The following is a 57671-nucleotide window of genomic DNA, read 5'->3' as shown; positions in this document are numbered from 1 at the left end:
AACAGTTGTTTTTAACAGACACCATGGATAAAAAGGGAGAAAAATACCATGAAGATTGGATTTGACAATGAGAAGTACCTGAAAATGCAGTCTGAGCATATCCGCGACCGCATCAACCAGTTTGACAACAAGCTGTATCTGGAATTCGGCGGAAAGCTGTTCGACGATTTCCACGCATCCCGCGTTCTTCCGGGCTTTGCACCGGATGCCAAACTGCGCATGCTGATGCAGCTCTCCGACCAGGCTGAGATCGTAATGGCGATTTCCGCAGCCGATATTGAGAAAAACAAAATCCGCGGCGACCTCGGCATCACCTATGACAGCGACGTGCTCCGTCTGATTGATGAGTTCCGCGGACGCGGCCTCTATGTCGGCAGTGTTGTCATCACGCAGTATTCCGGACAGCACAGTGCAGACGCTTTCAAGAAGAGACTGCAGAAGCTCGGCATCCCGGTTTACATTCACTACACGATTCCGGGCTACCCGCATAATGTGCCGCTGATCGTGAGCGATGAGGGATACGGAAAGAACGAGTACATCGAGACAACCCGCCCGCTCGTTGTCGTTACCGCACCGGGACCGGGAAGCGGAAAGATGGCAACCTGCCTTTCCCAGCTTTACCATGAGCACAAACGCGGTGTAAACGCCGGCTATGCAAAATATGAGACCTTCCCGATCTGGAATCTGCCGCTGAAGCACCCGGTCAACCTGGCTTACGAGGCTGCTACCGCCGATCTGAACGATGTCAACATGATCGACCCGTTCCACCTCGAGGCATACGGCGTGACAACCGTCAACTACAACCGTGATGTTGAGATTTTCCCGGTTCTGCGCGCGATCTTCCAGCAGATTTTCGGCGAGAGCCCGTACAAATCCCCGACAGACATGGGTGTCAACATGGCCGGAAACTGCATTATCGATGATGAGGCATGCCGCGAGGCTTCCCGTCAGGAGATCATCCGCCGCTACTACACTGCTGTGGACGGTATCGCAGACGGCTCCCGCTCCGAGACTGAGGCTTACAAAATCGAGCTTCTGATGAAACAGGAAAACATCGTTGCCGCAGACCGTACCACCGTTTCCCCGGCTCTTGTTCGTGCCGAGGCGACCGGCGCACCGGCCGCTGCCATGGAACTTCCGGACGGACGCGTCATCACCGGAAAGACCGGCGATCTGCTCGGATCGAGCGCGGCGCTTCTGCTGAATGCATTAAAAGAGCTCTCCGGCATCGACCATGACGTACATGTTCTCTCACCGGAATCCATCGCTCCGATCCAGACCCTGAAAACCAAATACCTCGGAAGCAAGAACCCGCGTCTTCATACCGACGAGGTTCTGATTGCGCTGTCTGCTACTGCTGCACAGAGCGAGGATGCACAGAAAGCACTCTCCTGCCTGCCGCAGTTAAAGGGCTGCCAGGTGCACTCCAGCGTTATGCTCTCCGATGTGGACCGCAAAATGTTCCAGCGTCTGGGATGCGATCTGACCTGTGAGCCGAAATTTCAGTAAATAATTTTTATATCTTGGACATAAAAAATCCAGGGCATACGGTACTTTCCGTACCTGCCCTGGATTTTTTCTTTTCCGGCTTCTGTTTATAAATTTTCTTTTCCGAATCCCATTGGCAGCAGCTCCTCGAGTGTCATTTCTTTCCAGGAACCGTCGCCCTTGCAGAGAAGGACGAGAAATTCGTTCGGATCAACGAATTCCCGCAGCACCTGACGGCAGACACCGCACGGTGTGCAGAAATCCTCCGGCTCTGCCTCTCCCGGGCCGCCGCAGACGGCGATCGCGTCAAATTCCGTTATGCCCTCGGATACGGCTTTGAAGACCGCGGTGCGCTCCGCGCAGTTTGTCGGTGTATACGCCGCATTTTCAATGTTGCAACCGGTATAAATCGCTCCATTCTTTGCCAGAACCGCCGCGCCTACGCGGAATTTCGAATACGGCACATACGCAAATTTCCGCGCTGCCAGAGCCTGTTTTACCAGCTCCTGTTTTATTTCTGTACTGATTTCCTGTTTCATATCCAGCATCCCCTTTCCAGTATCCCCTTATTTTTTCTTTCTTATTTCTGATCTTCCCGGATCAGAATCCGCAGTGCCTCGATGGCTACCTGAATCGCACCTTCCGTATCGTGCGTAATGTGGTTCTCCATGCCGCGTTTCACTCTCTCCTGATTTCCCATCACAAGAAAATCCGATCCGGCACGGACGCCGCGGGCACTTGCCACGATAAAGAGTGCCGCCGATTCCATCTCTGACGCTTTGCATCCAAGCTTCATCCATGCATCCCATTTTTTCAGCAGCTCATCGCCGACCGGCATCTGCTCCGGGTCGTGCTGGCCGTAGAAGGAATCCTTGCACTGTACCACGCCCGCATGCCATTTTTTCCCAAGATTCTTTGCCGCCTGCACCAGCGCATTCGTCACGGTAAGGTCTGCGACTGCCGGGAACTCGATCGGTGCGTATTCCTTTGACGTTCCCTCCGCACGGATCGCTCCCGTTGCCACCACGATATCGCCGCCCTCTACATCGAGTGCCATACCGCCGCATGTTCCGACGCGGATAAACGTATCGGCGCCGCACTGGATCAGCTCTTCCATCGCGATGGAAGCCGACGGACCGCCGATGCCGGTAGATGTAACGGAAACCTTTACACCGTCCAAAGTACCCGTATAAGTCACAAATTCCCGGCTGTCTGCGACGAGCACCGGGTTCTCAAAGTAAGCTGCAATTTTTTTACACCGTTTGGGATCTCCCGGCAGAATCACGTACCGTCCCACATCGCCTTTTCGGATCTGCAGATGATACTGCAGCCCTTCTTCTCCTGAATAATTCTGCATATGCAAAAACCTCCTTTGTATTTTCGTATTCTCATAGTTCTATTTTACCACAGGCCGTACCGCAAATACAAGGCTTGACACCATTTCACCGCCCCTTTCATTACGGATATAATCACGTTCCGCAGTTGCCTTTTCCCATTCGGGATGCTACAATAGGCACAGAAACCAGAGTTCTTACTTTCATTTTTACAAGGAGGGATTATTTTATGAGTTCCTATGTCATCAGCTGCTGCTCTACAGCAGACCTTACCGAAGAACATTTCTCCAAACGGGAAATCTCATACATCTGTTTCCATTACAAATTAAATGACACCGAGTACGCGGACGATCTCGGCAAGTCCATGCCGTTCGATCAGTTTTATGCCGCCATGGCCGCCGGCGCTTCCACAAAAACATCCCAGGTGAATGCCGATGAATTTGAAGCCTATTTTGAAACATTCCTGCAGGACGGCAAAGACATTCTCCACGTCTGCCTCTCCTCCGGCATTTCCGGTGTCCTGAATTCTGCGATGATCGCCAAAGCCGACCTTGAAGAGCGCTACCCGGAACGGAAAATCCTCATCGTGGATTCCCTCGGCGCTTCCTCCGGCTATGGTCTTCTGATGGACCGCCTTGCCGACCTGCGCGATGAAGGAAAACCGCTGGAAGAGGTTTACGATTTTGCGATGAAAAACCGCCTCAAAGTCCATCACTGGTTCTTCTCCACGGACCTCACCTTCTACGTGCGCGGCGGCCGCATCTCCAAAGCCTCCGGCGCAATCGGCGGCTTTCTCGGCATCTGCCCGCTGCTCAACATGGACAACGAAGGACGGCTGATTCCGCGGTTCAAAATCCGTACGAAGAAAAAAGTCATCAAAAAAATCGTCGACCAGATGGAAGAAAACGCCGAGGGCGGCCTCTCCTACTCCGGCAAATGCTACATTTCCCAGTCCGCCTGCTACGACGATGCGCGGGCCGTTGCGGATCTTATCGAGGAACGCTTTCCCAATCTGAACGGAAAAGTCGAGATCAACAACATCGGAACCACCATCGGCAGCCACACAGGGCCGGGAACCGTGGCATTGTTTTTCTGGGGGAAAGAACGGGTGGATTAACTCTCCTGCACTTCCATCTATAGCAAGACCCGAAAATAATGCAAAAAAGGCAGTGCTGCAGAGCGCGAATTGCAAGGAACAGATTTGAAGGCGTACCGGGGTACGACGAAAATCTGTGACGCAGTAATTCACGCTCTGCGGTGCTGAATTTTTTGCATTATTTTCGGGTCTTGCTATAAAAACAGGGAAGAAAAAAGCTCTGTCCATTTGGGCAGAGCCTTCTTGTTTTCCTTCTATTCTTCTATCTTCCCTCTCCAACATTTCCGCACCAGTGCAAACACCAGATACCCGATGGCTGCTCCAAGCGTATTCGTCACAACATCATCTAACTGGCAGAAGCCGCGCTCTGTTAAAAGCTGCACAGTTTCCAACATCATGCTCGTGGCAAATGCCGCATACACACAGTACCACCATCTCCGAAGAAACGGCACCGCCGCCGGCAGTAATACACCGAACGGCAGAAACAGCAGAATATTTTCCACAAAATACCGGTCCGGCAGACACTGGTTTCCCCAGGTTTCAAACAGCTTCAAATCCACACCGGTTCTCGAACCCGGTTCTCTCGAAAGCAGTGTAATCGAAATCAGCATGGCAAAATAGACGGCTACCAGAAACCACGCCAGAAGCTGCCCGCCGTGCAGCGCACGGTACTGCTCCAGCCGTTTCCGTTTCTTCTGGATCTGCTGATTTTTCCACGCCGCCGCAACCGTCACAAAGCCGACACCGACTGCAACCGCATGCGGCAGATACCGGAATGTATCAAAAATATCCTGTTCAATCGTTGTCAGATAAAGAGGAATTGCCATTTACATCACCTTCCATATTTTCGCGGCTGATCGGAAACACCCGCGAGATAATCGAGACTGCAGTCATACAGCTTTGCCAGCGTAATCAGACAGTCCAACGGAATCTCACGGATGCCTTTTTCATACCGGTTGTAGGTGTCCGGGTGACTGAAAATCTTCCGCGCCGCCTGTGTCATCGAGTAACCGCGTTCCAGACGGAGCTCTTTCAGCCGGATCAGCATTTTCTCCCGCTCCGGCGTTTCTTCTATTTTTCTGTGCATAGAGTTCCTTCTTTTTATTCCGTCTCCGCCGCCGCTTTTTCTGCCTCCGGCACATAGCCCGAATTGTCGTCGTATCCTTCCAGGAAGTTGTGGCGGATGCCGTGCTGCTTATAGCCGACCACCGTATCAATATTGACATTCTCCACACTGCGGAAAATATTGCTCTCGACAAACGGATTCACCTTTTTCAGATTCTTAATCAGTTCCTTGATTTCCACACGTTTCGAGCGGTTCTCTTCGTTATTGCAGGTCGTGCAGGTGTCCGTAAACTTGCAGGCACACTGGATGAAATGCAGACCGTTATAATCTCTCCACGCCTTGATATCATCCTCGCGCACCAGATACAGCGGGCGGATCAGCTCCATGCCCTCGAAGTGGATGCTGTGAAGCTTCGGCATCATCGTCTGCACCTGCGCACCGTAGAGCATTCCCATGAGTATTGTCTCAATGACATCATCGTAATGATGGCCGAGTGCAATCTTGTTGCAGCCGAGCTGCTGTGCAAAATGGTACAGATGGCCGCGGCGCATTCTCGCGCAGAGATAACACGGGGAATTTTCCACATGGTAGACCGAATCGAAAATGTCTGTCTCGAAAATGGTGATCGGAATGTGGAGGCTCTTTGCGTTGTCCTCGATCACTTTGCGGTTCTCCGGGCTGTATCCCGGATCCATGACAACGAATTTTACTTCGAAATCAAATTTATTGTGAAGCTTTAACTCCTGAAAGCATTTCGCCATCAGCATCGAATCTTTTCCGCCGGAAATACAGACAGCAATTTTGTCGCCCGGTTTTACCAGCTCGTACGTATTGATCGCTTTCGTAAATTTGGACCAGATCGCCTTTTTGAACTTCTTGCGGAGACTCTTCTCGACATCCGCTGCCTTGTCCTGCTCCTCCGGCGCGCTCATCACGTCCATCAGCCAGGCGATGTAACCACCCTCCAGGCTCACAGCGTCCCAGCCTTTTCCCTGTAATTCTTTCGCCGCTGCGACACTGAACCGGCCGCGGCTGCAGCAGATGATCGTCTTTTTGCTCCGGTCAATCGCATCACTTGTCTCGATTTCTTCTGTCTTCATCCCAAGCGCTCCCGGAATCGCGCCGTGGGAGATCTCTACCGCATCGCGGATATCGACGATCTGATAGCTTGACGGATCGAGCTCTTTTAGTTCTTTTATTGAAATACTGGTACTCATGTAATTTTTCCTTTTCTAATTTAAAATGCCTTACTTTTCTTCATTCTTTCATTGTATCGTTTTTTCTGTGACTGTCAAGAAAAAACGCGCAAAAACGGGGAGTCTCTGAACATTCGTTTCAAATCCTCCCCCACTTTTTTATTTTTTCCGGATATCCGCCATCGTCTTCAGCAGAAGTTCTTTCTTCCAGAAGACCAGCCCTGCACTTGCGAGCAGAATCGCGTAACGCAGGATTCTGTACGGGAAAATAAGATTGCAGATGATGCTTGCTCCAATCAGAAAAACGGAGCACGCCACAAGAAATCCTGGACTCATCAGATTTTCCTGGATTCCTTCGTTCACCAGAATCCGTTTGCTCACAATATAATGGCCGACCGAATACAGCATATAGCATGCCAGCGTCGTGTAACCGGCCGCGATGTAACCGAACAGGCGGATAAAAATAAAGTTCAGCACCACATTCGCTCCAGCCGCCGCCATGGATGCAGCCATCAGAAACTGTGTTTTTTCATAATAAAACTGCGGCATCGAGAGAATATTATAAATGAAGATAAAGAACACACTCGCTGCCACCGGCGGAATGACGTACACCGCCTCGCGGTACTTCGGTGATCCGAAAATCAGCACCAGCTCCGGGCTGATCAGCATCAGCGCCACGGCTATGCCGACCACTACAATGCTCAGCAGCTGCAGCACCTTCCGCATCGAGCGGATGTCGCCCTTTTTGATCTTGCTGTACATCCACGGTGTCAATGCACTGTTCATACCGCTGATGAAAAGCTGCACCAGCATACCAATGCTGTACGCCAGCCCGTACAGCGCAACTTCCGTCTTTCCGACCATCTTGTCAATCATGATGCGGTCGCCCTGATTCAGGATAATACCGGACAGATAATGCGGCACAATCGGAATTCCGATCCGCAGTGCGTAGCCCCAGTATTCCTTCGAAAAGAACTCTTTTCCTTTGCAGAACTGGAACACAATAATCGGCACGCAAATACAGATCTGCACTCCGACGATACCCAGGATCCTCATCATGGCCGTACCGCCGTTGATGCGGATCAGCACCAGGCTTGCAATCGGGTTCATCAGCGCCTGCAGAATCGTCACACAGACCAGAATCCGGTACCGATACTCAAACCGCTGCCGCCCCGACCAGTAAGAAAGCGCCGGACTCAGCAGCGCTTCCAAAAACATCAGCAAAATCATGGATTTCGGCAGATTTAAAATCTTCTCCCAGAAACCCGATGTAAAACAATACAATGCAAAAACCGCACCCGTAATCACAAGCGTCAGTCCCTGCATTGCAGATGTATATTCATCCCGCTGCTTCTCGTACTTTGCCATCGCATTGTCATAAACACCATTAAATAAATACAGCGATGTCATAATCGTCAAAATCTGCAGCCAGGACAGATAAACCGTATAGGTTCCGTACTCCTCGGTGCTCATCAGACGCGTGAAAATCGGAACTGTGATGAACGAAATGCCCTTCTGTAAGAAACTGCAGATCGTAAACCAAAGCGCCGCCTTCGCCTGGACGGAGAGAGAACGGTATTTTGAAGTAATGTTCATGTAAAATAGAACTCCTTGCTGTTGGTTATTTGCGTGTTTTATGTTAACACAAAATGGGGGGGACTGCAAGAGGAACATCCATTAAAATCCCCCATGGTTGAACGCTTCCATTCAACCATGGGGGATTCTCACTGCTTTATGTGTTTCGATTCCCAAATGTCATAGGTATCCCTTCTTATTTTTAAATCTTTAATGGATACCCATTCATTTCCAGCCAGCATCGCTTCTTTCACACGCTTCTCCAGAACCGTATACAATTCATACTCCGTTCCGCTGAACTCATCGCCTTCATCGGCCCCGTATGTATCAATCCCGGACTCATCCTGCTGTGGTTCCATGGGTTTAATATCGCCCGTCGGCAATGTAACATCCTCATTTTCGTCCGCAAACGCCTTTTGCGGCATCACAAAAATGGATGCCGCAAGCAGAAACAAAAATGCTGTCAGTTTAACGATTCTCTTTTTTCTCCTCTCCATGCGCTTTTCCTCCCTGCAATTCTTCTAAATACAGTTTTGCATCTTTTAAGAAGCTGACCGCAATCATCACGATCACAATGCCGATCGGAAATGCCGCTACGATACTGACAGACTGCAGACTGTTCATGGAACTCTCTGCAAAAAGAAGTGCAATCGGAAGCAGGATCAGCAGGATACACCACATCAGCTGAATTCCTTTTGCCGGCTCTTCGCCGTCTTCCAGTTTCCGGTAGCTGTAGCACGATGCCGTCAATGCGATCGAGTCGAACGATGTCGCATAAAATGCAACCATCGTAACTAATACAACAACCATAATCAGCGGTGCACACGGCATGGTTTTGATCATCGACACGATCAGATGATATAAATCTCCATTTTCATTATACTGCGAAATGAAATCAATTGCACCTGAAATCTGCTTTCCCATCGAATAATTTCCAAGAATAATAAAGCTGACAAGCGTGGAACCCACACCAAAACCGTATCCGCCGAGAATCGTCTGGCGCACGGTTCTTCCGCGGGAAATGCTGCCAATAAAGAACGGTGCTGCCACACACCATACCATCCAGTATGCCCAGTAATAAATGGTCCAGTTCTGTGGGAAGTTTGTCGTACGCATCGGGTCCGTATACGTTGATAAGCCGATAAAGTTCTGAATCATTTTTCCAAGAGAAGAAAATCCAGTTTCAATAATATACCGCGTCTCTCCCCCAAACAGCAGGACGAAGGCAAGAAGTCCGAAAAACAGATAAATGCACACCTTGGCCAGAATGCTGATTCCTTTGAATCCATGCAGAAGAGAATAGGTATAAACACAGCAGGTGATCAGAAGAATGATAATATTAATCACAGTTCTGCTGACTTCCATATGGAACAGCTCACCGATGATTTCCGCCATCAGAGGAGTTGCCACACTAAAAGTGGTAGCAGTTCCGGCCAGCAGTGCAAAGACAGCCAGAAGGTCAATCAGACGGCCGCCAATTCCATCTGTCTGTTTTCCCAGAATCGGACGGCACGCCTCGCTGTATTTCTGACGGTTTCGTTTTCTTACATGAAGCATAAATCCAAACGCAACAGCCAGTACCAGATAGAATCCCCACGGGATAAAGCTCCAGTGAAACAGTGGAAATACGCCTGCCCAGTCCTGAATGCTGCCAAGTTCTGCGATGTGAGGATCTGTTGCGTACAAAATCCACTCAGAGAACGAATAAAACAGAATATCTGCTGCCAGACCGCAGGTAAACATCATACAGCCCCATGCAAAAAAGGAATATTTTGGCTTTTCATCCGGCTTTCCAAGCACAATATTTCCGTATTTGGAGCCTGCCAGAAACAGAGACAGAAAGAAAATGCCAAGTCCGATGACCAGGTAATACGTTCCAAAGGTGTCTCCAAACAGAAATCGAATCTGGCCAAGTACCTGATTCGACTGCTCCGGTGCAAAGAAAAATACGATACATAGAGCAACGATCAGCGCCAGAGGCACCAGCGTGATCATCCAGTCGATTTCTTTTTTCTTCTGTTGGTTTTTACTGTTCATTTTCTTCCCTTTCTGCGTAATCCGCATACGATGCATCGAGTGCAACAAGCTCGCTGAAATTGTCTACTTCTATGATATCCTCTGCCTTCATTGGCCGGATGCCAAGCTGATACTCTTTCGGGTAGCAGAACATTGCCACATCGTCCCAGTAAATCTGACGGTTTTTCTTTACTTCAAACTCCTGCTCCAGATGGCCTTTCAGCCGCTTTCCATCTTCTGCTGTCCATCGGGAAATGCTGTATAGCTGCCATCCGCCCTTTCCGCCGGTTCTGCTGCAGCCTGTCACAATGCCGTTTTCCACGGTCTGCAGCCACTCGTCGGTCTCATCATCCGTCCACACGCTGTTGTAACCGGATCGCTCAAACTCCGGTGCCAGAATTTCCGGATGATAGATGATCTGGTCACCGTCAAGAATAATCGCATTTTCCAGATGTTCCCGCGCCACATACAGCGATGCGATGTTGTTGCAGGTATCGTACCACGGATTGTCGATCAGCTTCAGACCCGGGTACTCCTCTTCCAGTGTCTGGAACTGTTCCTTGAGGTAACCGACTACCACGTAAATTTCTGTGATTCCGTTTTTGTGCAGTCCATCGATGACGGTATCAATCATCCGCACACCGTTTACCCGGACCAGCGGTTTTGGTGTTTTTAACGTTACCGGCTTCATCCGGTTTCCGAGGCCTGCCGCCATAATAATGGCACGCTCTACTTTGTACATGTTTCTTTTCCTTCCTCTCCCAGTTCCTGCTGGACTATTTTGTAATAATCTTTTGCATAGCGGTACTGCCGCAGGGAATATTCTCCGAATTCCACGCCTAATTTCCGTTTATATTCGCACCAGTTGCTCCAGAGCAGACCGCAGACTGCGATGTAGCAGTAGATTTTTATGCGTGTTCTGTCGTCACAGTTTCCTTCAAAATAAAGATCAATCAGATGGTCCACCTGCTCTTTTTTGTAAAGAGAATAGATACAGAACATCGCAATATCCACATGCGGATCCTGCATTCCGGCGTATTCCCAGTCGATCAGGCGGATCTCCTCTTTTCCGTTTTCTTCCACAAACAGAAAATTGTCCGGCACAGCATCAATGTGAGTGAGCACCCACTCTCCGGCATTTGCTTCGATGTAATCCTTTAACTGAAGCACATGCGCTTTCGTCTTTTCGTAATCTTTATATGCTGACGGAGTTCCTTCCCAGAGGCTTTCATAGTATTCCATCTGTCCGAACAGGTCGAAGGAATGGTCTACTCTTAATTTCTGCCCGTGAAACTCCCGCAGTTTCTTCATGCATTTCTGAAGATCTTCCTCATTTTCTGCATCGCAGACCCGCGCACCTTCGAGATATTCTGTGATTTTGTAGCCGTTCTCCGGGTTAATATAGGCAATCTCATCACAGATCCTGCGGCCGGCGATCGTCTGATATACAGCGGCTTCCTGCCTGCGGTTGATCAACTGATCGGTTCCCTCTCCCGGAATTCGCATAATGTATTTTTTATCTTTACAGGAGAATAAAAAGGATCGGTTTGTCATTCCTTTTTTCAGAACTGTAATGTTTGTCACTTCGTTCTGCTGTGCTCCAAGTGCTTCACAGATTACCTGAATCGCATCCGTCTGCAGCTGGCTGGAATCGCTGTCAATCTCACGCAGCTGCTCATAGGTATTGATTTCTACGGCATCGGCAGCATGTACAACACGGGCCGTCACAATCATTCTGTCTTTCCGGTATAAGGTTTCCTCCCAGAACGCTCCGTCGTATCGGGAATCTCTTCCCAGTTCTTCCAGACGCTCCCGCACGATCTCCGCTTCTGTTTCCAGCAGATAACAGATGCCGATCATCGCGTTTCCGCCTGCCTGTTCTTTCTGTACGACCAGCTCCTGCTTCCGGTTTACGCGGACGGTACTGTCATCATCCACCAGATCGCTGACCATGTACCAGGAATATAATTCGTTTCTGCTGTATGGATTCTTTTCACACCAGATATCACAGGGAATGATGTAGCTGTTTGATAAATGGGCTGCCGCCGTTTTCAGGGAATGCAGATTGTTTTTCGACACATAGTCCGGAGCGACGATCAATTCTACGCCGTATTCATCGATCAGATATTCATACTGCTCTTTCATAAATCCGACAACGACGTAAATCTCTGTAATGCCGACTTCATGAAGCTGACGGATTGTGCGCTCTATCAGCCGCTCTCCCTTGATTTCCAGAAGTCCTTTCGGTGTCTCTGTATTAATCGGAACCATCCGCATACCAAATCCGGCGGCAAGGATAATGGCGTTTTTCGGCGCTTTCTCTTTTGCCTCACGCAGTGTCTTTTCCGTCGGACGGATCTCTTCATCCAGGTAACCTTCTGAAATCAGTTCCTTGATCGAACGATTGACGATTCCAAGCGAATGGCCGGTCTGTGCGGCAAGGATACGCTGATTGATGAAGGGTTCTTTTATCAGGTTGTTCAATATATCTTGTTTTGAGTTGTTCATATACTTCCTTCTTCCATTTTTCATGAACTTTTGTTTTCGATTATACCATAACTTTATGACTTTTTCAATCCCCTGTGTGTTAGGATAGTTGTCAGTGAAAGATAATTACTTTTGTGGTAGTATATATGTGAACTTCCTATAAAATTAACTCTCATAAAATTCCTTTTAAAGTATGCTACAACTGGCTTAAAGCAAGAACATGTCGAAACGAGAGTTAATATTTCAGGAAGTTCACATAAAAAGGTCCAAATAATTAACATTATTTGGACCACCTGTCAAAGGAAGCCTTTTTCCTTTTCGCCGTCATCAGGACTTCTTTGCGCTTCCATTCATAAATTTTTCTTAAAATTTACCTTTATTTTACCACACTACTCCCAAAACTACAATATATCTCCATTTTTCATTTTTTTTACATAGAACCTTTCTGGCCTAATACAATCAGTACAGTTTTAAACAAAATCTTAATATCCAGCATAAAGGACCATTCTGAAATGTACTTCGTATCCAGTTTTACAACCTCTTCAAAATCTGTAATCTCGCTTCGTCCGCTTACCTGCCACATACCAGTCAGTCCCGGCTTGATTGCCAGTCTTGCTCTGTGATGGAGCTCATATTTCTCCCACTCATCCACTGTCGGCGGACGGGTTCCTACAAGGCTCATGTCGCCTTTTAACACATTGAAGAACTGCGGGAATTCATCCAGCGAGGTTTTGCGGATAAAGTTTCCGATTCCTTTGCCTGGTCCTTTTTCGCTTCCGATGACACGCGGGTCATTCTCCATTTTGAACATCAGACCATCGCTGACGCGGTTCTGTTTCATCAGTTCTTTTTTCCGCTCTTCCGCATCCATGTACATGCTACGGAACTTGTAAATTTTGAATTTTCTTCCGTTCTTTCCGACACGGTACTGTGAGAAGAAGATCGGGCCCGGAGACTTGATATAAATCGCAGGGGCAACGAACAGGAAGATGATTCCGGTCAGAATACATCCGGCAAGACCGCCGCAGATGTCCATGATTCGTTTCAGCACAAGCTGTCCTGCGCTTGCCATATTGATGCAGGTGGTGACCACGGTATAGTTGCCCATGCGCTCTACAGTCTGATTTTTTCCCTGCATTTCGTTCACGTCCGCAATTTTTACGTGGATCGTAATGCCCATCTCGGCGAATGCGTCGAATACTTTCTGCGGGATTTCTCTGCCTTCCGGCAGAACGATCAGCACTTCGTCGAACCACTCACGGCAGACATACTCAGCTGCATCTGCAAGGTTCGATACCACCGGTACGCCGTGGATTTTGTGTCCGGTTCTGTCCTGGTCTACGAGAACAACGCCAGTCGGACGAACGCCGATGTAATCGAAATCCAGCATGCTCTTTACAACGGACTGTGACTGTTTTTCGGTCGTGATGATCAGAAGCGAACGGCCGCTGTGTTCCCCGCTGCTGCGTTTCTTTACCACAGCCTTCCATCCGATGCGCATCAGATAGGAAAGCATTCCGTACAGAGCACCGGTCAGCATAATGGTTGCTCTGGAGAACTGATCTCCCTCCTGAATCAGGAACAGGTAGAATACACCAAGAACGATGATGTATACCATATTTTTTACAGTCATTCCGATTTCCACGAGGTATCCGCGCTTCATGACGTTTTTGAAGGAATCGTCAAAAAACATGATCATCAGCTGGATCAGAGCGAATACGATAGCCTCATTTCGGTAAATTGGGCTTCCATATGGCTTAAAACTGTGATGTCTTAAGAAATAACCCATGACGAAAGCCAGCTGAAGACAGATAATATCAAGAACCATAAAATCCAGATGCTTCAGCCATCCTGTGGATGATTTTTTGTACATACCTTTCTCCCCTGTCGTATTTTTTTCGCCGTACTCGTAACATTCTCTTGTTTCGCATAGTTTTTCTAGCTTTTATATTACCATTTTCACTAAAACCTTCTCATTTTTTCTGGTACTATGCATTTGCAATATCTTCTGTGACGAATACAGAACCATTTTTTTCTTTATTCCAAATATTCTATCCCATTTCTACTTATTTGTAAAGGTGTGGACACACTTTTGGACATAATTATTTCACATTTTTGCAAATTATTACATTTTATATTATTTCATCACATCCAGAATCTGTAATGTTTTCATCTTCTTTTCGACATAGCGATGGAGATATGCACGCAGCAATCGTTCCAGTTCGTCCAGGATCTCTTCATTTACGGTAAAACCATACAGCTTCGCGAGCGGTGCCGCAATGATATAGCGGCATGCCAGCACGGTGCCCGGCTGCAGCGGCCATGGATCTCTGATGGTTTTTCCACAGTTTGGGCAGTAGATGGCGCTGTCGCGCAGGGAGAAAACGGTCAGATTCTCTTTCGTGCCGCACTCCATGCAGGAGAACATCTGCGGTGCTTCTCCGCTGATTGTGATCGTCCGCAGTTCGAAGATGCACCGGATCAGGCGGAGGTCCTGTTTTCCGCTGCGGATGGCGTTCATCGTCACGTACAGAAGGTTCAGCATCTGGGTTTCATCGTTTCCTTCCTGGCCGAAATATTCGGCCAGTTCCAGAAAATAAAAGCCGTAATAAACGCCGGGCTGCATCTGCGCCAGGTCGAGGAAGTATTCTTTAATGTTTGCGCCGGAGAGGGTGTAGCTGTCACGGCCCTCGTAAACCTGAAACTCGCCGAAGACGAACGGATTGGAGACGGCCATCAGCGGGCTTTTCATGCGGCGGGCGCCGCGCGCGAAGGCGGTGATTTTGCCGAGCTCCCGGGTCAGGATCACGACGCGCTTGTCATACTCTCCGACCGGGGAGGCGGATAATACCATTCCGCTTACATTGATTGGTTCTCGCATGTTTCTTCCTTATTATAATGCAATATTATAAATCGAGTTTCTTTTTATCATATCCGAAGTTCTTCACGAGGAAATCGCTGTCGCGCCAGTCTTTTTTGACTTTGACCCAGAGCTTCAGGTTGACTTTCTGCTCCAGCATCTGCTCCAGCTCATACCGCGCGTTGCTTCCGATCTTCTTGAGCATCGCGCCCTGTTTTCCGATGATGATGCCCTTGTGGGAATCGCGCTCGCAGATGATGGTCGCATCAATATCAACGATTTTTCCGTTCGGGCGGTCTTTCATCTGGTCGATCACAACGGCGATGCCGTGCGGGATCTCTTCGTTTAAGGCGTACAGTGCTTTCTCGCGGATGATCTCAGCCACGATCTGGCGCATCGGCTGATCGGTGATGGTGTCCTCATCGTAGAACTGCGGGCCGTACGGCAGATATTTGAAGATGCTCGGAATGATGTCATCGGTGTTCTGATGGCGGAGTGCCGAGCACGGAATGATCTCGGCAAACTGGAACAGCTTGCGGTACGTATCGATGAATTCCAGGATTTTGTCTTTCTCCACGGTATCGGTCTTGTTGATAATGAGGAGGACCGGCGCATTGACTTTCTCCAGGATCTCTGCGATATGGCGCTCTCCTGCTCCGATGAAGTTGCTCGGCTCTACCAGCCAGAGAATCACATCGACTTCTTTTAACGTTTTCTCGGCTACATCAACCATGTACTCGCCGAGCTTATTTTTCGCCTTGTGGATACCCGGTGTGTCGAGGAACACGATCTGTCCCTCGTCACACGTATAAACGGTCTGGATGCGGTTGCGGGTGGTCTGCGGTTTCTTGGATGTAATCGCAATCTTCTGTCCGATCAGGTGGTTCATCAGCGTGGATTTTCCCACGTTCGGACGGCCGATCAGGGCTACAAAGCCGGATTTATAATTTGCATTGTTTTCCATTGCTGTCTCTTCTCCTCATTTATAAGTTCTCTACGTTCTTAAACAGTTCTTTCTCTTTCTGAATGGCTGCTTCGCTTCCGACAACGCAGATGTTGTTCTGTTTTAAGGCTGCATCTACAAGGTCTGCCAGTGCATGAATGTCATCCAGGGTTGCATCGAGGATCTGATCTCTCTCCTGCTGGAAGTCTGCTTCGGTGATGCCGTTGAACCATGCGCTCTCGGAGGTCTGGCCTTTTGCGGACGGGTTCATCGGGACGTCGAGTTCGCTGATCGTTCCGATGATGTATTTGGTCATCTGGCGCTCGTCTGCTTCGAAATTGCGCACGTAATCGCCGATACCGCGGTATACTTCAAGGGTTCTTCCGACGTTCGGGTCACGGTAGGAAGAAATGCACGCGTTTCCGCCTCTTCCGAAAGCTCCGCCGCAGCCGTAAGCGCCGCCTTTGACACGGATGTTGATCCACAGATAGTCATAGCTCAGCATGACACGCAGGATGCGCAGGGCTCCTGTGTAGTCGTAGCCTTCGCGCTCGAAGTTTCCACAGAGTGCCACGTACTGTACCTGGCCGGAGGTCTGGAAGGCTTCGTTTTTCTGTTCAAAGTCATACACAATGCTGCCCGGCTCCACTTCGTCGGTGTACAGATTCTCTTTGAATGCTGCGATTTTTTCTTCCAGCGGTGCGTAGCCTGTCTCGTCTGCGGTATAGGAGACGGTCAGATTCTCTTTGCGGAAGATGTATTTCATCAGGGTCTGCAGATTTTTAATCAGTTCTGCTTTTTTCTCATCGAAGTTCTCGTCCAGATCTTTTAAGAGCTGGTAGAAGCCGATGCCTGCGATGCGGTCCTGGAAATTGCTCATCGGGGAGTAATAGGAAGCTGCACGCATCACAGCCGTTGCATTTCCGGCGGAAGACAGGCGGTTCTGCAGGCCGGATTTCATGCTGGAGATGATCTCGTGAAGACGTTTCTCGTCACCCAGGCGGGAGGTGTTCAGGATTTCCTCGATCATTTTCATGACGAAATCCAGTTTGTCGTACAGGAATTTCGCGCGGATGCCGAACATTCTGCGGCAGTCGTCATCATTTTCCGGAATGCGGAATACCTGCAGTCCGCAGTTGATGCCGCCGGTCTGTGCATTGATCTCGTTGAACAGTTCGCCGTAGGTGTAGTGTTCGGTGTCCACATAGCCGAGAACGGATTTTAATACGCCCATGTACGGGATCAGATCGTTCGGCACATTTTTCGTATCAAACAGCAAGCTTAAGTAACCGATGCCGTTCGTGAATACGTTGTGATGAAGAACCGTCGTTCCATCGACTTCATGCTCGTCATTGTAAAGTTTGACAGACTCACGTTTGATATCGCTTCGTTTCAGGAGCGGAATCGTCTCGAGTGCTTCCTCGCTCTCCTCTTCTTCCTGATATGCTGCCAGCTCTTTGGTGTCAGCAATGATTTTCTCGATCTCTTCTTTTGACAGGCTCTCTTTGTATTTCTGCAGTTTTTCTGCGGTCTTTGCATCATTTTCTGCGGCAAGACCGGTCTTTGGAATGAGGGTCACGATGGAGGCATGGGTGTTGTCCAGCAGATACGTCTGGATCAGGTTTTCGAAATAGCCTTCTTTTGCCAGTTTTTTCAGCTCATCGTAGATCGCAAGCTGCTGCAGGTAGGCGAACGGTTTGTTCTCGTCGTACAGCCAGCTGTCGAAGACGTCGATGCCGTACATCAGGCCCTTTGGGAAGCTGGAGAAGTCCGCCTCACGGAAACGGAATTCGAAATAGTTGATGCCTGCCTCGATGGCTTTCTGATCCATGCCGTTTTTCACGATATCCTCGAGGGTGCCGCGGATGATGGACAGGAATTTCTCTTTCTCATTTTCATCAGCGTTCTTGGCTACGATGGAGAAGAATGGCTGCAGGATGCCGTCCTCGTAGGAACCGTAAACATCTTTTCCGATGTGTGCGTCAAGGAGTGCCTGTTTGACCGGGGCTCCCGGTGCGTCAAGGAGTGCATACTCCAGAACGGAAAATGCCACGTTTAATTTTACATCCAGACCGCTGCCGATGACCATGTTGTAGGACAGGTACGCATTGTTTTCAAGCGGATCGCCATCGAGTACCGGGTACTCGTGTACAATGTCGAGGGTCTCTGCAAATGGTTTCTGATACGGAATTTCGGATTTTACTTCTTTTGCATTAAAATGGGACAGGTATTTTTCATCCATCCATGCCAGTTTTTCTTCCATATCCATGTTTCCGTACAGGTAGATATAGCTGTTGGACGGATGGTAATAGGTCTGATGGAAATTCAGGAAGTTTTCGTAGGTCAGGTTCGGGATGCAGGACGGATCTCCGCCGGATTCTACGCCGTACGGAGTGTCCGGGAACAGGGTGTTGAAGGTTTCACGCTCCAGGACATCGTCTGCGGAGGAGAAGGCTCCTTTCATCTCGTTGTATACAACACCGTTGTAGGTCAGCGGGCCGTCTTCGCTTTCCAGATGATAGCTCCAGCCTTCCTGCCGGAAGATTTCGTCGTGTTTGTAAATGTTCGGGTAGAATACGGCGTCCATGTAGACATGCATCAGGTTCTGGAAGTCGGCATCGTTGGTGCTGGCTACCGGGTACATGGTTTTATCCGGGTAGGTCATAGCATTTAAGAAGGTGTTCAGGGATCCTTTGACGAGTTCTACGAAGGGATCCTTTAACGGGAATTCGCGGGAGCCGCAGAGGACGCTGTGCTCGAGGATGTGGGCTACGCCGGTGCTGTCGGCCGGCGGGGTACGGAACGCGATGTTGAATACTTTGTTGTCATCCTCCGTCTCGAGAAGCAGCACGCGGGCTCCGCTTTTGTTGTGGCGAAGGAGGTAGCCATGTGCGTGGATATCATCAATCTGCTGTTCCTGCAGCAGGGTATAGGCTTTGCAATGTTCTGCGTTCATTTTTGTATATCCTTTCTTGTTTTTCTTTATTATTTCCGGTTTTATGCAGTCAAAAACGGACCGCAGTGCCCGTTTACTGGGATTTTCTGCGGCCCTGTCGGTTTTTATTCTTCGTGGTCTGTTTCTGCGTCGGTAGTTTCCGCCTCATCCACATGATCTTTTACTTCGTCATTTGCAGCATTGTTCTGCGCATTTCTCTGCGCCTGAGCTGCGGCAGCCTGTGCCATCATCGCCTCGAGATTCGGGCGGACACTCTGCGCCTGGGCTCCCATGATTCTCTGGAGCTGTTCTCTGGTCAACAGAAGGTTGAAGCCGGACGGGTTGATGACGAAGCCTTTGGCCTGTTTCATCAGGTACGGCAGAAGGTGCTGGAACGGGATGGCTGCCAGACGGAGTTTTGCCTGCGGATCCGGACGGAATTTCTGGAATTCACCAATATCGGAAAACAGCGGCTGAAAGATGTCTTCGTTCTGGTTTTTGATGTACGGGATGCGCACGTCTGGTCCCGGGTTGGCCGGATCGAATTCGCCCTGTACCTGGGAGATGTCGATGGCAAGGATGAATTTGCTTCGCATCAGGTTGACAAGCATTTCTTCTTCGAGTTCACGCAGGTGCTGCATGCGCTCGGCATCGTCTCTTCTCTGATTTGGTTTGCGGAGCTCCTGCAGGAAATAAACTACAGTGAGCTGTACGCCAGGGTTGAGGACTGGAAGATGCTGTTTGTTCATTTTTTCCATGTCCGGTTTCGGGAAGATCTGCTCCAGCTCGATGCGGCGGGTCTGATCGCCTTCGTGGAAGATGACCATGTTGACACCTTCTGCGTAGAGGCCCATATAGAAGTTCGGCATCTGCTTGCGCAGTACTTTTACGGTAAGCAGCGGGGTATTCTTCTCTACATAGGATTTTGCAAATTCTTTAGCTGCTTCTTCTTCGGTAAACATATATACCTGATCGTCAAAGGTTTCCGGATCGCACTCTACGTATGGGAGTTTCGTGATCTGGGAAAATGTGACATAGATGATTTCCATGCTCTGAAATTTCTTCATTGTGAAGCTGTTGTCTACTGTCATTTGTGGTTGAGTCCTTTCTTCGCTCTTAGAGGATATGGTATCCCCAAAATATCTATGTGACATTATATCATACTTTTGGTGGGTTGCCAAAGGTTTTCTTTGGGGGTAACGGACCGCGCAGACCAAAGCTGTCGAAACGGGGCCTGACTTTGCATGACGGAGGGAGAGGGCTTTTCGTAGTCTGTAATTGGGGCGTGCAGACTACGGAATTGTTTTTTAACACATTCTAGTTAATCGCTTTGGCATTGGGGTAGATTTTTTCCATTCGGGCGTCCGGGAAATGGGCATCTATGGTCTGCTCGATGGCATTAGCAGCGGGCTTTTGGTGGGCGCGTTCGTCGTATCGGGCGAGAGCAAGGGTAGATACGAGCATGTTGGCCACCATGAACACAATCAGGATCCAAGTGATGATTTTTCCGAATTTCATCGGGATTTTTTCAATCCAGCGCGAAATGACAGGATAGAATTTTTTGAGCCAGACGACGGCGGCTATTCCCCAGAAGAAACAGTACAGGAGGTTGATACGGCCTCCGAGGTTGAAGGGAATGTCGCTGTAGTCCCAGAAGACTTTTCCGAATACGATTTCGGTGAACACACTGCAGATGTATTCGTAGGCTCCGCCGAGGAAGGTACCAAAGGCAAACAGGAATCCATCGGAGCGGTCGCGGTAGTTGTAGAGGAACCAGGTAGCGAGGGCGATGGCCAGGCCCCAGACGATGCTGAACGGGCCCCATACAAGGCTGCTGCGGCTCATCCAGACACCGGCGGTGATGCGACAGAATATGGTTTCTGTAATATCGCCCAAAAATGCGCCGATGATGAAGAGAAGAACGATTTTGTAAAAGCTGCATCCTTCGGCAAATACGCCGGTTTCTGTTTTCTCTTTTTTCTCCGAAACTGGCTGTACGGCCGGATAGGCACGTTCCACACGACGCTCCAGATAGCGGTAAACACGGACAGAAAGGCGTCTGGTGAAGGCGTCGATCTGATCGTTCATAGCGCTGATCCGCGGCATTTTTTTCGTGATGTGGTGCAGAACAGCATAGGAACCGACGGCATCTACTATCAATATACCAAAGAGAATCCAGGATGTGATATGCAGAAAACCGGCCGGAATTGAATGAAGAACTGTAAAGCAGAGGCGATTGCCGATTTTCATGGCAAGCAGTCCTAAAATTCCCCATAGTACAGAATACTGAAGGCAGATATAGCCGTCCATGTTCCATTTTTTATTGGAATAGTCCCACCATTTGCCATGGCCAATGCGTTCCAGTGCGTGACCGGCCAGCCACTCGACTGCGGTAGCGATAATCATACAGCCAAGGAACAAAAAGACGGGGCTTGACTGCAGTTCATACAGATAACGTGTCATAAAGACAGCTGTGATTCCATAGATGGCGCAGAGCGGACCATTTAAGAATCCTCTGTTTACCATATGTTTTTTCCGGATCGCGGCCACAGAAGTTTCCAGAAGCCATCCAAGGAAGGCGTAAAAGAAAAACAGGCCGAGATAGTCATAAATTGTATAGTTCATGTTCTTCTCTCTATTCTTTCATTATTTTTGCTATTTTAAGGATTTTATTTTCCACTGAATCCCTTGTATACTCTCCAGTATTTTGTTTTTATTTTTATCCTGCAAATAAGATGGATTTAATTTTGCTTTTTTATACTGCAAATATGTTCCTTCTGTTTTCTGAATCAGCAATTTTGTAAAATATTGTTCCCAGCTAAAAAACTCTGTGCTGTCGATATAATCTTCTGGATTTTCCAGAATTTTACGAACCTCTTTGTCCTGTAAAAGATCTGAATTTAAAATCAGCCATTCAAAAGACTCCGGTAAATATAAATGTACGTTCTGTTTTTCCTCTATTTTATTGCTGAGAAGATTCATTTCTGCTCCAATTGCAGCACCGTCCGCAATAATACAGGTTTCTTCTGTTCCTGCCTTGCCGATCATTTCCGGTATTTTTGTTTTTCCACCAGCGCTTTCACATGTAATATTCCTTTCTGCACATACATTTTCAAAAAATTGATACCCAGAATTGGAATCTTCCGTAATTATTTTTTGTACTCTAACAGGAAGCCGTGCTGTTTTGGGATAGATCTGATACATTTTCTGATATATTTTTCTGGTATCTCTGTATTTTCCGGAAACATGCAATCCATAAATCTCTTCTACACTATACGGCAAATTATATAAGTTTTCTCTCGTAATCAATACAAAATAATTTTCTGAACCCCGTATGGCAGAAGCAAATTCTTCTGTTTTTATAAAATAATTCTCCTCGTCTATGAAAAAGATGCTTTCCCGGCTGTTTTCCAAAATAATTTTCCAATTAACACCTTCCAGCACTCTGCACGGTACTTCACAGGAAACGTTGATTCCGCTGGACTCCCCTAAATTTTCTGCCTGCCGGATCATATTTACCAGTGTTGTTTTTCCTGATGCACTATCCCCCTGGATGATTGTAATATTACGCTTTATCACAAATTCATAATGAACTCTGTTATTTTGAATAATAACTCTTTTCTTTCCCTTCATACATCCACCTATACATAAGCCTCGGCAACATCTACAAATTCGGACATATTCCGCACAATAGTCCCTGTATTTAAAATCAGGATTTCAAAAGGATCTTTGCCAAACCGCATCACATGACGCAGATTAATCGTCAGATCCTTTTGCTCTCCTAATTTTAAAATCCATTTTGCACAATTATCTCCACATACGGAGGCATTAAAGATCTTTCCGTCTGTATCGTATGCCATCAGCAGCAACGTTTTGATTCCTCCGGATAAATCTTTCGGTGGAATCGGACCAAGCACCGGGCTGTCAATCAGATGCGCACTGATTACCTCCGAGCGATCCACATCGCGGATCATTTCTTTTGCCAGTGGCGTGGTCAGCCATTCATCTTCATAACAATTATCAAAATAGGTTGGCGGATGATAGATTGCACCTTTCATTTCTCCAAGATATATTTTCAACATAATAAAATTCCTCTCGCTAACGCTCATTATATCGTGATACGCACATTATACCATATCTCAAAGCCTTCTTGCGCAAAAATGTATCGTTTGTCAACATTTTCCGGGATAAAAATGTTGACAAACGATACAAAACTATTGCCAAATGTCGCTAATTCATTTTTTCTCCCAAAAAGAAAGAAGCCATACTCTCTCAAGTATGACTTCTCTCCTTTTTCAAATTCTTTTTAAGGAAAAAGAATTACTCTTCTTCTGCGCCGTACAGTTTTACGAGTTTGTTCAGGTAAGTGTAACGGTCTTTTGCTTCCTGCTCGTTCTTGCCGAACAGTCTTTCTGCTTTCGCCGGGTTTGCACGTTTCAAAGAGTTGTAACGTACCTCGCCGTTCAGGAATTCCTGATAATCTCCTGACGGAGCCTTGGAATCCAGCGTGAATGCGCTCTTGCCTTCTGCAGCGAGTGCCGGGTTGAAGCGGAAGCAATGCCAGTATCCGGTCTGAACAGCGAGCTGCTCCTCGGTCTGTGCTTTGCTCATACCTTTCTTGATACCATGGTTGATACATGGAGCGTAAGCGATAATGAGGGATGGTCCCGGATATGCCTCAGCCTCTGCGATTGCTTTGACTGCCTGATTGTAATCAGCGCCCATAGCGATCTGTGCTACGTATACATAGCCATAGCTCATTGCGATGCTTGCCATATCTTTCTTCTTGGTCTCTTTACCACCTGCTGCGAACTGTGCTACTGCACCAGTCGGAGTAGCTTTGGAGGACTGTCCGCCTGTGTTGGAGTAAACCTCGGTATCGAACACCATTACGTTGATATCTTTTCCGCTGGCAAGTACGTGGTCTACGCCGCCGAATCCGATATCGTAAGCCCATCCGTCGCCACCGAAGATCCACTGGGATTTCTTAGCGAGGAAGTCTTTGTTCTTAACGATGTCTCTGCAAACGTCGCAGTCAGCGTCTTTGATTGCTTCTACAAGTTTCTCGGTTGCAGTTCCGTTGGTAGCGCCGCAGTCAAAGGTATCCAGATACTCTTTGCATGCTGCTTTTACTTCTTCCGGAGCTTTCTCGGAGTTCATAACATCCTCAACTTTGGCTTTCAGGCCGCCGCGGATTGCTTTCTGAGCGAGAAGCATACCATAACCGAACTCTGCGTTGTCCTCGAACAGGGAGTTGGACCATGCCGGGCCCTGTCCTTTCTCGTTTACAGTGTAAGGAGTGGACGGTGAGGAGTTACCCCAGATAGAGGAGCATCCTGTTGCGTTTGCGATGTACATTCTGTCACCGAACAGCTGGGTGATCAGTTTTGCGTAAGGAGTCTCGCCGCAGCCTGCGCATGCGCCGGAGAACTCAAGCAGCGGTTTCTTGAACTGGCTGCCCTTTACGGTATTCTCTTTGAATTTTGCTACAACGTCTGTCTTCTCTGGAAGAGCTGCTGCATAATCGAAGTATTTCTGCTCTGCTTCGTGTGCTGCAAGGCTTTCCATAGCCAGTGCTTTCACACCCTTCTTGCCCGGGCATACGTTTGCACAGGAACCACATCCGGTACAGTCAAGCTGGGAAATAGCCATTGTGAAGGTGTAGTCCGGCATACCGGTCATCGGCATGGTCTGGATGCCTTCCGGAGCTGCTGCTGCTTCTTCTGCGTTCATGGCAACCGGACGGATAACAGCGTGCGGGCAGACGAAGGAACATCTGTTACACTGGATACAGTTTTCCGGATTCCATACAGGTACGTTTACGGCGATACCACGTTTCTCGTATGCGGATGTGCCGGACGGAGTTGTTCCGTCTACGTAGTCTGCAAATGCGGATACAGGCAGGTTGTTTCCTTCCTGGGAAGTTACTTTTGCCTGGATGGTATTTACGAATTTAACAGCGTCAGCGCGGCCGCTCTCTGCGTGGGTTGTGGTCAGACCTTCGTCTGCTGCATTTTTCCAGCTTTCCGGAACTGCAACTTCTTTGATCTGTTTTGCACCCTCATCGATTGCTGCCCAGTTCTTTGCTACGACATCATCACCTTTACGGCCATAGGTAGCTTTTGCTGCTGCTTTCATGAGTTCGATGGCTTTTTCTTCCGGAATGATCTTCGCAAGCTTGAAGAATGCAGACTGAAGAATGGTGTTGATACGGGTCGGTCCCATGCCGGTCTCGATACCGATCTTAACGCCGTCGATCACATAGAATTTAATGTTGTGGTTTGCGATGAATGCTTTTACCTGTCCCGGCAGATGCTCTTCCAGGCCTGCTTCATCCCATGGGCAGTTCAGAAGGAAGGTTCCTCCGTCTACCAGCTCTTCTACCATGTGATATTTGTTCACATAGGAAGGATTGTGGCATGCAACAAAGTTTGCTTTGTGGATCAGGTATGTAGATTTGATCGGTTTCTTTCCGAAACGCAGGTGAGACATGGTTACACCGCCGGACTTTTTGGAGTCATAGTCGAAGTAAGCCTGTGCGTACATGTCTGTGTTGTCACCGATGATCTTGATGGAGTTCTTGTTCGCACCTACGGTACCGTCTGCGCCAAGTCCCCAGAATTTGCAGTTGATGGTTCCTTCCGGAGTTGTTACCAGAGGAGCGCCAACCGGCAGAGACAGATTGGTAACATCGTCTACGATACCAATGGTAAATCTCTGTTTTTCTGTATTTTCATATACAGCAACGATCTGAGCCGGTGTGGTGTCCTTGGAACCAAGTCCGTAACGGCCTGTGAATACCGGTGTGCTCTCGAATCTGCTGCCTTTTAATGCTGCTACTACGTCCAGGTACAGAGGCTCGCCAAGAGATCCCGGCTCTTTTGTTCTGTCCAGAACGGAAATCTGTTTTACAGTCTCCGGAATTGCATTGATGAGTGCTTCTGCGGAGAACGGACGGTACAGACGTACCTTTACAACGCCGACTTTCTTGCCTGCTGCTACGAGGTAATCGATGGTTTCCTCGATGGTATCGCAGACAGAACCCATAGCGATGATTACATGCTCAGCGTCTGCTGCTCCATAGTAGTTGAACAGTTTGTAATCGGTTCCGATTTTCTCGTTTACTTTGTCCATGTACTCCTGTACGATTGCCGGAAGAGCATCGTAGTACGGGTTACATGCTTCTCTTGCCTGGAAGAAGATATCCGGGTTCTGTGCGGATCCTCTCTGGCACGGATGGTTCGGGTTCAGGGCATGTTTACGGAATGCATCTACTGCATCCATATCTACCATGTCTTTCAGATCTTCGTAATCCCATGTCTCGATTTTCTGGATCTCGTGGGATGTACGGAATCCGTCGAAGAAGTTGATAAATGGAACTTTGCCTTTCAGTGCTGCACAGTGTGCAACCGGTGTCAAGTCCATAACCTCCTGTACGCTGGATTCGCAGAGCATTGCGACTCCGGTCTGACGACAGGCGTAAACGTCTGAATGATCTCCGAAGATGGAAAGTGCGTGGCTTGCAAGGGCACGAGCGGATACGTTGAATACGCCCGGGAGCTGCTCGCCGGCAATTTTATAAAGGTTCGGGATCATAAGAAGAAGTCCCTGGGATGCGGTGTAGGTTGTGGTAAGAGCTCCGGCTGCCAGTGATCCGTGTACTGCACCTGCTGCTCCTGCCTCAGACTGCATCTCAGTTACCTGAACTTCCTGTCCGAAAATGTTCTTTCTTCCCTGGGTTGCCCACTCATCGGTATGCTCCGCCATAACGGATGAAGGGGTAATTGGGTAAATAGCTGCTACGTCGGTATACGCATAAGACGCATGTGCTGCAGCCTGGTTACCATCCATGGTTTTCATCTTTCTAGCCATTTGATTTTATCCTCCTTAAAAAATGATGACCAAAAATTACTTTGGCTTTTCTCAGGTTGGTGTTCTGCCGGGTTTCGGTTGCCTCCGCGCTTCGAAAAACCCGGATAAGGGCATGGCAATGCCACTATGTCCAGTGTCTGAATTATAACACCGATTGGGCATTCTGTCCAGATTTTCTGTGGGTGTTCAGGGAAAAATACAAGTTTTTTACAACTTCTGGTAATTCCGCGTCGAATTTCTCGATAAAAAAAGGAGGAACGGCCCGCATATTTTTTTCTCTTCTGCGGACAGTTCCTTTGCTTCTTTTATTTCTGATTCTGCGCCTCAATCTGTTCTGCGAGGTCGGTGAGATAAATCCATCTCTCGGTTTTTTCTTCCAGAGCAGCTTCGGTCTTCTCTTTTTCCGCCATCAGTTCGGCGAGCTTTGCAGAGTTGGTGGCGTTTTTGAGCATCTGATCGTCAAGCGATGCAATCTTTTCCTCGAGTACAGCGATATCGTCATCGATGGTCTCGTACTCGCGCTGTTCTTTGAACGTAAATTTCAGGCGGGTCGGACGGTTCTGCTTCCAGTCATTGTTCTTTGACTTTGCAGGTTCGTCCGCGGACGTTTTGGACGGCGCTGCTTTTGCCGTTTCTTCCGCACTTCCGCCGAAACGGCGTTCTTTTGCTTCGAGGTAATCGGTGTAGCCGCCCTCGTACTGCAGAAGATTTCCGTTTCCGTCGAATTCGAAGATGCGGTCCACGACGTTATCCAGGAAATAGCGGTCGTGGGAAACGGTGATGACGATGCCGACGAACGTGTTCAGGAAATCCTCAAGCACGGTCAGGGTCGGGATATCAACGTTGTTGGACGGCTCGTCGAGGATCAGAACATTGGCGCCGCTCACTAAGACGGATAAGAGATACAGTCTCCGTTTTTCGCCTCCGGAGAGTTTGGAAATCGGGGTGTACTGCATATCCGGTGTGAACAGGAAGCGTTCGAGCATCTGCGATGCGCTGATGCGGCCGTCACGGGTCTGGACATACTCAGCGATATCTTTCACGTAGTCGATCACGCGCTGATTCGTATCCATGTCCGGCTCTTCCTGTGCCAGATAGCCGATGCGGATCGTGTCGCCGATTTCGATGGTTCCCGCATCCGGCAGGACTTCTCCGGTGATCATCCGCAGCATTGTGGATTTTCCGCAGCCGTTCGGGCCAATGATGCCGACACTCTGGTTCCGCAGGAAGATGTATTCGAAATCTTTCATCAGCGTTTTATCGCCGAAGGCTTTGCTGACGTTATGGAATTCAATCGTTTTCTTTCCCATGCGGGTCTCGACAGCATCCATCTCCACGACAGCGTCTGCGGTCGGTGCCGTGCCATTTTTGAGTACTTCGAGACGTTCGAGTCTTGCGCGCTGTTTTGTGCTTCTTGCGCGGCAGCCGCGTTTCGCCCATTCGAGTTCCATGCGCAGGATGCTCTGGCGTTTCCGTTCAGAGGCGAGTTCCATCTCCTCGCGCTCAGCTTTCAGTTCCAGAAAACGGGAATAGTTGGAATCGTAGCTGTACATTTTTCCGTGGCTGATTTCGAGGATGCGGTTCGACACTTTATCCAGGAAATAACGGTCATGGGTGACCATAAAGACGGTTCCGCGGTAATTTTTCAGGTAATCCTCGAGCCAGGAGAGCATCGCATTGTCGAGATGGTTTGTCGGCTCGTCGAGGATCAGGACGTCAAAATCGGACGCAAGCACTTTTGCCAGGGCAACCTTGCGGCGCTGGCCGCCCGAGAGGGTGTCGATTTTTGCGTCGTATTCGGTGATACCGAGCTGTACAAGGTTGCTCTGCACCTGCCAGTCCTCCTCATCGCCGGAAAGGGCGTAGGACAGCACGGTGGCATCCTTTGGAAATTCCGGTGTCTGCGGAAGATAGGCCATTTTGAGGTTGTTCTGGCGGATAATCTGGCCGGAATCCGGGGTCTCATCTCCTGCTACTATGCGCAGCAGCGTGGATTTTCCGGTTCCGTTGATTCCGACGATGCCGACCTTGTCGCCCTCCTGCAGGCCGAAGGAAGCATCGTCAAAAATCAGTTTATCGCCGAACAGTTTGCTGATGTGTTCGATGTTGATGATATTCATTTGCACAGTTCTGCAACGGTCTGGTTGATGACTTTTCCGTCTGCTTTACCTTTCATATCTGCCATAACGGCCTTCATGATGGCACCTTTGCTCTTGGTTGCCAGAACGTCTGCGAATTTCTCCTTGATGTAGGCTTTGACTTCGTCTGCACTCATCTGTTTCGGTGCATACTCGCTGATGACGTCATAGCGGAACTGATACTCTGCTTTTAAGTCCTCACGGGATGCCGGGCAGGTATCGATCTGCTCTTTTACGGTCTTCAGCTCTTTTAAGATGACGCGGTCTACCAGCTCCGGTTTGATGTCATCGCGGCAGCCCTCGTCGATGGCTACTTTCTTTGCTGCGGAGATCAGGGAAGAGATGGCCTCTTTTCTCGCTTTGTCTTTGGCTTTCATTGCTGCTATCATATCACTTCTTAAAGTTTCTAATTCCATGGTGTTGTTCCTCCTGTACTAAATTTTGTCCGGTTTCAAGTATAACACTTCTCTTTTTGCTTTTCCAGTCACTTTGTAGGATAGCTCCCTTATTTTTCCCACGGCAGACGGTGTTTCTTTACCTGGATTGCCTGATGCGGGCACATTTCCTGACAGCAGAAACAGCGGATGCACTTTTTATAATCGTAGACCGGCGGATTTCTGCGGCCGTTATCAAAGCGGACGGCTTTCCCTTCCACCGGGCAGCTCTCGACGCAGACGCCGCATTTTTTACATTTTTCTTCTATGATATAGGGGCGGCTCTGGAAGACCCCGAGGATCTCGAGCAGGTCGAGGGCTCCTTTTTTGCGGGCTTTGCGGCGGTCGACGTTGAAGTTTGGATTTCCGTACTTTCTTTTCAGTTCTTTCTCGGATATGGTGCCATCCGCTGTCACGATTTCGATGCGGTCGTCGTGCCACGTTCCAAGGCCGAGCGTTTCCCCGTAGAGATTTGTCGGCACATACGACGGATCGAGGTTCACCAGATGGCAGAACACGGTATCCAGTGCGATCGGATCGGTGGACATAAGAAGAACTCCCATCGAAACCGGGTCGCCGGAAGTCGGACCATTGCCTTCCATTGCTACGATGCCGTCGCAGATATAGAGGCGCGGGGCGACTTTCTGGTTCAGCTCGATCAGCATGTGTGCGAAGCTCTCAGCGTTCGGATACTGCGTGTGGCCGAGTTTTTTGTAGACGCCGCTGATGCAGCCGTACTGGTTCTTGACAGCTCCGGTGATGCGTTCCAGCGCGTGGGTTTTCATTTTGCTGACGCTGATGAGGGCGTCGCAGTCGAGTGCATCTTTCGCAATCATCAGAAATTTGCCATCGGCGGTTTCTACGCGCTCGCTCGTAAGGAAATCCTTCAGCGGAACGTTGTGTTTTTCCAGCACCTCTTTCAGCCCGGCTTCCTTTGCAATGCCCTCCGGGGTGCCAAGGCCGCAGGAATCGCCGCAGGAAATATTCTCATAGCCATTTTCCTGCAAAATCGTGATCAGGGCATCCATGACTTCCGGGTCGGTCACGACGGCGCGTTCGCGTTTTGCGGAGCGGACGAGGTTTGGTTTTAATAAGATATTCTCTTCTTTTCCGATCAGAGATTCCAGGCCGCCAATTGCTTCCAATCCCTTTTGCAGGCTTTCCTTTACGTGCGCCGGCTCATAGTCGGGACAGGCAACCACTGCCACTTTGCTTTTTTTCATATTCACCTCATGTTTTTCTATATTTCAAAAGAAGCTGCGATCCCCTTACCGGTTCTCACAGCTTCTTCGTATATTCACACAGAATATGTTTTTACTTATGCTACTTTGCTTTTTGCAAGCTCAGCCAGTGTTGCAAATCCTTCTGCATCGTTAACTGCCATGTCAGCCAGAACTTTACGGTTCAGCTCAACGCCTGCCAGTTTCAGACCATACATAAATTTGCTGTAGGACAGACCGTTCATTCTTGCTGCTGCGTTGATACGAGCGATCCACAGCTGACGGAACTGACGTTTTTTCTGTTTTCTTCCTGCGTAGGAGCTGGTCAGTGCGCGCATTACGGACTGTTTTGCTACTCTATACTGTTTGCTTCTGGCTCCTCTGTAACCTTTAGCCAGTTTTAATACTCTGTTATGTTTTTTCTTAGCGTTCATGCCGCCTTTAATTCTTGCCATTTCTTATTTTCCTCCTTGATCTGTTGGGCGTAACTCTACCTTGCAAAAATTACATGTAAGGTAAGATTTTCTTCATGTTCTTTACGTTTGTTGCATCAACAGTAGTCTGTTTTCTCAGGTTTCTTTTTCTCTTCTGAGATTTCTTGGTTAAGATATGGCTCTTGTAAGCTTTATTTCTTACTAATTTTCCTGTTCCTGTTGTTTTAAAACGCTTTGCAGCTGCTCTGCTTGTTTTTACCTTTGGCATTTTAATTTCCTCCTTGATATTGATTCAAATGTATTTTAACGTTTAGCCGTCAAAAACATGGTCATGCTTCTGCCTTCCACCTTCGGCGCTTTGTCAACCGTTGCAATATCGGACAGACTCTCTGCAAATTCATCGAGGATGTATTTGCTGCTGTTCATATGTGCCATCTCACGGCCGCGGAAACGAAGTGTTACTTTTACTTTGTCGCCCTTTGTAATGAACTTGCGGGCTGCACCTACTTTGGTATTAAGATCATTGGTGTCAATGTTTGGAGAAAGGCGAACTTCCTTGATTTCAATTGTTTTCTGTTTTTTCTTTGCTTCTTTTTCCTTGCGGGCCAGTTCATATCTGTACTTTCCGTAGTCGATAATTTTGCAAACCGGCGGTTTCGCTGTCGGAGCAATTTTCACAAGATCCAGACCTGCTTCCTGTGCTTTCAGGTACGCATCTCTGGCAGACATAATTCCAAGCTGTTCTCCGTTCTGACCGATCAGACGAATTTCTCTGTCTCTGATCTGCTCATTAATCATTAATTCGCTAATTGTAGTGCACCTCCATCATTATAAAAGACTGTGTTCCCGCTTTTGCGGTGTAACGAAATCAAACTCGGCTCACCGGACCGGATTTGACTGATAACGCAAGAAAAGTGGATAGACAGACTATCCACTTAACATTGTACATAAATCTCTACACAAAGAGAACTTAAGATCAATATTGGACCGTAGTCGCGTGTTTGCGCTAGGGTGAGAGTGGATACTCTACTTTCTTTTTCTCAGACTATTGCAGTATAGCACTCTCCCATCCTGTTGTCAATACTGATTTTCGCATTTTTTCGTATTTATTTCCCGCAGCCACAGCGGAAGGAGCTGCACTCGGTTTCCTGGCAGCTGCATGCGCTGTCTCCGGCGATATGGATATCTCCGGCTTCGCATTTACAGTTGTCGTTAAAGGTACAGTTCTGCGCCTTGCAGTCGACACCGATTTTCGTACAGCCGCAGCCGGTGGAGTTGGACATCGTGCCCTCACCGCGCTCCTTGAAGCTCTCGCAGCACGTTTCCATGGAGCTTTTGGCTCCGCTTCCGCCTACGCGGATATCTCCTTTGGAACAGAGCTCGTTCTGGTTGTAAACACAGGTCATAGCGGAACAACTTAATGCTGGCATAATAAATTACCTCCTGAAATTTAGTTTTCTGCGGTTTCGCCCGCATAGAAACCATTATTTCCAAGAGGTAATTTTTTATGCTTTATTTATTTGATAATACCAGTGTCCAAAGTTTGGAAATCCGACGCAAGCAAAGCTTGCACGAGGATTTTTAAATTTTGGACACGCCAAAACATGAGTAAGTAGCCATTTTTCGAAGAAAAATGAGCGGAGTACGAATGTTTTGAAGATTGCGGGAGTACGAAGTACGGAGCAATCTGGTATCATAGGTGTCAATTTTTTTGACACCTACCTTATTTATTTTCTTTTGTTTCAACAGTAACCGGGCGGTTAACGCGGCCTGCGATTTCTTCTTTGATATCTGCGATAAACTGCTCCAGGCTTCTCTGGCCTTCATCACCTGCAAAACGGCTTCTGACAGATACAAGACCTGCCTCTTCCTCTTTTGCTCCGGCGATCAGCATGTATGGAATCTTCTGTCCCTGTGCCTCACGGATCTTATATCCGATCTTCTCGGAACGGGTATCCATCTCTGCGCGGATGCCTGCCTCGTGAAGGGCGTCCAGAACCTTCTTGCCGTAATCTGCGTATTTGTCGGAGATTGGCAGAACCTTTACCTGTACCGGTGCAAGCCAGGTTGGGAATGCACCTGCAAAATGCTCGATCAGGATACCGATGAAACGCTCAACAGAACCGTAAACAACACGGTGGATCATAATCGGACGATGTTTCTCGCCGTCTGCTCCTGTGTATTCCAGTTCGAATCTCTGCGGCAGCTGGAAGTCAAGCTGGATGGTACCGCACTGCCACGTTCTTCCGATGGAGTCTTCCAGATGGAAGTCGATCTTCGGGCCATAGAATGCGCCGTCGCCTTCGTTGACTACATAGTCAAGGCCAAGATCATCGAGTGCGCCACGGAGACCTTCGGTTGCTACCTCCCAGTCCTCATCGCTTCCCATGCTGTTTTCCGGACGGGTGGACAGCTCTACGTGATATTTGAATCCGAACAGTTTGTAAACCTGGTCAATCAGGTTTGCAACGCCTTTGATTTCATCTTTGATCTGCTCCGGTGTCATGAAGATATGGGCATCGTCCTGGTTGAAGCAGCGTACACGCATCAGGCCGTGCAGCTGGCCGGATTTCTCATGACGATGTACCAGGCCAACCTCTGCCAGACGCAGCGGCAGATCACGGTAGGAACGAGGCTCGGATTTGTAAACGAGAACGCCGCCCGGGCAGTTCATCGGTTTGATTGCATAATCTTCATCGTCGATGACGGTGGTATACATGTTTTCTTTGTAGTGATCCCAATGACCGGAGGTCTCCCACAGGCGACGGTTCAGGATGATCGGTGTGGAGATTTCTACGTATCCTGCTTTTCTGTGGATTTCACGCCAGTAATCCATCAGTGCATTTTTCAGATCCATTCCTTTTGGAAGGAAGAACGGGAATCCCGGGCCGTCCTCACTCATCATAAACAGGCCGAGCTCTTTTCCGAGTTTTCTGTGGTCACGTTTCTTTGCTTCCTCGATCATGTGGAGGTACTCTTCGAGCTCTGCTTTCTTTGTGAATGCAGTTCCGTAGATTCTCTGCAGCATCTTGTTTTTCTCGCTGCCTCTCCAGTATGCACCTGCAAGGCTGGTCAGTTTGAAGGCTTTGACCGGCTTTGTGCTCATCAGATGAGGGCCTGCGCACAGGTCCGTGAATTCACCCTGGCGATAGAAGCTGATGACTGCGTCTTCCGGCAGATCTTCGATCAGTTCTACTTTATATGGCTCTTCTTTTTCTTTCATGAAGGCGATGGCTTCTGCTCTCGGCAGCTCAAAACGCTCCAGTTTCAGATCCTCTTTTACAATTTTCTTCATTTCTGCTTCGATTTTTTCAAGGTCTTCGCTGGTGAGTGGAGTATCTCTGTCTACATCGTAGTAGAATCCGTCTGCGATGGACGGTCCGATTGCAAGCTTGGTCTCCGGGTACAGTCTCTTGATTGCCTGTGCCATGATATGGGATGTGGTGTGACGGAATGCTGCTTTTCCGCCTTCATCGTTAAAGGTCAGAATGGAAAGATTGCAGTCCTTGTCGATGACGGTACGAAGATCTTCTACTTCACCGTTTACTTCACCTGCACAGGCCATTCTTGCAAGGCCTTCGCTGATGTCTGTTGCGATCTCAATGATGGATTTCGGTTCGGAGTACTCTTTGGTACTTCCATCTTTCAGTGTGATGATCATTTGCTTTACCTCTTTCTTTGTATATTTTTCGCAAACGTGTTTCAGAATTTTTATACTTTTTACAGCAACAAAAAAGTCCCTTCTGACACGCTTATGCTGTCAAAAGGGACGATGTATTTTCATTCACCGCGGTTCCACCCATTTTGTTTTTTCAAACCACTTCATTTGACGATAACGGAATCACCGGGCCGGATTGGGGCCGCTCAGAGCTGGTCTTCGATCACGTTCCTGTTAAAACCCTTGCACCACAAAACGGGGTTTCTCTCTGTCACATTCACTGTGATTTACTCGTCTCTTCTACGCTTTGTTTTTTGTGTTCGGTGCTTTTTGGCTCCCGATAGTTTTAGATTATATCACCCAATGCGTGGTTGTCAAGACCTGCATGGGCGAAAAATTTATTTTTCCGGCGATTTTTGTCCTGCTGTCTGCAGAGCAATTTTTTCTTTTGCTTTTTCCGGCATTTCCAGCAGGGCAAACTCGTAAAAGATGCCGTAAATATACGTGATTCCACGGATATCGCCCAGCGCTTTCGGGCGCTCGACAACCGGTCTTTCGCTCTCCTGCTGTAATTCCAGCACTTTCTGATATGCACTCCGGACGGAGCTCCAGACAAGACTTTTGCTTTTTTCTCTGCGGTTGATCCAGAGCTCTTTTGTATAGGTGCCGCTTCTGCCGTATTTCATATGGTAGGAATACGGCAGACCGGAATACGTATGGAACTCAAAATCCTGATACGCAGTAACACAGTCCCACAGGGCTTCTTCTGTCCGCTCCCTGCGGAGCCGCTGCAAGGCCTGTTCTCTTTTTCGCTGTAAGCTTTCCTGTGTTTCTTTCGTTTCTTCCATCTTGTTTGTCTTCTCCATCCTGTTTTTAATCCACCAGAAATTTATCCAGCTCCGCCGTCACGACCGGATTACGTTTTACCTGCGGATGGTCGATTCTTCCGGGACAATCGCCGTGATGTTTTCTCCCTCCGTCAGGATTGTAAGAACGGTCTGGACCTGCATCTCTTTCGTTCCGTTTAAAATTTTTCCGTTTTTGTAGGCATATTTCATACTCGATTCCCTCTTTCTGCCGAACGTATTATGGTTTATTTTATCACTCCTAAGAGAGATTCGCGATAGAAAATCTCAGATTTTTGAAATATTTTCCTCATCTGAGAGGCCAGGATATGCACAGATGGTTTCTGCATCCTTTTATTCCTCCTGCAATGCCGCCAGATATCCCAGAATTCGTTCCTTTTTTCTGTCGGGCAAATTACGAAAGCCTTCCAGAATCATTTTCTCCTCTGTGTTTGCCGCGCACATTTCGAGATCCACTGCTTTCCGTTCGATCTCATTTTCTCCTAAAAGCTCATACGGCGTAACCTTCAGCACTTCGCAGATTTTCAGTATCTTATCCGCCGACGGATTCGTCCCCTTTCTTTTCCAGTCGCTGATGGTGCTCTGTGAAATTCCGGTTTCTTCAGAGAATTCTTTCTGGGTCACCCCGTTTCGAAGAATTAATTCAAAAATTTTTTCACTGATCATTTTGTATTTCACCTTTTCACTCAGATTTTGTTTTACTATATCACAAAATTCCCTGTCCGTCACTTCCTCCAATGCTGAAAAAACGCCTCTTCCTGCCCTGTGCGGATTCCGTATTTTCTTCTTGCGATCTAACAAAAAAAGAAATGGTAATGCCTGGGAAAAGATGCGCCATGCAAAAAAACAGCCTGAGTTCCCGTTTTTACACCGAAACTCAGACTGTTTTTATGCGTTCTGTTCCGCTTCCACTTCCCGGTTGATCTCATCCTCGCTGTCGGCCATTGCCTGCAGGGTCATAGTCAGTAATTTTTCCAGCGGCCAGCCAAGCTGATCGGCGCCCCTCTCAATGACCTCTCTCGAACATCCTGTTGCAAAGCCTTTGCTCTTATATTTCTTCTTTAAGGATTTCAGTTCCATGTCTTTTGTGCTCTTCGAAGGCCGCATCAGCGCAGCTGCCCAGATCAGTCCCGTCAGCTCATCTGCTGCAAACAGAACTTTTTCCATCTCATGCACCGGCTCCACATCCAGTGTGACGCCACACTCAATGGTAATGCCGCAGCCATGGGAAACGACACCATGAATGATATCTTCCGACACGCCGCCTTCCCGCAGAAGCTCCGGTGCTTTCAGGCAGTGCTCTGCCGGATACAGCTCAAAATCAATGTCATGCAGCAGTCCGACAATACCCCAGTGCTCCTCTTCTGCCCCATAGCCAAGCTCTCTTGCATACCATTTCATCACGGCCTCTACGGTAAGCGCATGCTGAATATGGAAGGGATCTTTGTTGTATTTTTTTAATAACGTAAATGCCTCATCTCTTGTAATTTCACTCATGCTTGATTTTCTCCTTCCCTTTTCTCTTTCCAGAATCACCTGGATTAGATTTGAATTATAATTTCGTCCATTATAATCCTATATTCATAGCAATTCAATAGGTTTATCAAGACTTTTTTTGTACATCATATAAAAAGGCGCCGTTCCCTCACCTTTCAGAGAGAGGGCACAGCGCTTTTCTTATTTTTCAAATTCTACGCTTTACAGCAGTTCCGGTTTCAGCCGCACATCGAAGCTGATTTCGGTTTCTTTCAGCTGATATTTTTCCAGCAGCATCGGTCCGCAGCTTGCCGATCCGATCCCGGCCTGGCGGTAGTCGATGCAGAAAACAGTGCTTCCGCACGGCCGAAGCTCATAGTTGTGGGCTTTCGCGGTCAGCTCCTCCTGCGTGTAAATAGATGCCTGGAATGAGAAGGTTTTCTCACCCACTGCCGTCAATACCGCACGATCACTGGCAAGACTTGCATAATCGCAGTCGTAGTGGCTGCCGTTCTCCTGCGGGCGGATGTAGTCCTCCTGCTGTTCTGCCGGTGTGCTGTGGAAAACGCCGTGATAGCTTGCCTGGTGCTTATCCACGTAGCTCTCCACCGGGCCGAGGCCGCAGTAGGTCAGTTTTGCAAACGATTCCGGCAGGAACAGGCGCAGGCCAAAACGCGGCAGAACCGGGAATACCGGGTCTTTCTTTGCTTCTACATGGACATCGGTCGTTCCGTCGCTGTAAATTGTCCATTTGATCACACCTGCAAGGATCCGCTGCAGAGCCGGAGACGAAATCGAATAGCTTGTCTCGATCTCCACGCAGCCGTTTTCTTCTTTTGCCGTTGTCTCATACGCCCGCGTCACGGTACGGTCATACTGCGCACGCATCCAGGTATTCTTGATATTGCGGTCATTGTCTGTCGGCGCACGCCAGATGTTCAGCTCCATCGGGCGGTCGAGCAGATTCTGGTTGGCATAGCACATTCCCTCGAACAGGCCGGTGAACTTATTATAGGTATAGCTGAACTGTTCCGTCGATACCGTCAGATAATGATCGTCCTCTTTCCATCCAAACGAAGCCGTTCCCTCCGGGCGCTTCATCATCTCTTTTGCCTTCTGGTTCTGATTGTCTTTCGTTTTCACCGGAACTTCTTCAAATCCCAGTTCGAACTGCTCCGGCAGCACCTCAGTGGCCTGTTTCTGATACCAGGTAACCTTCAGCGCACATTTTCCCTGCTCCGGCACGGAAATGGCAAGCGGAATCGTCTTCTCACAGCCTGCCGCAAGCTCCAGCAGTGCTTCATCTGTAATCTTGCCGCTCTCCGTCACTTCGCCGTCCACAAGCACCTCATAGCCGAGCACAGCGTAATCTTTCAGATTCACAAAATTCATATAGTTTTTGATGGTCAGTGTACCCTTTTCGGCATCATATCCCGTCACGCGCACCGGACGATACACGTTTTTAAATTCCATCAGTCCCGTATGCGGTGTGCGGTCCGGATAAACAAGTCCGTCCATGCAGAAGTTGCCGTCGTGCGGATACTCGTTGTGGTCGCCGCCGTACGCGTACATCTTCTTTCCCTCGATCGTTTTTCCCATATCAATCGCGTGGTCGCACCACTCCCAGATAAAGCCGCCGCACATCTTCTCCTCGCTGTGGATCAGTTCAAAGTAGTCTTCAAGATCTCCCGGGCCGTTGCCCATCGCATGGCAGTATTCGCACATGATATACGGCTTATCCCCGTACTCCACCAGCTCTTTTTTGATCTCCTCGAGTGATGGATACATGCGGCTGTAGAGGTCGAGGTTGCTGTAATCGTATTTCTTCGGATCATCCACATACCGTGCCGACTCATAGTGCGTCAGACGCGTCGGATCAAATTCCTTCGTCCACTTTAAGGCCGCCTCGAAGGTACAGCCGTATGCGCACTCATTTCCCATCGACCAGATGACAACGCTCGGGCGGTTTTTATCGCGCTCCACGCAACGCTGTGTGCGGTCTACGGTTGCCTCGGTAAATACCGGATTGTTCGCAATTAGTTTATTCCAGTTCTTCGCATACTCTTCCCAGCCCGTGTAATCCGCATAAATTGCCTCTGTGCCGTGGCTCTCATTGTCCGCCTCATCGATGACATAAAAACCGAGACGGTCATAAAGCTGATAACAGTACGGCGCATTCGGGTAATGGCTGGTCCGGATCGCATTGATGTTGTGCTCTTTCATTACCTTCAGATCTTTTTTGATCTGTGCAAGGCTGATTGCAAATCCCGTCACCGGATCGCTGTCGTGGCGGTTTGTTCCGTGGAATTTGATCTTCACGCCGTTCAGGTACAGCACACCGTCCTTCGCGTGGATCTCACGGATGCCGACATGATCAGTGATCACCTCACCCGCCGTCTCCAGCACCAGCGTATACAGATACGGCTCCTCGGCATTCCACAGATGTGCATCTTTTACATGCATCTGAACCGTATCGCCGCCAAACGCTGCCTCTGCCACAAGATGATTTTCTGCATCAAACAGCTTTGCCGTTCCTTCCTGCGGTTCCCCGTCATTCCAGGTAATCGCAATCGAAACTTCTCCATTCTGGTACGATGCGTCCGGCGCTGCCTTTACAAAGTAATCGCGGATGCCTTTTTCTGGTCTTGCAAGCAGATAAACATCGCGGAAAATGCCGCTCATGCGGAATTTGTCCTGATCCTCGAGATAGCTTCCATCGCACCATTTCAGCACCAGTACGGCGATGATGTTGGTGCCATCTTTTAAGAAGTCTGTTACATCAAATTCACTCGTAGAATGAGACACCTGGCTGTAGCCGACGAAGCTGCCGTTCATCCACACGTAGAAACAGGAATCCACGCCCTCAAAATTCAGGAATTCCCTCGGTGCTTCCTCCTGTTTTTTCCACTCGAACGTTCTCACGTACGCACCGCACGGGTTCTCATACGGCACATACGGCGGATCCACCGGGAACGGGTAGCGGACATTCGTATACTGATGGTGGTCATGGCCATAATTCTGCCAGACGGACGGCACCGGAATCGTCTCGAATGCAGAAGTGTCGTATCCTTCTGCGAAAAACTCCTCTTTTACATCGTAAACACTGGTAAAATAGCGGAATTTCCAGTCGCCGGAAAGCAGGAAAAAGCGGTCCGACGCCTCCCGGTTCTCCACCAGATCCTCCATGCGGCGGGATGCCGGAATGTAGTAGGCACGGTTCGGCATGGTATTCACATGCAGGTGATCGAAATCTTCGAAATATTTTGGAACAATCATCTCTTTTTAAGTCCTCCTTATTCTGTCTTTTGTTTCCAATATCGGCACCGAAACACACGCGGTCCCGGTGCCGATCAGGTTTTCTGTTATTCTTTTACTTTTTCCATGCAGGAAGAACGCCTTCGTAATTCATGCCATAACCGTAGTCATAGTTATGTCCTTCGCTGTCAATATAGGTTTCCATATCCAACGCACGGTCCTCGCTCTGCTCCTCAACCGCATCCATATCCTTCGGCATCTGGATCGGCAGACGGCCGGTCGGGTTGTAACCGCCGAAGACAACGTCGAGCACAGCGGCTCTCGAAACACCGAACTCTGCGACGATCGCATCGGCTTCGGCTTCAAATTCATGCATCACCATCGGGTTGTTGACGGTTGCGCAGACGATCACCGGCTTGTCGCCCATCGCGCGGCGGCATTCGAGAATATTGTCGAGATCAGCCTCGTTGTAGGCAGTGTTTGTCTTTCCAAGATAGCTGCGGTTCGTGAAATTCTCGCGGAAATCACCGCCGGCAATGCTCACCTCACGCGCTTTTTTCGCCGTATACGGGCGGTACTGCAGTGTAATCGGCAGATAGCCGTTGCCGCCGTTCGCAAGATCTTCGGTGGAATACGGGTTGCATGCCGGGCTTTCGATAAATACCAGCGCCACATCGGCCTCCTCCGGTGATGCCACGCGTGTACCGTACTTGGACGGCAGTCCATCCGGCAGCGGATCTTCGGTTTTTGCCGGCAGATCGATGCGGAAGAACGCTTTGGACGGTCCGATCTTTCTCTCCGGAATATAAACCTTCAAACCTTTCTTCAGCGGCAGCACACCCTTCTGTCCTTCCGGTGCGCGTTTCGCACTGTTTTTCAGCAGGACGATGGATTTCTGCTGTGCCTCATAGCCATGGCGGCAGAACTCTTCGCATCCTACAATCTTTGCGGATTCTTCCGGATCAAGATACGGGTCCTCAAACAAGCCGCAGTGGAAAATGTTGATCAGAAGACGTTTGGCGGACAGCTCCATGCGCTCACGCATCGCTTTCTCGCCGTATTTCTCACAGCCGATCTTATATGCCTCGACAATCGGACCGGACTCGCTGTTTCCGCCGAACTGGTCAACGCCGTTTGTGATCGCCAGCAGACACCGTTCTGCCTCGGTCATATCCTGCACGCCGTAGCAGCGGCTTCCAAATCCCTCAATCGTCTTCTCCGGATCCTGGGTAATGCCCCAGTCGGTGCAGACAATGCCTTTAAATTCATATTTTCCGCGCAGCAGATCCTTGATCAGGTACTCGCTGTAGGAGTTTCCGACGTTCTTGCCGTTTTTCTTGTCCACGCCGTAGGATACGGTGTAGTACGGCATAACCGCGGATGCGCAGTCGGTCGGTCCGTCCAGGTGGAAGGCTGCCTCGGTAAACGGTTTTAAATGCTCCTCAAAATTTCCGGTCGGATAAACGGCAAACTGTCCGAATGCATAGTGTGCATCGCGTCCGGCCTCTCCGGTGCCGCCGCCCGGCCAGTGTTTGACCATCGTGTTGACGCTGTCTTTTCCCCAGCCGTCTGCTTCCCCTTCCGTTGTCTGCATACCGTCACAGTACGCTTTGGTAAGCTTTTTGGACATCTCCACTTCTTCGCCTAACGTATCGACAAACCGCATCCATCTCGGCTCGGTACAGAGATCAATCTGCGGTCCGAGTGCCGTTGTGATACCGAGTGCCCGATATTCGCGGGAAGCATCTTTTGCAAACTGTCCGGCTACTTCCGGATCGAAGCAGGCTGCAAAACCAACGCCCTCCGGCCATTTGCTGATCTCGCTTCCGCCGCTCTTGAACTCCGCGCCGGAATCCTTTGCTCCGTTCCGCGGATCGGAGGAGAGGTTGACCGGAATACCGTACGGCAGTGTTTCCGCTCTTTTCTGCAGCTCATTGCTCCACTTTGCGGAGATTTCCGGGCTTTCTACATTCGTCAGCAGAATATGACGGATGTGTTCGTCCTCCAGAAATTCCTTCTGCTGGTCAGAAATGGCATACGGCTCTTTGCCGGATTCGAGATACGTTTTTCCGTCAAACGTTCCCTGGAATGGTCCGCCCGGCATCGGCGGTACCGCCTGGTGCGGCGAGTACAGCATAAGGCCTGCAATCTCTTCAATCGAAAGACGACCCGCAAGGTCTGCCGCTCTCTCCTCATCGGAAAGACGCCAGTCCTCGTACGGCAGCAGTTCGCCGGTTTTTGCAAGATCTTTAAAGTAATATCCATCTTTTTCCAATACCTTTACACCGGACTCCTCCGCCCAGGCAATCGTTTTTCCGCCTGCCTGTGTGATGCGGTGGATTCCGTTTTTCGTTGTTTTCTCCATAAGTTTTCTCCTTTTTCCTGCTGCATTTATTTCAGTGTAAATACCGCACTGTTTTCCGTCGTGCTGCTGTCACCGACAAATACGGTAAACGTTCCAGGCTCGCTTCCAAAGGTTCCGTCGAGACGGTAGTAGCGCAGATCTTCTTCGGTAATATAGAAGGTCACTTCCTGCTCTTTGCCCGGAGCAAGCTCTACTCTTCGGAAGCCTTTCAGCTCTCGCACCGGACGAACCACATCGGAATAATCATCACGGATGTACAGCTGTACAACATCACAGCCAGCCGTATCACCTGTATTTTTCACGGTCACATGCGCTGCAATTCTGCCGTTTTTATCCATCTCGTTCTGATCCAGTGTTACCGCGGAAATATCAAACGTGGTATAGGAAAGTCCGTAACCAAACGGATACAGCGGTGCGTTCGGAATATCGAGATATTTGGAGCGGAACCGCTCTTTCATGCCCGGCAGATTCGGTCTTCCGGTGGAATACTCGTTGTAGCTGACCGGTGCCTGGCCCACGCAGTACGGGAAGCTCATCGGCAGATGGCCGGACGGATTTTTCTTTCCGGTCAGAACATCCACAACAGCGCTTCCGCCCTCGGTTCCCGGGAACCATACCTCGAGAATGGCTTTTGCTTTTGCACTGATCTCACGCAGATCGAGCGGACGGCCATTGAACAGAACAACAACAACATTCGGGTTAACGGCCAGCACTTTTCGGAACAACTCCATCTGGATCTCCGGCACATCGATCATGGCACGGCTTGTCGCTTCACCGCTCTGCAGATAATGCTCGCCAAGCGGCATGACCACGAGATCTGCCTCTTTTGCAGCCTTAAGTGCGCTCTGCTCCATGACAGCAAGCTCCTCCCCGCTGTATTTTTTCGGCGTTGTCTCGGTAAATCCAATCAGCTCCACATCATTTCCGATCACCGGGCATCCCTCATCATAAGATGTGCGGGACGCATCGAATACCTTTTCCGCTGCTTCCCGGATCGTCACACAGTCTTTGCTGTCACCGGTAAAAGACCAGCTGCTCTTGATTTCATGATTATCGGTATACGGTCCGACAAAGGCAATTTTTTTCGTCGTATCGAGCGGCAGAATGCCGTCGTTTTTCAGCAGAACGAAGGATTCCTCTGCCGCTTTTTTCGCCAGTGCGCGGTGCTCCGGGCAGAGATTGTACTCTTTTTCTTTCTCTGCATCCGCATCTTTATACGGATTTTCAAACAGTCCCAGCTTGTTTTTCAGTTCCAGAATACGCAGGCAACACTCGTCGATCAGGCGTTCTTCTACTTCGCCATCCTCGACCATCCGGCACAGGTTTGCCGCATAAACGGACGTCATCATATCAATATCCACGCCTGCCTCCAGCGCTTTTTTCGCTGCATCGGCGGCATCTTTCGAGCTTCTGTGGGCAACGGTTTCCAGAATGGCTGCAAAGTCAGAAATCAGCACGCCGTCAAATCCCATCTCGCCGCGCAGGATATCGCGCATCAGCCATTTGTTGGTGCTCGCCGGAACGCCGTTGATCGTGTTGAATGATGTCATCACCATCGCTGCGCCCGCATCAATGCCTGCTTTGTATGCCGGAAGATAGAATTCACGGAAGGTATGCTCTGAGAGCTCTACGGTGTTGTAATCTCTTCCTGCGACTGCTCCGCCGTAGCCTGCAAAGTGTTTGATGCAGGAGGCAACTTTTCCCGGTGTTTTTAAATCATCGCCCTGGAAGCCTTTTACGATCGCCTCGGAAAAGCGGCTGTTCAGGTACGGATCTTCGCCTGTGGATTCCACAACGCGGCCCCATCTCGCATCGCGCACAAGGTCAACCATCGGAGAAAAGGTAACGTGAAGTCCGGCCGCGGATGCTTCTTTTGCGGCTGCAGACGCGCACTCGCCGGAGAGCTCCGGATCAAAAGTGGCTCCCTGCGCCAGCGGCGCCGGGAAAATGGTCTTCATGCCGTGAATGACATCCATCATGAACAGCATCGGGATGTGATGCGGCTGTTTTGCCATATAGTCGTCCTGCAGTTTTTTCATCGTATCGGCGCCTGCTGCTCCCAGAATGGAGCCTGCCATCTCCAGATCCTCTTTTCCGATTCCCATATCGTTTGCCGGACCGGTCAGGACGCTGTTTTCATCTCCCAGATAAAATGCTCCGCTTAACTGAAGCATCTGGTCCACTTTCTCTTTCAGCGACATATCCGCCAGCAGCTTTTCCAAATCTGTCTGTTTCATTGAAAAACCTCCTGTTTTTTATTTTCAGAATTTTTGGTTTTCTATCCCATTTGTTTCTATTTTACGGCATAACTCTGCATAAAACAATCTATTTTTTTGACTCTTTTCTCTACGATTTTAACAAAAGAAGCGCGCCTGCCATCGCTTTTTCCGTTCTGGCAGACACGCTCCGTTTTTTATAATTTGATTCCTTTTAATGCCGCGGCAAATGCATTGTTTACCGGCTCTTCGGCCTCTTTTTTCTGTTTCTTCATATAAGCTGCCACATCGCGCTTCGTCACGCCTCCGCCCTCTTTTTTGCGGCGCTCCTGGAATTTTGTCATGCGCTCCTTGTGCCCGCAGGAGCAGACAAACGTCGCATCCTCGCCCTTTCCGATCATCTCCATGCGCTTATGGCAGACCGGGCATCTCGCATTCGTCGTGCGGGAAACCGTCTCGCGGTAGCCGCACTCTCTGTCCTGGCAGACGAGCATCTTTGCATTCTTTCCATTGACTGCCAGCAGCCGTTTTCCGCAGTTCGGGCATTTCTTGTTTGTCAGGTTATCGTGGCGGAATGTTCCCTCTTCCGTTTTGATCTCCTCAATCAGTTCCACCGTGTAGCTCCGGATCTCTTTCATAAAGGCATCGCGCCGCTTCTTTCCCTTTGCGATTTCGTTTAACTGCATCTCCCAGCTTGCCGTCAGCTCCGGCTTTTTGAGATCCGCCGGAACCAGCTTCAGAAGCTGGCGTGCTTTCGAGGTCAGATAGATCTCATTGCCTTTTTTCTCCAGCAGAAAGCTGCGGAACAGCTTCTCGATGATATCCGCACGGGTCGCAACCGTTCCAAGGCCGCCCGCCTCACCGATCGTTTTTACCAGGCTGCTGTCGCGGTTTTCCATGTAGCGGACCGGATTTTCCATCGCGGAGAGCAGCGTGCCTTCCGTGAAGCGTGCCGGAGGTTTTGTCTTTCCTTCGCGGAGACTGATCTTCGGCTGCCCGATCTTCATGCCTGCCTCCAGAAGCGGCAGATTCTGCTCCCGCACCTCTTCTTTCGCCTCATCCTCTTCGTCGTACCGGTTATCCTCGTACGCCTCCTGCCAGCCTTTCTCGACCATGCGCTTTCCGCGCGCAGTAAAGCATTCCTTTTCGATGGAAGCCTGGATCACCGTCTCTTCATATACACACGGCGGCAGCAGTACCGCAAGAAAACGGCGCACCACGAGATCATAAATGCGGCGTTCCTCATTGGAAAGTGCAGAAAGCTGCACATACTGCTCCGTCGGGATAATGGCGTGGTGGTCGGAAACCTTTGCATCATTCACAAAACCTGGCTTTTCCTTCAGCGGACGGCGCTTCGCCTGCTGTGCCAGCGTCTTGTACGGCCCGATACTCACGGCATCGAGGCGCTCTTTTAAAGTCGGTACAATATCCTTTGTCAGATACCGCGAATCCGTCCGCGGATACGTGAGGACCTTGTGCGTCTCATAGAGGCTCTGCATCAGATTCAGGGTCTGTTTTGCCGAATAACCGAACCGTGCACTGGCATCGCGCTGCAGCTCCGTCAGATCGTAGAGCAGCGGCGCCTCTTTCTGTTTTTTCTTCTTTCCTACTTTTTGCAGGACAAGCGGATACCGTTTTGCTTTTTCTGCGATCTGCTTTGCCTTTTCCGGATCAGAAATCCGTGTTCCGCCCGATTTTTCATCCTTCCAGGTGTATACTGCGCCGCCTGCTGCTGCCGTTACGGTGTAGTACGGCTTCGGGACAAATTCTCGGATTTCCTGCTCGCGCTGTGCAATCATGGCGAGCGTCGGTGTCTGCACACGGCCGCAGGAAAGCTGTGCATTGTATTTGCATGTCAGTGCCCGCGTTGCGTTAATGCCGACAAGCCAGTCCGCCTCTGCACGGGAAACAGCAGCCCGGTAGAGATTATCGTACTCTTTCGCATCTTTCAGGCTGGCAAATCCCTCACGGATTGCCTTGTCGGTAACGGACGAAATCCAGAGACGCTTACACGGCTTCTGATTGTGCGCCTTGTCAAGAATCCACCGCGCCACCAGCTCGCCTTCACGGCCGGCATCTGTCGCAATGACCACCTCACCGACATCTTTCCGCGCAAGCTGTGTCGTCACAGCGTGATACTGTTTTCCCGTCTGCGGAATGACCTTGATCTGCAGTTTCTCCGGCATCATCGGCAGAACTGCCATATTCCATTCCTTATACTTTTTATCATAGTCCTCCGGGTCTTTTAAGGTCACGAGGTGGCCGAGCGCCCAGGTCACAATATACTGGTTTCCTTCCAGTGCTCCGTTTTCTTTTTTCGCACATCCGAGCACGCGTGCAATATCGCGTGCCACAGATGGTTTTTCTGCAATTACCAGAGTTTTCATGAAATGTCTGCTCCTTTTATAGCTCTTTATACTGTTTTATAATTTCATCCCGGTCTTTTCCGAGAATAAAGTAATAATCGATCTGTCCGTCCCCGGCGGTATGAAGATACGTTCCAAACGTCCGCACATTGCACAGCAGTGCCGTTCTGGAAGCGGCGGCTGCAATACCATAGCCGCGGTTTGAGACGACAAGCGGCATCCGCGCCTGCTTTCCGCCAAACGAGACGTAGCGCGCCTTCGCGGTCAGATCCAGCCACTCTGTCGAGAGAATGCCCTTGGCTTTCAGCTTTTCGGAACCGCTCCAGTCAAAGAATGTCCATGTCATGCCGCCGTCGATCATGCGCGGCTCGTCTCGTTTCTCGGAAAGAACCAGTTTGTGATCCGGCGTAAAGAACTGCACCGCGCCGTCCTTTTTTTCCACCATGACACGCAGCTTCTCTGTCTCAACAAGAACCGCCGTCTTCGATTCCTTTGCACTCCAGGGGAACGAGGTATCCGCCTTTGGCTTCCAGTACGTGTCCTGGACTTTTGCCGTCACACCTTTTACGAAGCTGATGCGGATGACCTCCGGCGTAATCGGCGTGATGCGCAGAATGCCGTACATGCTCGCCATCTCAACCGCTGCTTTTCCTTTCTTTGCCCATTTCACCGCGCACTTGATCCTCGAATGCCCCTTCATGCGCAGCAGTTCATTTTCCGGAATTGCCCCAAAAGCGTAGGGCGATGTATTCATGTGCTCTGGCTGTTCAGCTTTTTCTGACTGTATTCCTGCAGTCGCCGGTCTGCTGCCCGGTGCTTTGCCGCCTGTCTTTCCACGGTAGGCGGCACCGGCAAAGACAGCAGAAACTCCTTCCGGCGCACGCTGCTGCATCGTCTTTGCGGCAATTTCTTTTCCTGTTTCTGCCGCTGCTTTCCGCATGCCCGTACTGCTTTTTGGCATCACCGCTGTTCCCGTCGTGCTTGTATTTCCAGGCGCCCTTCCCGGTATCTGCTCCGGCTTAATTACAATCCTTTTTGGTCCGTGGCTGTTCCGCTCGTCCATCTCCTGGATGCCGATCGCGCGGTTCTCCTCACGCGTCTCTTTTTGCGTCAGCGAAACCTTCTCATACTCCTTCGCCTTCGTCAGCGTCTCCATGGCAAATTCCTGGTTGTGACGGCCCTTTGGCGCTTTCTTTGCAAGGATTCCTGTGAGTTTTCCCGTATACAGCACTGCCAGTTCATGCAGCGCACGCGTTGCCGCTACATAAAGCAGCTTTACCTGTCCGTCATTCTCCGGATATTTTTCTTCTGTCGGATCAAGAAGCAGCACCGCGTCAAACTCGAGTCCCTTCGTATACGCAACCGGAAGCACCATCACGCCCTCGCCAAATTCTGCCGTCTCGAGATTCTCCTCCACAACCGGCACATATTTTTTCAGCTTCCGCGCCGTCGCAGCCGCTTCTGCCTCATCCCGGCATACAACGGCAATTGTCTCATATCCCTGCTCCTGCCACGCTTTGATCTTCTGCACTCCAGCTGCCAGGAGCGTAGCCTCATCCGCAAACGCTTCCTTTTGCACCGCCGTTCCGTGCCGCAGCACCGGCTCCACCGGATAGATCGCAAAGTCCCCATGCCGCAGAATCTCGTTTGCAAAATCGGAGATCTCCACCGTATTCCGGTAACTCTTCCGCAGAACGCCGAACGCATCGTACGTGCCGGTCAGAATCAGCTTTTTCAGCTCCTCCCAGTCGTTCAGGCCGTAGGAAAAATGGATATTCTGCGACGTATCTCCCATAATGGTATACGTACAGTCACGCAGACAGTAATGAAGCACCTGGTACGCCATCATCCCGAAATCCTGCGCCTCATCGATGACCACATGGCTCGCCTCACGCACCGGATCGTTCTCCTTGATCCGCTTGTAGAGGTACGCCAGCGCCGCCAGATCATAGACATCAAAGGAGTTTTCCGGCATTTCCACTGCTTTTCCTTTTTCCGCCTGCTGTTCCAGAAACTGCGAATAGAGATCAAAAATGGATCCCTTCCATTTTCCATCCCCGAAATATTTCTCATATTTCCGCTTCAGCGCTTTTTTCTCGCGCGCCGGAAACGTCACTTCTTTTCCCGAAACCTCGTTCTCAAATTTTGCCAGCAGGATCTCGTTCAGCATGCACATCTTTCCTTCCATGGAAAGTGTGGACTGCTCCCTGCAATAGTTATCAATATACTCGGCGTCCAGAAGCAATGTTCCCGTTTTTTCCAGCCGCACCGGCTCCCGCGGAATCTGCTCTGCCTCGTACGTACGGCAGAAATTTTCCAGATCGAAAAACCAGCCGCTTCCGCCCTTTATGCTGTTTTTCTCATCCGCGCGGTCGATGGTGTGTACCATGTACTTTTCTTCGTCCCAGTCCTCATACAGAAGCCGGATGAAAAGCTGCTCCATCGTCATCTGACGGATGCCGTACACATCGAGTTCCGGCAGAACGCTGGTAATGTAGTTCAGCAGAATGCGGTTGCTTCCAATGATATAGAAATCCTCCGGCCGGAAGTCCTCCTCGTAATTATAGAGGATGTACGAAATCCGGTGCATCGCCACCGTCGTCTTTCCGGAGCCAGCCACGCCCTGTACGATCAGATTCGTCTTCGGGGATCTGCGGATAATGAGGTTCTGCTCCTGCTGGATCGTCGCAATGATCTCACCGAGCACCGCTTTTTTGTTCTTCGCCAGATACTTTGTCAGCAGCTCATCGTTCGCTACCACATCGGAATCAAAAAAGTCTTTCAGATGGTCATTTTCAATCTCATACGTCCGCTTTCTTTTCAGATCAATCGAAAAAGTACCCTCTGAACTCACCGTATAGCTGCACGGCCCGGTGCTGTTCTCATAATAGACGGAAGAAATCGGCGCCCGCCAGTCCAGCACAACCGGTTCCGCCTTCTCATCGGAAATGCCGACGCGCCCGATGTAATAGGACTCTAAAAACGAAAGCCGCGGATCCTGAAAATCAATCCGCCCGAAATACGGCTTCTTTCTCGCTTTTTCCAGCCGCGCCATGCCGTGCTGGTACGCATTCAGCTTCGCCGTCGCGTTGTTCCAGAGCGCCAGGCCTTCCGCCTCTTTTGCGTCGTACGTCTCCATCAGATCCGCTAGGTCCTCATTCGCCAGCCGGATATCCGCCTTCGCCTGTTCCAGATTCTGCTCGGCAATCCCGATCACCTTCGCAAGCTGTGCTTCCTCCTCTTCCCTCGTAAGTCCGGGAATCTCTGATTTTCTGATGCTTCTTTCCAGTTTCTCTTCTTCCACTTTGTGCCTCCTTTTTTACGAAAAACTTCTTCTACATCAGCCCGTTCTTTTGATTCTCTTATTTCCATCCCAATAGACTTTATTTTACCATGCACACGTCTCCCCGGCAAGATACTTCACCCGCTTTTTCGTGCATCAAAAAAGACACCATGCATCTTACACACAGTGCCTTTCCGACTTTTTTTCTTACTGAAGGTAATCCTTAAATTTCTTTTTAAATGCTTCGATATCGTTCGTATGGGCTTCCACAACCGCATCCGGGTTTCCGGCGATCATCAGGACACTCATCAGGGATTTCGCATCAAAGACGCATCGTCCTATTTTTACGTCAACGTCGTAATCCAGGCGTTTCACCATATTTACAAATTCTTCTACACTCTCTACTTCATCAAACTTTAACGGTAACGAAATCATATTTTCTGCATCCTTTCTGCTTTTTGGTCTTTTTTTCATGATTTTGAATTCTTTCTTTTATTTCCTTCAAAATCGGTCAAAAGCTTACACGATATTCCTTTTTTGCTGTTTTTTCTGAAAGTAGTAATGAAATCGCCTTCATTTTCGACTGACACTAAAATAGCATACATCTGTCTCACTGCAAATATCCGTTTTAGACAAAATTCGACGTAGTTTTACAGCAATTTGCTCATATGTTCCGTCTGATTCGTTAAGTTGTTTCTTTTCCGGCACTTTTTTCGTCTGATCTGACGGGCCGGAAGGCCTTACTTGAGAATCACTCTCATGAAAAGTTATTCGCTGAAAATAATATTTCGGATCTTCCGGGACAGGGTGTACGTTCCGGCATCTTTTTTCTGGGTCATCATCAGAAATGTCATATTCTGCTCCGGCACGACTTCCATGTAGCATCCAAGCCAGCCGTCCCAGCCGAACTCACCCTTGCTTCCCAGCGTTACCGCACGCGTCGGATCTACCAGAACACGCATCAGATTTCCGTAGGAAAATCCTTCCAGACCGATCCAGTTATCAAAGCCTGCCTGCTGTACCGCGCTTAATGTGTGGCCTCCCAGAAATTTTACCGTCGCCGGACGGAGAATCTGTACACCGTTGTAGGTGCCGCCGTTCAGCAGCATCTGCGTAAATTTCGCATAATCGTCGATGGTAGATGCAAGGCCTGCTCCGCCTGCCTCATATGCCGGGCGGTACGCCATATCGTTCTGAATGCCAAGGTTATTATCCAGATAACAGACGGACGGCTGTCCCTCCCTGCAGTCATACACCTTCGCCAGACGATCCTGCTTTTCTGCCGGAACCCAGAAATCGGTATCGTTCATGCCGAGCGGCTCGAAAATTTCTTTTTTCAGAAAATCCCCAAAGCGCATGCCGCTTGCCACCTCAATCACCGCACCTACGGCATCCGCCGACGTTCCATAACTCCAGGACTGGCCCGGCTGATACAGAAGCGGGACTTTTCCAAGACGGTTTGCAAATTCTACTGTACTGATCGTTCCGCCGTTTTCTTCCTTAAGTCCGTGGATCACCTCCTGAAAAAGTGCATCGGTCTGCCGTCCCGTCTCATCCGTTCCGCCGTACGTCAGCCCGGATGTCATATTCATAATATCCTCCAGAAGGATCTCCCTCTCCGCTTTTTCTATCTTCCCATCCGCTGTACATACAACCGGGTTCCGGAAGCCCGGCAGATACTTGCTGACCGGATCCGCCAGATCGACGATTCCGCGCTCTACCAGAATCATCATGGCCGTCGCGGTAATCGGCTTGCTCATGGAGTAGAGACGGAAAATATTATCGCGGGAAACCGGCTTTTTCGCTTCGATATCCGCATATCCGCTCTCCAGATAAACCTGCTCTTCTCCGTCTTTGATCACCATCAGAAGACAGCCCGGTGTCTCTCCTTTTGCAACGGACGCATCCATCACCTGCTGCAGTCTTTTCTTTATCACCTGTTCCATGGTATGTCCTAACCTCCATCTAAATTTCATTGTTTTTTCCTATTTTACCTCTCTTTTTGCCCCCTGTCATCTTTTATCTTGCTTTTCTTCTTCTATCCTCATTGTCTTTTTTTTCTGAAATCTTACAACTTTTCTGAAATTAAGAAAAACCATCAAAAACCATCATTGCCCTATTCCGAAAAATATGCTATTCTATATGTATATATATTTATGAATCTTCAGCTATTTAGAAAAACGAGGTGAACATCTTGCTGAAAACGAACGAATCCGCAGAAAATTATTTGGAAACTATTTTAGTCTTAAGTCAGAAAAAACCCGTTGTACGCGGTGTTGATATTGCAGAAGAACTTGGCTTTAAAAAATCAAGTGTCAGCGTTGCCATGAAAAACTTAAGAGAAAAAGAGCAGATCCGCGTAACGCCGGAAGGCTACATCTACCTGACCGACAGCGGACGCGCGATCGCAGAGATGATCTATGAGCGCCACCAGCTCCTCTCCCGCGGCCTGATGAGCCTTGGTGTTGATGAGCAGACCGCCACGGAAGATGCCTGCCGCATCGAGCATGTCATCAGCCAGGAAAGCTTTGAAGCGATCAAACGTCATCTGCACATGACTGCCGAAAAATAAACATGACAAAGAAAACGCTGCCGGAGTTCTCTTCTCTCCGACAGCGTTTCTCTTTCCGCCCGAAAGTCTCCCATTTCTTTGCCGGAGCCTTTCGGGTTTTCTTTTTACAGCATAAAAGTATACGTTCCGCTTCCCAGTTCCACGGTATCCGCCGGATCCTGCGTGTTTTTAAACAGGGTTGCCGTTGTATTGACCGGAATCGTAACCTGATACTCTATTTTGTCACCTTTCCGCTCCCATCCGGCAGAAATCACGCCGTACGGGCTGTCTACGGAACCTTTCATAAACTCGAGCGGGCCCGGCTGCGGTTTCAGCAGAATGTGCTGATAACCCGGTTTTGTCTCGTCTCTCTGGATACCAAGTCCCGTGTGATACAGCCAGGAAAGAACGCTTCCGAGAGAATAATGATTGAACGAGTTCATCGCATTCTGTCCGCCGAAGCCTTTTTCCTTCGTGTAGGAATCCCAGTGCTCCCAGATCGTCGTCGCTCCCTGGGTCACCGGATACAGCCACGACGGGAATGCCGTCTGCAGCATCATCTTCCAGGCATCCTCCACAGCGCCCTGCTCGGTCAGCATCTGGTTCAGAATACCCGTTCCAAAGAATCCCGTTCCGACCGTATGGCCGATCGCTCTCGTCTTTCGGATCAGATGCTCTCCTATTCCCTTTCTGTCTTCTGCCACACCATAAGACAGTGCAATTGCATACGAGCACTGCGTATCACACAGCGTTCCGTCCGCATTGCAGGTCTTTCCGGAATCCGGAAGTACAAATGTCTCATTCCAGAATTTCTTCACCTTCGCAGCAAGCGCCTCATACTGATGCTGCTCCTCTGTTCTTCCGAGCGCACCGGCAATCCGGCTCATCAGATCGGCTTCTTTATAATAGAATGCATTCCATAAAAGCAGCAGATCCGTCTCTTCCGGTGCCAGCCAGTCGCCAAGCGGTCCGATCGCCGGATTTACCTTCGTTCCCGGCAGACCCTTATCCTTCATATAGTCCATATATTTCTGCATGCCAGGATAAAATTTCTCCAGTGTGCGGATATCCCCATACTGCTCATACAGTTCCCACGCCATAAAAATACTCGCACACTCATACGTAATGCCGCCGAATCCGCCGCCCACCGGTGCAATCTCCGGGTACTGGCCTTCCGGTGTCTGCAGATCACGCATCGCCTGCAGGTTCCGCTCATAGAATTTCTTCAGGCTGCTGTTGTTGAGCGCCGTATGGCAGAAAATATGCGTATCGCCCGCCCAGCCCATGCGCTCATTTCTCTGCGGGCAGTCGGTCGGAATGTTGATAAAGTTGCATTTCTGTGACCAGGAAACATTCTCGGCAAACCGATTCAGCAGTTTATGGCTACTCGTAAGGCTTCCATGGAATTCCGTCACAGAAGAATACTGAAGACTCTCTACTTCTTCCAGCTCCGGCGCATGCTCCACACCGCTGATCTCAATATAGCGGTAGCCGTGGAAGGTAAACTTCGGCTGGAACACCTCTTCCCCGCCGCGGCAGATATAAACATCCGTACTCGTCGCATCCCGGTAATTTTCCAGCATCATCGTGCCTTCTTTTCCGGCATACTCCGGCAGATCCGGATAAAGCACCTCCGCATAGCGGATGATGATCTTTGTGCCCGCCTTCTCATGCAGTGTAATCCGCGGTACACCGGCCATCTCCTGTTCCAGATCGTAGAGATACACACCCGGGAACAGCTCTTTTCTCGTCTTTGCCGTTCTCCGGTCCACAATCCGCACCGGCGCATCGTACTCACCGATATATTCCGGCTTCTGCTCATGAACCGCCGGCCAGGACCGTCCAAAGCCCGGCATCGTGCAGAACTCTTCGATCATGACGGTATCCACAACAACTGGCTTTTCCCAGGTGCTGTCATCAAACTCCGGCAGAGAATAAGTTTCGTAAACCTCTGCCCGGCGCGCATCGTACTGCTCTCCGGCAAAGTAGCTGGAAAACAGGTAAGGACCTTCTCCGAAATACTTCCAATCCTCGGTATTTGTTCCAAAGACCTCGCGGCTGCCGTCCTCGTACTTCATGACAACCTTGGCAAGCAGACTCTCCTTGTCTCCAAAGTAATTGAAGTTCTTCACCACAAAGGTCTGTGCCTCGCTCCACCAGCCCGATGCCAGCGCCACGCCGATTCCGTTTCGGCCCGGTTTCATCAGCCCTGTGATATCGTATGTCTGATAGTTCATTCTGTGGTCATACTGTGTCAGACCCGGACGCAGCAGATCTTCCGTGATCTCCTGTCCGTTGATCCGGCAGTCGTAGATACCGCGCGCAGTAATATAAAGGCGTGCCGATGCCAGTTTTTTCTCTTTCTGGCAGGAAATACACGACCGCAGCATTGGAATTGAATGATGGGACGGATCTGCCGTAATCTGGCTGTCTTCTACTTTAAAGTATCCGTTTTCCACCGGAATCTGATCCGCAAAGATACTTTTTCCCCCATCCAGCCGTCCTTCCGGCGTCTCACGAACAATTTCCGCGGATGGTTTTCTTACGTTTCTTACAGTCAGATTCTTAAAATATCCTGTCGTCCCTTTTCCTGCATAAAATCCGATCTCATTCAGTCTCGGATACGGCAGCACATCGTTATTTCCTCTCGGATTCAGCTGGCGGCCTGATACTTTCGTTCCAAAAAATCCATGCTCTTCAATGGCATCCACGAGGATGCCGTCGACATAGGCGTATGCCACATTGCCGTCAACCTCTACGGTCAGCTTATGAAAGGCATTGGCATTCTCTGGTGTCAGGATTTCCTGTGTTTTCTCTTTCCAGTTGACCAGTTTCGTAACGGCAAACGGTTTTTCCGCTGTATCCTCCGGCGCATAGCCCACGCGGTAAATTTCGAGGCGTGCATCTCCCTCCTCAAGGCACACAGCATAACGGATATAGTTCTCCCCTTCCATGCCAAGCTCATTTTTCGTATGATCGTTCAGACGGAAGTCATTGGCTCCAAAGACGATACCCGCTTCTCCCTTCCCGCCTTCCATCCGAAATTCACTCTCGATCGTAAAAACACCGCGGTTTTCCGCGCATACCGTCGCATGCGGTGCGCCGATCCACTCAGCTCCCTCCCATGCTGCATACAAAGAATCCATAAGGCCTGTCTCGAAGGAACTTTCTGCTTCTGCTTTTCCGCCGTGGTTATCCCACACCTCTGCTTTTACCTCATATTTGGTACAGGGCTGCAGTGCTTCTCCTTCATAACCAATCCCTGTTGATACGCCGGTTTCCATTTTTCCGCTGTCCCACACAGTATCTTCTCCGGTGCGCACAACGATCCGGCATGCGCTCTGCATCAGATTCTGTTCTCCTTCTTCTGCCGTCAGCAGCCAGGAAAATGCCGGTTTTTTCTCATCCAGCCCGATCGGTGCCATCTGATCTTCAATCAGAATTCTCTCTATCTCCATTTGGTAACCTCCCATTGCAAGTTTTGCCTTCTTTGCTGATTGTATTATACCGTCCAGCAGCTATTTCTGTTAAGATCAGTTTTTGCCCAAAAAAGCGTCTTTATTTGCATCTTTTCCGGTGTTATAATAAAGAAAATTACGAAAGAGAGGTACCATCAAATGAAAGTATTATTAATCAACGGAAGTCCTCACGCAAAAGGCAGCACTTATACTGCCCTGCACGAAATGGAAAAAGTCTTTACAGAAAATGGTATTGAGGCGGAAATCGTACATATCGGAAATAAAGATATCCGCGGCTGTGTTGCCTGCGGTGCCTGTTCCAAGCTCGGAAAATGTGCTTTTTCCGATATGGTAAATGAGGTTGCTCCGAAATTTGAAGAGGCTGACGGCCTTGTTGTCGGAAGTCCGGTTTATTATGCATCTGCAAATGCAACACTTATTGCTTTTCTTGACCGGCTGTTCTACAGCACACACTTTGACAAGACCATGAAAGTCGGCGCTTCGGTTGTCTCTGCACGCCGCGGCGGTCTTTCCGCTACCTTTGATGAGCTGAACAAATACTTCACCATCTCCGGCATGCCGGTTGCTTCCGGCCAGTATTGGAACAGTATCCATGGAAATAATGCGGACGAGGCGCAGCAAGATCTCGAAGGCCTGCAGATCATGCGTACCCTTGCACGGAATATGAGTTTTCTGATGAAGAGCATCCAGCTCGGAAAAGAATCCTTTGGTCTTCCGGAAAAGGAACCGCACGTCGGCACAAACTTTATCCGTTAATTTATCTGTTAAGCAAGATGCCGTCTTTCAGACTTTTTTCTATGTCTGGAATACGGCATCTTTTATAGCTGGAAGAAATTTTATACACGAAAAAAGCCTGCTTCCGCAGACTTTTTAAAGCGACCCGGATCGGGATCGAACCGACGACCTCCGCCGTGACAGGGCGGCGCTCTAACCAGCTGAGCCACCGGGCCAGACATATACAGAATATAAAATATAGAACTAAAGTGGACCTTCAGGGACTCGAACCCGGGACCGACCGGTTATGAGCCGGTTGCTCTAACCAACTGAGCTAAAGGTCCAAAG

At 49.4% G+C, this 57671-nt stretch carries 43 protein-coding genes and 2 tRNA genes; 4 read left to right on the top strand and 41 right to left on the bottom strand.

Going from position 1 to position 57671, the window contains the following annotated elements; all coding sequences use genetic code 11:
• The first annotated feature begins 48 nt into the window (after nt 1–48).
• A complete protein-coding gene (locus tag DXB83_RS15805; RefSeq protein WP_117802108.1) occupies nt 49–1509 on the top strand; it encodes a DUF1846 domain-containing protein in 1461 nt (486 codons plus the stop codon).
• Between the two features lie 86 nt (nt 1510–1595).
• Here the strand turns inward: DXB83_RS15805 and DXB83_RS15800 are convergent, their stop codons facing one another.
• Nucleotides 1596–2027, bottom strand: coding sequence for a cytidine deaminase (locus DXB83_RS15800; RefSeq protein ID WP_117760908.1), 432 nt, complete (start codon nt 2025–2027; stop codon nt 1596–1598).
• Nucleotides 2028–2068: 41 nt separating this feature from the next.
• Complete coding sequence (gene udp / locus DXB83_RS15795) at nt 2069–2845, bottom strand: uridine phosphorylase (RefSeq protein ID WP_055220432.1); 777 nt, start codon at nt 2843–2845, stop codon at nt 2069–2071.
• A 206-nt stretch (nt 2846–3051) separates the two neighbouring features.
• On the opposite strand from udp, the gene DXB83_RS15790 reads away from it, so the two are divergent.
• Nucleotides 3052–3939, top strand: a complete 888-nt coding sequence (locus DXB83_RS15790) for a DegV family protein (protein WP_118697855.1) — start codon at nt 3052–3054, stop codon at nt 3937–3939.
• Nucleotides 3940–4172: 233 nt separating this feature from the next.
• Here DXB83_RS15790 and DXB83_RS15785 read toward each other — a convergent pair whose 3' ends face one another.
• The 36 genes from DXB83_RS15785 to DXB83_RS15615 all read right to left on the bottom strand — a co-directional run bounded on the left by DXB83_RS15785 (nt 4173) and on the right by DXB83_RS15615 (nt 52555).
• Nucleotides 4173–4745, bottom strand: coding sequence for a VanZ family protein (locus DXB83_RS15785; RefSeq protein WP_117509397.1), 573 nt, complete (start codon nt 4743–4745; stop codon nt 4173–4175).
• A 5-nt stretch (nt 4746–4750) separates the two neighbouring features.
• Nucleotides 4751–5005 carry a helix-turn-helix domain-containing protein gene (locus DXB83_RS15780; protein ID WP_022462342.1) on the bottom strand — a complete coding sequence of 85 codons (255 nt, stop codon included), beginning with the start codon at nt 5003–5005 and terminating at the stop codon, nt 4751–4753.
• 14 nt (nt 5006–5019) lie between these two features.
• Nucleotides 5020–6201, bottom strand: coding sequence for an ATP-binding protein (locus DXB83_RS15775; RefSeq protein WP_118697854.1), 1182 nt, complete (start codon nt 6199–6201; stop codon nt 5020–5022).
• Between the two features lie 138 nt (nt 6202–6339).
• On the bottom strand, nt 6340–7776 hold the full coding sequence (locus DXB83_RS15770) for a lipopolysaccharide biosynthesis protein (protein ID WP_158581124.1): 1437 nt from the start codon (nt 7774–7776) through the stop codon (nt 6340–6342).
• Between the two features lie 128 nt (nt 7777–7904).
• On the bottom strand, nt 7905–8252 hold the full coding sequence (locus DXB83_RS15765) for a hypothetical protein (RefSeq protein ID WP_118697852.1): 348 nt from the start codon (nt 8250–8252) through the stop codon (nt 7905–7907).
• The gene (locus DXB83_RS15760; protein WP_055266487.1) at nt 8224–9792 is read right to left on the bottom strand and encodes a BCCT family transporter; all 1569 of its coding nucleotides are present in this window, start codon (nt 9790–9792) and stop codon (nt 8224–8226) included. The genes DXB83_RS15765 and DXB83_RS15760 overlap by 29 nt, the downstream gene beginning before the upstream one ends.
• Nucleotides 9782–10513 (bottom strand): NTP transferase domain-containing protein, encoded by a 732-nt coding sequence (locus tag DXB83_RS15755; RefSeq protein WP_117509400.1) that lies wholly within the window; start codon nt 10511–10513, stop codon nt 9782–9784. The genes DXB83_RS15760 and DXB83_RS15755 overlap by 11 nt, the downstream gene beginning before the upstream one ends.
• Nucleotides 10501–12279, bottom strand: a complete 1779-nt coding sequence (locus tag DXB83_RS15750; protein ID WP_118697851.1) for a phosphotransferase — start codon at nt 12277–12279, stop codon at nt 10501–10503. The genes DXB83_RS15755 and DXB83_RS15750 overlap by 13 nt, the downstream gene beginning before the upstream one ends.
• 409 nt (nt 12280–12688) lie before the next feature.
• A complete protein-coding gene (locus tag DXB83_RS15745; protein ID WP_117509402.1) occupies nt 12689–14131 on the bottom strand; it encodes a sugar transferase in 1443 nt (480 codons plus the stop codon).
• 264 nt (nt 14132–14395) lie between these two features.
• Complete coding sequence (gene recO / locus DXB83_RS15740) at nt 14396–15139, bottom strand: DNA repair protein RecO (RefSeq protein WP_117509403.1); 744 nt, start codon at nt 15137–15139, stop codon at nt 14396–14398.
• Between the two features lie 25 nt (nt 15140–15164).
• On the bottom strand, nt 15165–16082 hold the full coding sequence (gene era / locus DXB83_RS15735; protein WP_117509404.1) for a GTPase Era: 918 nt from the start codon (nt 16080–16082) through the stop codon (nt 15165–15167).
• 19 nt (nt 16083–16101) lie between these two features.
• Entirely contained in the window at nt 16102–19017 is a 2916-nt protein-coding gene (locus DXB83_RS15730) for an insulinase family protein (RefSeq protein WP_118697850.1), read from the bottom strand.
• A 104-nt stretch (nt 19018–19121) separates the two neighbouring features.
• A complete protein-coding gene (locus tag DXB83_RS15725; protein ID WP_158568345.1) occupies nt 19122–20087 on the bottom strand; it encodes an SseB family protein in 966 nt (321 codons plus the stop codon).
• Between the two features lie 226 nt (nt 20088–20313).
• Nucleotides 20314–21621: a putative ABC transporter permease gene (locus tag DXB83_RS15720; RefSeq protein ID WP_117802023.1), complete on the bottom strand. Its 1308-nt coding sequence runs from the start codon at nt 21619–21621 to the stop codon at nt 20314–20316.
• A gap of 30 nt (nt 21622–21651) precedes the next feature.
• Complete coding sequence (locus DXB83_RS15715; RefSeq protein WP_055227896.1) at nt 21652–22629, bottom strand: hypothetical protein; 978 nt, start codon at nt 22627–22629, stop codon at nt 21652–21654.
• Nucleotides 22630–22637: 8 nt separating this feature from the next.
• Nucleotides 22638–23078 (bottom strand): DUF4869 domain-containing protein, encoded by a 441-nt coding sequence (locus DXB83_RS15710; RefSeq protein WP_055227895.1) that lies wholly within the window; start codon nt 23076–23078, stop codon nt 22638–22640.
• Between the two features lie 238 nt (nt 23079–23316).
• Nucleotides 23317–26868, bottom strand: a complete 3552-nt coding sequence (nifJ, locus tag DXB83_RS15705; RefSeq protein WP_118697849.1) for a pyruvate:ferredoxin (flavodoxin) oxidoreductase — start codon at nt 26866–26868, stop codon at nt 23317–23319.
• Between the two features lie 305 nt (nt 26869–27173).
• Nucleotides 27174–28988 (bottom strand): ABC-F family ATP-binding cassette domain-containing protein, encoded by a 1815-nt coding sequence (locus DXB83_RS15700; RefSeq protein WP_118697848.1) that lies wholly within the window; start codon nt 28986–28988, stop codon nt 27174–27176.
• Complete coding sequence (locus DXB83_RS15695) at nt 28985–29422, bottom strand: GatB/YqeY domain-containing protein (protein ID WP_022461739.1); 438 nt, start codon at nt 29420–29422, stop codon at nt 28985–28987. The genes DXB83_RS15700 and DXB83_RS15695 overlap by 4 nt, the downstream gene beginning before the upstream one ends.
• 89 nt (nt 29423–29511) lie before the next feature.
• Nucleotides 29512–30663: a DUF362 domain-containing protein gene (locus tag DXB83_RS15690; RefSeq protein ID WP_022461740.1), complete on the bottom strand. Its 1152-nt coding sequence runs from the start codon at nt 30661–30663 to the stop codon at nt 29512–29514.
• Between the two features lie 95 nt (nt 30664–30758).
• Nucleotides 30759–31115 carry a 50S ribosomal protein L20 gene (gene rplT, locus DXB83_RS15685; RefSeq protein ID WP_022461741.1) on the bottom strand — a complete coding sequence of 119 codons (357 nt, stop codon included), beginning with the start codon at nt 31113–31115 and terminating at the stop codon, nt 30759–30761.
• Between the two features lie 49 nt (nt 31116–31164).
• Nucleotides 31165–31362 (bottom strand): 50S ribosomal protein L35, encoded by a 198-nt coding sequence (gene rpmI, locus DXB83_RS15680; RefSeq protein WP_022461742.1) that lies wholly within the window; start codon nt 31360–31362, stop codon nt 31165–31167.
• 35 nt (nt 31363–31397) lie between these two features.
• Nucleotides 31398–31892 (bottom strand): translation initiation factor IF-3, encoded by a 495-nt coding sequence (infC, locus tag DXB83_RS15675; protein ID WP_022461743.1) that lies wholly within the window; start codon nt 31890–31892, stop codon nt 31398–31400.
• A 308-nt stretch (nt 31893–32200) separates the two neighbouring features.
• Nucleotides 32201–32524: a DUF1540 domain-containing protein gene (locus tag DXB83_RS15670; protein ID WP_055221693.1), complete on the bottom strand. Its 324-nt coding sequence runs from the start codon at nt 32522–32524 to the stop codon at nt 32201–32203.
• A 293-nt stretch (nt 32525–32817) separates the two neighbouring features.
• Nucleotides 32818–34755 carry a threonine--tRNA ligase gene (thrS, locus tag DXB83_RS15665; protein ID WP_118697847.1) on the bottom strand — a complete coding sequence of 646 codons (1938 nt, stop codon included), beginning with the start codon at nt 34753–34755 and terminating at the stop codon, nt 32818–32820.
• 395 nt (nt 34756–35150) lie between these two features.
• Complete coding sequence (locus DXB83_RS15660) at nt 35151–35600, bottom strand: hypothetical protein (protein WP_243108944.1); 450 nt, start codon at nt 35598–35600, stop codon at nt 35151–35153.
• Between the two features lie 75 nt (nt 35601–35675).
• A complete protein-coding gene (locus tag DXB83_RS17055; RefSeq protein ID WP_270422471.1) occupies nt 35676–35810 on the bottom strand; it encodes a hypothetical protein in 135 nt (44 codons plus the stop codon).
• Between the two features lie 141 nt (nt 35811–35951).
• Nucleotides 35952–36284 (bottom strand): helix-turn-helix domain-containing protein, encoded by a 333-nt coding sequence (locus DXB83_RS15655; protein WP_070103703.1) that lies wholly within the window; start codon nt 36282–36284, stop codon nt 35952–35954.
• 222 nt (nt 36285–36506) lie between these two features.
• On the bottom strand, nt 36507–37115 hold the full coding sequence (locus tag DXB83_RS15650) for a hydrolase (RefSeq protein ID WP_118697846.1): 609 nt from the start codon (nt 37113–37115) through the stop codon (nt 36507–36509).
• 201 nt (nt 37116–37316) lie between these two features.
• Entirely contained in the window at nt 37317–40370 is a 3054-nt protein-coding gene (locus DXB83_RS15645; protein ID WP_118697845.1) for a glycoside hydrolase family 2 TIM barrel-domain containing protein, read from the bottom strand.
• A 94-nt stretch (nt 40371–40464) separates the two neighbouring features.
• Entirely contained in the window at nt 40465–42714 is a 2250-nt protein-coding gene (locus DXB83_RS15640) for a glycoside hydrolase family 3 protein (protein ID WP_117804772.1), read from the bottom strand.
• A 26-nt stretch (nt 42715–42740) separates the two neighbouring features.
• Nucleotides 42741–44951, bottom strand: coding sequence for a beta-glucosidase BglX (gene bglX / locus DXB83_RS15635; protein WP_117804773.1), 2211 nt, complete (start codon nt 44949–44951; stop codon nt 42741–42743).
• 176 nt (nt 44952–45127) lie between these two features.
• On the bottom strand, nt 45128–47317 hold the full coding sequence (locus tag DXB83_RS15630) for a DNA topoisomerase III (protein ID WP_117804774.1): 2190 nt from the start codon (nt 47315–47317) through the stop codon (nt 45128–45130).
• Nucleotides 47318–47333: 16 nt separating this feature from the next.
• Nucleotides 47334–50600 carry a 3'-5' exonuclease gene (locus tag DXB83_RS15625; protein ID WP_243108943.1) on the bottom strand — a complete coding sequence of 1089 codons (3267 nt, stop codon included), beginning with the start codon at nt 50598–50600 and terminating at the stop codon, nt 47334–47336.
• Nucleotides 50601–50786: 186 nt separating this feature from the next.
• A complete protein-coding gene (locus tag DXB83_RS15620) occupies nt 50787–51014 on the bottom strand; it encodes an HPr family phosphocarrier protein (protein WP_147326098.1) in 228 nt (75 codons plus the stop codon).
• Nucleotides 51015–51346: 332 nt separating this feature from the next.
• The gene (locus tag DXB83_RS15615) at nt 51347–52555 is read right to left on the bottom strand and encodes a serine hydrolase domain-containing protein (RefSeq protein ID WP_243037550.1); all 1209 of its coding nucleotides are present in this window, start codon (nt 52553–52555) and stop codon (nt 51347–51349) included.
• Between the two features lie 221 nt (nt 52556–52776).
• On the opposite strand from DXB83_RS15615, the gene DXB83_RS15610 reads away from it, so the two are divergent.
• Nucleotides 52777–53151, top strand: a complete 375-nt coding sequence (locus DXB83_RS15610; RefSeq protein WP_055221737.1) for a metal-dependent transcriptional regulator — start codon at nt 52777–52779, stop codon at nt 53149–53151.
• Nucleotides 53152–53255: 104 nt separating this feature from the next.
• Here DXB83_RS15610 and DXB83_RS15605 read toward each other — a convergent pair whose 3' ends face one another.
• Entirely contained in the window at nt 53256–56588 is a 3333-nt protein-coding gene (locus tag DXB83_RS15605; RefSeq protein ID WP_158581123.1) for an alpha-L-rhamnosidase, read from the bottom strand.
• 159 nt (nt 56589–56747) lie between these two features.
• Here DXB83_RS15605 and DXB83_RS15600 point away from each other — a divergent pair, with 159 nt between their 5' ends.
• Nucleotides 56748–57365: a flavodoxin family protein gene (locus DXB83_RS15600; protein ID WP_118697843.1), complete on the top strand. Its 618-nt coding sequence runs from the start codon at nt 56748–56750 to the stop codon at nt 57363–57365.
• A 120-nt stretch (nt 57366–57485) separates the two neighbouring features.
• Here DXB83_RS15600 and DXB83_RS15595 read toward each other — a convergent pair.
• Nucleotides 57486–57559: transfer RNA gene (locus tag DXB83_RS15595), tRNA-Asp, on the bottom strand.
• Between the two features lie 34 nt (nt 57560–57593).
• Nucleotides 57594–57667 (bottom strand) — tRNA-Ile (locus tag DXB83_RS15590).
• Between the last annotated feature and the right edge of the window lie 4 nt (nt 57668–57671).

This window comes from Blautia sp. OM06-15AC (assembly GCF_003481425.1).
GTDB lineage: Bacteria > Bacillota > Clostridia > Lachnospirales > Lachnospiraceae > Fusicatenibacter > Fusicatenibacter saccharivorans.
Note: the sequence above shows the minus strand (reverse complement) of the source record. Positions and strands in the feature narration are given on the sequence as shown.

What these genes read in the sequence shown, in the direction of transcription:
- DXB83_RS15805 (WP_117802108.1), top strand. Translation starts at nt 49, where the DNA reads ATGAAGATTGGATTTGACAATGAGAAGTACCTGAAAATGCAGTCTGAG.
- DXB83_RS15800 (WP_117760908.1), bottom strand. Translation starts at nt 2,027, where the DNA reads ATGAAACAGGAAATCAGTACAGAAATAAAACAGGAGCTGGTAAAACAG.
- udp (WP_055220432.1), bottom strand. Translation starts at nt 2,845, where the DNA reads ATGCAGAATTATTCAGGAGAAGAAGGGCTGCAGTATCATCTGCAGATC.
- DXB83_RS15790 (WP_118697855.1), top strand. Translation starts at nt 3,052, where the DNA reads ATGAGTTCCTATGTCATCAGCTGCTGCTCTACAGCAGACCTTACCGAA.
- DXB83_RS15785 (WP_117509397.1), bottom strand. Translation starts at nt 4,745, where the DNA reads ATGGCAATTCCTCTTTATCTGACAACGATTGAACAGGATATTTTTGAT.
- DXB83_RS15780 (WP_022462342.1), bottom strand. Translation starts at nt 5,005, where the DNA reads ATGCACAGAAAAATAGAAGAAACGCCGGAGCGGGAGAAAATGCTGATC.
- DXB83_RS15775 (WP_118697854.1), bottom strand. Translation starts at nt 6,201, where the DNA reads ATGAGTACCAGTATTTCAATAAAAGAACTAAAAGAGCTCGATCCGTCA.
- DXB83_RS15770 (WP_158581124.1), bottom strand. Translation starts at nt 7,776, where the DNA reads ATGAACATTACTTCAAAATACCGTTCTCTCTCCGTCCAGGCGAAGGCG.
- DXB83_RS15765 (WP_118697852.1), bottom strand. Translation starts at nt 8,252, where the DNA reads ATGGAGAGGAGAAAAAAGAGAATCGTTAAACTGACAGCATTTTTGTTT.
- DXB83_RS15760 (WP_055266487.1), bottom strand. Translation starts at nt 9,792, where the DNA reads ATGAACAGTAAAAACCAACAGAAGAAAAAAGAAATCGACTGGATGATC.
- DXB83_RS15755 (WP_117509400.1), bottom strand. Translation starts at nt 10,513, where the DNA reads ATGTACAAAGTAGAGCGTGCCATTATTATGGCGGCAGGCCTCGGAAAC.
- DXB83_RS15750 (WP_118697851.1), bottom strand. Translation starts at nt 12,279, where the DNA reads ATGAACAACTCAAAACAAGATATATTGAACAACCTGATAAAAGAACCC.
- DXB83_RS15745 (WP_117509402.1), bottom strand. Translation starts at nt 14,131, where the DNA reads ATGTACAAAAAATCATCCACAGGATGGCTGAAGCATCTGGATTTTATG.
- recO (WP_117509403.1), bottom strand. Translation starts at nt 15,139, where the DNA reads ATGCGAGAACCAATCAATGTAAGCGGAATGGTATTATCCGCCTCCCCG.
- era (WP_117509404.1), bottom strand. Translation starts at nt 16,082, where the DNA reads ATGGAAAACAATGCAAATTATAAATCCGGCTTTGTAGCCCTGATCGGC.
- DXB83_RS15730 (WP_118697850.1), bottom strand. Translation starts at nt 19,017, where the DNA reads ATGAACGCAGAACATTGCAAAGCCTATACCCTGCTGCAGGAACAGCAG.
- DXB83_RS15725 (WP_158568345.1), bottom strand. Translation starts at nt 20,087, where the DNA reads ATGACAGTAGACAACAGCTTCACAATGAAGAAATTTCAGAGCATGGAA.
- DXB83_RS15720 (WP_117802023.1), bottom strand. Translation starts at nt 21,621, where the DNA reads ATGAACTATACAATTTATGACTATCTCGGCCTGTTTTTCTTTTACGCC.
- DXB83_RS15715 (WP_055227896.1), bottom strand. Translation starts at nt 22,629, where the DNA reads ATGAAGGGAAAGAAAAGAGTTATTATTCAAAATAACAGAGTTCATTAT.
- DXB83_RS15710 (WP_055227895.1), bottom strand. Translation starts at nt 23,078, where the DNA reads ATGTTGAAAATATATCTTGGAGAAATGAAAGGTGCAATCTATCATCCG.
- nifJ (WP_118697849.1), bottom strand. Translation starts at nt 26,868, where the DNA reads ATGGCTAGAAAGATGAAAACCATGGATGGTAACCAGGCTGCAGCACAT.
- DXB83_RS15700 (WP_118697848.1), bottom strand. Translation starts at nt 28,988, where the DNA reads ATGAATATCATCAACATCGAACACATCAGCAAACTGTTCGGCGATAAA.
- DXB83_RS15695 (WP_022461739.1), bottom strand. Translation starts at nt 29,422, where the DNA reads ATGGAATTAGAAACTTTAAGAAGTGATATGATAGCAGCAATGAAAGCC.
- DXB83_RS15690 (WP_022461740.1), bottom strand. Translation starts at nt 30,663, where the DNA reads ATGAAAAAAAGCAAAGTGGCAGTGGTTGCCTGTCCCGACTATGAGCCG.
- rplT (WP_022461741.1), bottom strand. Translation starts at nt 31,115, where the DNA reads ATGGCAAGAATTAAAGGCGGCATGAACGCTAAGAAAAAACATAACAGA.
- rpmI (WP_022461742.1), bottom strand. Translation starts at nt 31,362, where the DNA reads ATGCCAAAGGTAAAAACAAGCAGAGCAGCTGCAAAGCGTTTTAAAACA.
- infC (WP_022461743.1), bottom strand. Translation starts at nt 31,892, where the DNA reads ATGATTAATGAGCAGATCAGAGACAGAGAAATTCGTCTGATCGGTCAG.
- DXB83_RS15670 (WP_055221693.1), bottom strand. Translation starts at nt 32,524, where the DNA reads ATGCCAGCATTAAGTTGTTCCGCTATGACCTGTGTTTACAACCAGAAC.
- thrS (WP_118697847.1), bottom strand. Translation starts at nt 34,755, where the DNA reads ATGATCATCACACTGAAAGATGGAAGTACCAAAGAGTACTCCGAACCG.
- DXB83_RS15660 (WP_243108944.1), bottom strand. Translation starts at nt 35,600, where the DNA reads ATGGAAGAAACGAAAGAAACACAGGAAAGCTTACAGCGAAAAAGAGAA.
- DXB83_RS17055 (WP_270422471.1), bottom strand. Translation starts at nt 35,810, where the DNA reads ATGAAATATGCCTACAAAAACGGAAAAATTTTAAACGGAACGAAAGAG.
- DXB83_RS15655 (WP_070103703.1), bottom strand. Translation starts at nt 36,284, where the DNA reads ATGATCAGTGAAAAAATTTTTGAATTAATTCTTCGAAACGGGGTGACC.
- DXB83_RS15650 (WP_118697846.1), bottom strand. Translation starts at nt 37,115, where the DNA reads ATGAGTGAAATTACAAGAGATGAGGCATTTACGTTATTAAAAAAATAC.
- DXB83_RS15645 (WP_118697845.1), bottom strand. Translation starts at nt 40,370, where the DNA reads ATGATTGTTCCAAAATATTTCGAAGATTTCGATCACCTGCATGTGAAT.
- DXB83_RS15640 (WP_117804772.1), bottom strand. Translation starts at nt 42,714, where the DNA reads ATGGAGAAAACAACGAAAAACGGAATCCACCGCATCACACAGGCAGGC.
- bglX (WP_117804773.1), bottom strand. Translation starts at nt 44,951, where the DNA reads ATGAAACAGACAGATTTGGAAAAGCTGCTGGCGGATATGTCGCTGAAA.
- DXB83_RS15630 (WP_117804774.1), bottom strand. Translation starts at nt 47,317, where the DNA reads ATGAAAACTCTGGTAATTGCAGAAAAACCATCTGTGGCACGCGATATT.
- DXB83_RS15620 (WP_147326098.1), bottom strand. Translation starts at nt 51,014, where the DNA reads ATGATTTCGTTACCGTTAAAGTTTGATGAAGTAGAGAGTGTAGAAGAA.
- DXB83_RS15615 (WP_243037550.1), bottom strand. Translation starts at nt 52,555, where the DNA reads ATGAAATTTAGATGGAGGTTAGGACATACCATGGAACAGGTGATAAAG.
- DXB83_RS15605 (WP_158581123.1), bottom strand. Translation starts at nt 56,588, where the DNA reads ATGGAGATAGAGAGAATTCTGATTGAAGATCAGATGGCACCGATCGGG.
- DXB83_RS15600 (WP_118697843.1), top strand. Translation starts at nt 56,748, where the DNA reads ATGAAAGTATTATTAATCAACGGAAGTCCTCACGCAAAAGGCAGCACT.